Source organism: Ruegeria sp. (assembly GCF_040830605.1).
Classification (GTDB): domain Bacteria; phylum Pseudomonadota; class Alphaproteobacteria; order Rhodobacterales; family Rhodobacteraceae; genus Ruegeria.
Genome location: NZ_JBFOMD010000011.1, coordinates 1 through 56,973 on the forward strand (window position 1 = coordinate 1; position 56,973 = coordinate 56,973).

A 56,973-nucleotide genomic window follows, 5' to 3' on the forward strand; every position below is an offset into this window, starting at 1 on the left:
GCTTGGGGAACCCGAGGGGTTGGTCAAGACCGTATTCGACGCCAAGACCGGCGAGCTTTTGGGCGCGCATATGATCGGCGCCGAAGTGACCGAGATGATTCAGGGTTACGTGGTGGGCCGCCAGTTGGAGACCACCGAAGAGGACCTGATGAACACCGTCTTCCCGCACCCCACGCTCAGCGAAATGATGCACGAAAGCGTGCTCGACGCCTAAAGGCTGTTGAGGGCTCTCACTACCTATCGACGCATAACGCAGAGAGCCGCAGGAGAGAGCCCAACTTGGTGGATGCTGCGCATTGCATAAATGGCAGTTTGCCCGAAACGCCGGCCTCGTCAGGATCCACTTAGCGCATAGCTTCCGTCTTCGCGGTGCACTTCTTGCCCGCTGAGCGGCGGATTGAAGACGCAGACAAGCCGCAGATCGGCGTTTGTAGCGCGAACCAGATGCCGATCATATTGATCTAATGCATACAGCGTAAATGGCTCAAGGGAATGCCAGGTTTCATCGCCGAATGCCCTGATCTGCCCCTTGCCCTCGATACAGTAGCACGCTTCCAAATGATGGGTATATTCAAGCTCAAGCTCTGCGCCCTTATTGATGACCGCGTCGGTCAGCGAAAACCCCATGCCATCAGAGGCCAGCAAGAGCCGTCTGCTGTTCCAACCCGGACCCGAGACGTCTCGATCTGTACCAAGGATATCTTGGAGTTCCGTAACGATCATCCTTCACCGCCTCATTGCTATCGGACCGCGCGGTTCATTCCGCCATCGGACAGAATACTCTGACCGTTGATATACCGAGCTCCCTCGCTGGCAAGAAACACGCAAGCCTGCCCAATTTCCTCGAATGTTGCTGGCCGCTGCGCGGGGATTTCCCGACGGGCCCGTTCGGACAGGTTCACGTTTTCGCAGAACCCGGGGAGTAGGTTGTTCATACGAATGTTATGCCGGGCATAGCGATCCCCATAGAGCTTTGAGAAACTGTGCAGAGCACCGCGCAGCATGCTCATGGGATAGGGTGCACGTGGCTCGACTGCATTCATGGACGAGATATTTACGAAGGCACCGCCGCCTTGTTCGATCAGTATCGGCGTGACGATACGGGCAATCTTCACGACGTTCAGCACATACATGTCCAGACTTTCGTGCCACAACTCGTCGCTGAGTTCCAAAAGCGGCCCGTCAAAGTCGGGATCGAAGCCGACGGTCTTGATGGCTTCTGGCACCGAACCGCCGTGGCCCATGTTGCTGACGATTGCATCAATCCGACCATACTTGCTCATGGTGTCGTCAATCATCGCTTGCAAATCAACGACATCCAGCACAGAGCCGCGGCGGCCAATGCCCCCAAGCTCCTCCGCCAGTTCGACTGAGCGATTGGACGGGGACATCAGCGAGACCTTGTATCCTGCCTTTGCCATTTCAATGGCGCAGCCCCTGCCAATACCCTGACCAGTTCCGGTCATCAGCGCGACTTTGACTTCGGGCATGGTGTTTCCTTTTTTGTGGCAAAAAGGGTGCGAGGTTTTTTTGGTATTGAAGGCAGTGTAACTCCTCATAATAAGGGCCGCCTATCGAGTTTATGGAGCATTGCTATTAGATTTTCTCACATGGCGGAAAACCTCAGACACCTTCGTGCCCTTCAGGCCTTTGACGAAACCGCAACCCACTCCAGCCTGACTAAGGCAGCGGATGTGCTTAACGTCACCCACGGGGCGATCAGCCGGCAGATCAAGTTGCTGGAACTACATCTTGGCGTGACGCTCTTTCATCGTCGCCCCAATGGCGTTGAACTGACAAAGGCTGGGGAGTGCTTGCACCAGGCAACGCGCGGGGCATTTTCTGCATTACAGCTGGGCGTAGTGGAGGTGAAGCGGCTACATCACCGTCAGTCGATTACAGTGTCCTTGTCCACATCGCTGGCGCTCAAATGGCTTGTGCCGCTACTCAGTTCGTTTCAACAAGAACATCCGGGCATCGCATTGTTACTGGACACAAATGATGCCTTTGCGGATTTTGATGCGTCCGAGGTCGATGTCGCGTTGCGGTTTGGGGAACCCGGTTGGGACGGACTCTATCATGAGCAAATTAGACAAGAAGAACTGATCGTCGTGGCCGCGCCTTCCCTTGTTGAGAAAACACGCCGGCCAATGCGCGCCGAGGTGGTGGCTGATCTCCCACTCTTGCACGATGCCTTCAACGTTGGATGGGAAAGCTGGGCTGCACAAGTTGGGCTGAGCGCTGATCGGATCAACTCGCAAAGCATCAAGTACGTGGACAGCGCAGTTCTGTTGGAGGCCGCGATTGACGGGCAAGGCGTGGCATTGGCCAGACATCTTTTGGCCGCAAGAGACTTAAAACTTGGTCGACTGATCCGTCTCGATGAGAGCAGTGTTCCATTGGATCGTGGGCTCTACTTCGTCTGTCGACCCGGCGATCAGGAGCGGGACGCTGTTAGGAAATTCAAGAAGTGGCTCATGTCGAATTGAGCGTTGTGCCTTAATTGACGGTCCGCGAGAGCAGTCATTAAACCACGTATTTCAAAAGTTGACTTTGTTGCGCACTGCGTGAATCCGTCCAACACGCAAATTTGCGGTTGAAGCGAAAGTCCGGAAGCACGGGCCGCACCGCCGAGGCAGCCGGCAGTGGTCAACGGCAGGTTTGGGCCGCCAGCTAACTTCCTGTGCATACGCTACAGGTGGAGGTTTTGCGCCATGGAAACCAGAGCATCGGCGTCTGTTAGTCGAGGTTTTGCGCCACCTGAGACGGCAACTCCGCATAGGATGCGTCATAGAAATATGTCAGCCATATGGACGACCCATCGAAGAATATGTCGGAAATTCCACGCGAATGGGATCCGGTGATCAATGGGTGAACCGTTCCATCAGTTTCGACGCGCAAGAGCTTCGCATTCGGGTATTTTTCGTGGCCCCGATAGCCTCCGACGATAACTGTCTCGTTGACTATTTCAACGGATTCCAAATTACCAAAACCCTCTGAAAGTGTTGCAACGGTATGCCCATTGTCCGAATGCGGAACCCAATACAAGGCGCTGTCCCAGGCATCGTCGCTGCCCCAGGACACCGCGTAAATTCCTGTCTCTGCGATTGCAAAGCGGGCAAGCCCACTGATACGCAGATCGCCATGGTAAGGCTGAATTTGTCCGGTCTGGGGTGCAACGGATAGAAATGCGCCCCGCCCAAAATCGCTCACAAGTAGGGTGTTCTCGTTGAGAACTTCGATATCGTAGAGAAAGACGCCGTCTTCGTCGAGACCCTGCCGCCAGCTTACAGCGCCATCCGGTTGGGTAGAGATAACCTCATTGCCATCTACAATGATAATCTGGTTGCCAGCGCGCACCATTCCGGTCGGGTTGCGAAGGCCTTGTCCGTCGGAAAGCTCGATCTCTTCCGTTTCGCCGTCTGAAGCAATCCTGTAAAGCCCGCCATTCGTTGCGTCTGAGCCAAACTCTTCACCTGGCCCACCTGGTCCAATCGATACTGCGTAAAGATCGCTCTCCATTGGCAATACGGCTTCGGTAAAGGGTGGCAGCTTTTGTTCGGCGACAGCAGGGCACGCTACCGAGCATGCGACCAGTAGCGAAAGAGTTTTCATCGCAAATTTTACCCCTGTGTAGCTGCGCTTTGATTTTGCCGCCCGTTTTCCAGGCAATGATTGCTCGGGGACGGCCGCAATGAAGCAAACGGTCTGCATCATGAGCTTCGGTCGAAGGCAAGAAAGTGCGGGGCAAGCGCATTGACGGCGGTGTCAATGATCAGCGGGTCTTCGTAAAACTGAAGCTGGTTGGCACCGTCGATCCAATGCAGTGTTTTCTGCTCCGACGCTAAATCTTCAAAAATGCGGCGCGGAATGTCCTGGCCACTTGCAGCTTTGTCGCCATGGATCATCAATACGGGCAGGCTCAGTTGAGGGGCCGTTTCGTCGATCCGCCAACCCCAAATGCTGGCTTCGCTCATCGCGGTGATGCGGTTTTCCCAACCGCCCTTGAAAGTCAGCCAAGGGGCCCTGTTGTCCCAAGGCAAGTACCAGTCCGCAATGGCCGTTGCGGTCAGCAGAGCATCCTCAGAACCGACGATCGGAATGTAGCTTGCTTCCCCTGTATTTGCGAAATCGGCGGCTGCTTTGGTCGCGCGTTCCATGCGCGCTTCAACTGTGGCACTACTGCCAAGGTACATTCTTGCGGTCTCTGCGGTCAGATAGTGGCCCGCGACGACCCCGAGAGACGCTACGCGATCATCTATCACGGCTGTTTCAATCGCCCAGTTGACGCCCTGGCAGATCCCGAGAAGATGCAGTCGATTTGCGTCAATACCTTCCTGGCCGGCGAGAAATCCCAGGGCTGCTTGGCAGTCTTCCACCTTGGCTTCGCCAGACTCATAGCGTCGGGGAGCGCCAGAGCTTTCTCCGTGATAGCGCGGATCAAAAATCAGAACGGCCATCCCGCGCGATGCCAGGCGGGTTGCGTATTGTACAGGTGATTGTTCCTTGACGAAGGCAACAGGTCCGATGATCACAACTGCCGGATGAGGTCCTTCCGAAACAGGTCTCAACAACTTTCCAACAAGGGTTTCCCCTGAGCTGTCAAAGGACACTGTTTGAACATCGTAGGAGCCAAGTGCCGATTGATCCACGTCACCGGACGACGCCGCGGTGGCGGACCCGGCAGCGAAAGTTCCGCTCATGGATGAAGCAATCGCAATTGAGTTGAATTTGCGACGTGTAATCATTGCTGGTGTCCTTTCGTATTCAGTTTGATGGCCTCCGCACCCAAAAGATCAAGGACGGAACGCCTGATCGGGGGCGCCCGGTTGGGCTTCGCTTGTCAGTTAGCTCGCGATCGGCATAATTTGGATGACGAAAACAGCATGATGGGCATGCAGAAAATGAATGATAGACTGACTTCTCTGGATATGCGGACTCTACGGTTCCTGCAGCTTCTGCTTCGCACAAGAAGCGTGACACGCACGGCAATGCATCTGGGGATCAGCCAGCCCGCCGCCAGTCGAATCCTGGCCCGGGTACGTGACTTGATAGGAGATCCGGTGCTGATCCGAACGCAGTCTGGATACAAGTTAACGGATCATGCTCTGGGCTTGAATGAACCTGTTGATGCAGCACTGTCAGCGATAGCTGACGTCTTCAGGCCTTCCGCCTTTGATCCGGCACAGTCCAACCATCGCTATTGCATCGCCTCGACAGATTACGGCGTCGCGGCTGTCCTGGGACCAATGATGGAAGTCTTTGCCGTTACCGCACCAGCATTAAGGTTCGATGTCTCGCCACTGGTGCCGCAAAGCTTTAGCGACCTGGAAAAGGGAGCAATTGATCTGCTGCTATACGCAGATTTGGATGCAAAGGAAGATTTGCTCGTTCAAAAACTATTTGATGAGACCTACGAAGTCCTTTTTCGACAAGGTCATCCGCTTGAGGAACCTTCAGCAACAAAGCTGGCCCTTACTCCGCAGGACGTGTCCCCTTACCGGTTAATCGAGTTCAACTTTCCGGACACGACGGGTTTGAAACCGGATACAATCATGCGGGAAGAAGGAGATGGTTCAAATGCTGTATTCCAGCAGCCCTACTTTACCACACTGCCCTTCCTGGTAGGGCAGACGGATGCGGTCGCAGCTGTTCCCAAGCGGCTGGCAGAGCAGGTTCGGAAATCGACAACTCTTTGCTCAGCGCCGTTTCAGCCGCGTTGCGGCTTCCCCTATTACCTGGTCCGCCACGAGCGCAGCCGCTTCAATCCGGCAGTCAACTGGTTGAGGGAACAAGCACTGGAGATTACCAAGTCTCACTGATCAGGAATACGAACATTGATGGTGTTTTGAACATCAGATTTCAAAGTTCACACAGGCCATCCAATTCACCGACCGCCCTTGAGTTCCAACAAACCACACTATCCACAGACGCCAGTTTTGTTGGGCCGAGTTGCAGCATTCACAGTTACTGTTGGATGTCTGCTTAGGGCTGCTCTCCAAACCTACGTCTAATTTCCAGTTTTGCGATCGCAGCGAATGTCTGTTCAGTCGGGCCGCACCGCAGCGACAGTGACCAAGATCGAACGGCAGGAATGGGCCGTCTCGATCACCAAGTCATTACTGCGGAACTGATCGGCTCCTCAGAAATTCACTCGGGCTGACGCCGAGGGTTTGACGGAACATATAGCTGAACGCGCTTGACGACTCGTATCCCATGTCAAACGCAACCGATGTCACGCTCTGACCTGATGCGAGGAGCGAGACGGCGTGCAAGACCCGCGCGTGCCGCAACCACTTGGAAGGGGGCATGCCTGTATCCGCAACGAACAAGCGTTCAATCGTTTTCCGACTGGCAGGCACATCTGACAACCAAGCTTCCACCGAGCGCACACTGCCGGGATCATCCAGCGCGGCTTTCGCGACCCCGTGGAGGCGCGCATCTTTCGGCAGGACCAACGACAGCGGCACGTCTTGCGCGGAGATCAGTTCGTGTCGAAGCAGGGTGTGCAGCGCCTTGTTATGCGCCTGTCCTCGATTTTTCGTGCTTTCTGGCATGGCAGCAATGAAAAGTGCTTCAAGGAGCGGCGTCATCGTGATGACCCGGCAGTCAATGCCAAGGTGCTGCGCTTCATCGCGGTTAACGTCCACGTAGAGCATGACGTTATTGGACCCGTACCGCATCCAATGTTCAGCATCCGGGGGGATCCAGATCGCCATCGCCGGGCTGAGAAGCAGGACGCGGTCGGGCGTTCCCACATACATTGAGCCTGACGCCGCTGAGATGAGTTGCCCAAAATCGTGCGTATGCCAGTCGTAGCTTTCCCCGGACTCAGGCCTGATCGTCTCTCCGAGGTAGCGTGGGCGATCAGCGTTGTCTGATTGCGCGTCCTTCACTGACGAATCCTCGATGGTAATCGCCCCTCTTTCGACAGACAGACATACCACCGCCACGTAGATTTTACCAATCAATCGGAGAAGGGTCCGGTTTCTCGCATCGGATAGCAAAGCCACCTTGACCAGCCGCACTTTCATAACCTGGTTCGCTCTGGGCCATTTCGCCAATGATTGGCCGATTGCCGCCCTGTGGCTGATCGTGCCTGCGGCCGGCCTTGCAATGAACCTGCCGCCCGCGGAAGTTGGCCTGCTTTTTACGCTGTTCAGTGTGGGAGGTGCACTGGCTTATGTGCCGGCGGGGCTCCTCGCCGATCGCGTATCGAACCGAGGCCGCCTGCTTGTCGGAACGTTTTTCTGGGTTGCTCTCGGCTATGCGCTCGCGGCGCTTGCCCCGGGATTTTGGAGCCTTGCAATTCTTTTGGCGACTGCGGGGTTAGGAAACGCGGCCTGGCATCCGATTGCAACTGGGGTGCTTACACGCGACAACAAGACCGATCGGGCGCGCATCTTGGGTGTACATGCACTTGGTGGTTCGTTCGCTGAAGTTCTGGCTCCGTTGTCGGTTGGACTGCTTCTTGCGTTCCTAGACTGGCGCGGTGCGCTGGCTATTTCGGTACTTCCGACGGTCTTGATGGGGCTTTGTTTTTTATGGGTAGTGCGCTCAGTCCCCGCCGTAGAAAAACCGCGTGTTGGTCAGAATGAACTCCGGGACCTGATACGCGCGTGGATCGGACGGAGGGGATTGCGCATCATCGCATCTTTTTCTCTCTACAACATGTCTCTGATCGCACTGCTGAGCATGTTCCCACTCTATCTGGCGACGGTTCACGACCTTGCCCCTGCAACCATCGGGATTGTTTTCGCAGCTATGCTAATAACCGGTGCGCTAGCCCAGCCTTGGGTTGGGGCGATATCCGACAGGCTCGGTCGCACACCGATACTCGCAATTGGAAACGGGCTTGCTGCCTTGGCAATCGCGACCCTGATGTTCGAGCCGCCATTCTGGTTCGTGATTGCCATGATGGCGCTTGCGGTTGCGGCGCTGGACGCGATCCGCGCGGCAATGCTTGCAGCGGCTGTCGATCACACGGATCACAGCGAAAGCACGACGTTGGGCTTCGCGTTCGCCCTTTTGGACGGTGTCGGTGCGTTTGGAGCGGTTCTGGCCGGGATGGCGGCAGGCATCTCTTGGGGTGCCATGTTCGGCCTCGCCGCAGCACTCGCATGTGGTGCCGCAATTCTAAGCGTCAGAACCCCCCGTAGATTACCGCAGGGCGGCAACGCACCCTCTGCCGTGCCACCGACAACAGGGCGAGAGGAAGTGTCGGGGTGGAACCAACCGAGAAACGGTGTCTCTTACACCACCCCGGCCGAGGGCAGAGGCATGACGATCGAAGAAGCCAAGGCTGAACATGCGTGGCGGTTCTAGGCGGATGCCTGAGGACCGTCAAGCAAGGCATGATGAGTCTCGGGTTGAAGCAACTGGCAAACCGGAAAGGAGCCCATACGTTGATTGCATATGTCACAATCGGCGCCGATGATATTAAACGCGCGGAGCGCTTCTACTCCGCATTCCTGCTGGATCTTGGATATCGGCTGGATGTATATCACGGTGATCTGAGCTACGCGCTGCCCGAAAAACCAGGCCGATCACGCAACCTGCCCGAGTTCTATGTCAAATCCCCCTTTAACGGACAGCCCGCTTCGGCCGGGAACGGAACGATGGTTGCATTTGAGGCGCGCAATCAGCGGCAGGTCCGTGACCTTCACGCCGCCGCGCTCGCGGCAGGAGGGTCCGACGAGGGCCGGCCGGGATTTCGACAGTCCTATGGGCCGAACTTTTTCGTTGGATACCTTCGCGATCCTCAAGGCAACAAGATCGCATTATTTTCCAGCGATCCGAGCGAACCGGGACGCGATGGATGACGGCAGCCATATGGACGCGGGAGCTGTCCGAGGACAACCTTGGCCGCGGTCACGCTTTTTGCTATGTCACCTCCACGGTCGGCAGACACCGAGGCGTCGCTGCTCCTTCGGGAGAGCTAAACCTGCCATCAAGATCGAACGGCATAGCATCTATTCACACTGATGAGAGCGCCGCTTCGTCAAGCCTGCGACCGACGAAAAAGCACCGGCGCTCACTGTGGAAAACCATGCCGAAGACCCCTTTACCCCTGCGTGCGGATGACCTGACCACGTTTGTGCGCGCACTCTCCAGGCAGTTGGGCGACGCGAGTCCGTCGCATCTCGCCCTCATGAATATGACTGCGCGAGCAGCGGGCTTTCACAACGTCCAGCACATGCGTTCCGCGCGCGCAGCCGCGCAAAGGCTCAGCCGTGCTGCCGATGACCCACCCGTCGATGCACGGTCAGTCGAACGCGCTTTGCATCAGTTCGATGCCCAGGGCCGTTTACGCCGATGGCCTTCAAAGCGCAGTGTGCAGACACTTGCTCTCTGGGCGCTCTGGGCGACGTTGCCCGCCGGTCGGTCAATGCCTGAGCGAGAGGTTAACGAACGCCTCACCCGGGAGCATCTGTTTGACGATCCTGCGACACTGCGTCGGACGATGATTTCCTGCGCGCTTCTTTCACGCCGCAGAGATGGAACAGACTACCGACGTATCGAACAGCAACCGCCTGCAGAGGCGAAAGCTCTGATCAAGTCACTTGGTGTGCAGCGTCGGGCAAGATGGCAGGAAGCAAAGGAGGTGAGCCATGCATAGAGGCTCCTGCCTTTGCGGTGCCGTGCGGATCACGGTCGAATGTGACCTTCCGCGTCCAACGGCATGCCACTGCACCGCATGCCGCAAGCAGACCGGCCACTACGAGGCGTCCATAGATATTCCCCGGACTGCGCTTCAGGTCGCGGGGGAGAACGCCGTCCGATGGTACCACTCCTCCGAGAAGGTCCGGCGCGGCTTCTGCGGCACCTGCGGGTCGACACTGTTCTGGGATCCGGTTCAACATGACTGGACGGCCGTTGCCATGGGCGTCTTCGACGGCGCGACGGACACCGCATTGTCGATGCACATCTTCGTCTCGGAGAAGGGGGATTACTATGAAATCCGGGATGGGCTACCGCAGAAAGCCCGGTAGGTCGGACTGAGCTTGTACAGTCACAGTCAACGCCGTTCATGGACCCGGATCATGCGCTTTCGGGTCTGGCGCCTTCAACATGCGCATAAATCGGGTCGAGGTGCGGCTGTCCCAAACCTTAGTCGAATGTCATGCAACCTTTGAAAGGCATGACAATGGAACTCAATGGAAAGACTATCATCATTACTGGAGCGAGCAGCGGGATCGGTGCTGATGCTGCAATGCTCTTCGCTTCAAAAGGCGCCAATGTCGTATTGGGCGCCCGCCGCGAGGACAAACTCGACGAGATCGTCGGATCCATCGCCAAAAATGGTGGGAACGCCGCACGGCTCGCCGGCGATGTCCAAGATGAGACGTATGCTGAGGCACTTGTTGAGCTGGCCAAACAAAGCTTCGGTGGACTTGATGGAGCGTTCAACAATGCGGGATTGGTGGGCGACCTTGCACCGATCTCCGATATGGGCACGAACAACTGGCACAATGTTCTCTCCGTTAATCTGAACAGTGGCTTCTTTGCCGCCAAACATCAGATTCCAGCACTTCGTAAACGAGGCGGCGGTTCGATTGTGTTCACGTCCTCTTTCGTGGGCCATACGATCGGATTGCCTGGGATGGGTGCCTATGCCGCCGCTAAGGCCGGATTGATCGGATTGAGTCAAGTCTTGGCGGCCGAGCTTGGGCCGGAAAACATCCGCGTTAACGCCCTGCTCCCGGGTGGGACAAAGACACCAATGGCTGGTGATGACCCGAATGTTCTGGATACGGTAAGTGGCTTTCACGCACTCAAGCGCATGGCAGAGCCAACCGAGATCGCTAGGGCAGCTCTGTTCTTGCTTTCTGACTACGCTTCCTTCGCAACAAAACCACGGTTTGTCCTGTAACGCTTTGAATCTCCAGGTTTTCAAGAGAGAACGTGAAATCGCCAATGCGAACGATTCCAGAAGAATTCGTGTCGATTTCGTCGCCATTTCGGGACAAATCACGCTCCTCCACGTGTCCTAATATAGCGAACCCGGCGCGCTGCTGGCAAGCTCACCAGCCCTCAGGCGGCGCGCATCAATCCGAGAAACGACAGGAGAAATAAGATGAAACTGATTATTTCCGCCGCGCTGACACTTGCCGCCGCCGCCGCCCAAGCCGAAAGCCGCATCGACGCGTTATGTGGGCCGGGTCATGTGAATGAGGCTGTGTCGATGGAGGATATCGACGCCAACCCCGACGGCTACTATATCCGCAGCCTGAAAACGCAAATCCGCCACGGCGATCCACGTATTGTGCAGGCTGCCGGCGACGTGTTTCATCTGTGCACACGGTCCGCGGCAACGCCGGAGATGGACAGCACACTGGCACATCTTTTGATCAATGAACGCGAAGTTAAATACCTATTTGTACCGCTCTGTCCAAAAACGACCGAGCCGAACAGTTGACCACTGACGTGGTGCAAGGCTGTGGCATCTGGGAAAACCAGCACACTTTAGAATGCGGACATTTATTCCGTCATTCTCAATGGCGGAATTGTCCACGGTTTAAACCCACCCACCACTTTCTGAATGTCCCAATGGTGGCTAGGGCAAATCCCGAGGCTGCAGCTCGTGTTCGCGCTCTATCCGGATGCAGGCTATGCCGGCATCCCGGGGGGCCTCACTTTTGCGGGATGTGCCAGTTCAAGGGAAAACGGTGCCGAAAAAAGGGAATCAAAGTGAGTGGATTGAAAAACTTTGATTTCATTTAATAAATTACGGTGCCAAAGAGGGTTTTTTTTGGAGTGCCTGCCAGCCTGATCAACCCTATTGGCCGGTCCGGGTCATTTACCGGGATGGTGTTGCGCCATGGTCGAGGTGCTCGGAAAACACTGCGAGGACCTGTTCGTAGACGGCGCGTTTGAAGGGCACGATGTCATCCACCAGCCGCGCCGGGTCCTGCCATTTCCAGCGGGTGAACTCGGGGTGATCGGTCTCGATGTCGATCTGGTCGTCCGAGCCCACAAAGCGCAACAGGAACCATTTCTGTTCCTGCCCGCGATAGCGGCCCTTCCAGATCTTGGGCACGATGTCATGTGGCAGGTCATAGGGCAGCCAATCCTCGGATTCGGCGATGACCTCGACCAGATCGGAACGTATGCCGGTCTCTTCCCACAGCTCACGCAAGGCTGCAGCGCTTGGGTCTTCGCCCTTGTCCACCCCGCCCTGCGGCATCTGCCAGGCGTCCTTGTGACGGTCGTTGCGCTGGCCGACAAAGATCTTGCCATCGGCATTCATCAGCATCAGCCCGACGCAGGGGCGGTAGGGCAGTCTGGCGATTTCTTCGGGGGTCATCTGCGGCCTCGTCCTGAATTCACCCTTCTCTAACAAGCACCATCCCGGCAGAACAGGGGGTGACGTCAGGTTTCGCGTGACAAAGTTGACGTGCGCGTCAATCTTCGGCGCAAATCCTGAGGGAGAGTTTTCGTGATGACTGCGTACCCGAACATGCTGGCGCCGCTGGACTTGGGCTTTACCACCTTGAAGAACCGCGTCCTGATGGGCTCGATGCATACCGGTCTGGAAGAGACCGGCGATTGGAACCGCGTGGCCGAGTTCTATGCCGACCGCGCGCGCGGCGGTGTTGCGTTGATGGTGACCGGCGGGATCGGTCCGAACCTTGAGGGTTCGGTCCTGCCCGGGGCGTCGATGATGGTGTCCGACAAGGATGTGGCCAACCACTCGGTTGTTACCGAGCGGGTGCATGAGGCGGGCGGCAAGATCGCGATGCAGATCCTGCATGCAGGCCGCTATGCCTATGGGCCGAAATGCGTGGCGCCCAGCCCGGTGAAATCGCCGATTTCTCCGTTTCCGCCGCATGAGCTGGACGAGGAAGGGATCGAGAAGCAGATTGGTGACATCGTGAATGCCGCCGTGCTGGCGCAGCACGCGGGCTATGACGGGGTCGAGATCATGGGGTCCGAGGGCTATTTCCTCAACCAGTTCCTCGTCACCCATACCAACAAGCGCACCGATCGCTGGGGCGGGTCCTATGAGAACCGGATGCGCCTGCCGATCGAGGTGGTGCGGCGGACGCGCGAGGCCGTCGGCACCGATTTCATCATCATCTACCGGCTGTCGATGATCGATCTGGTGCCCAATGGCTCGACCCATGACGAGGTGGTGCAACTGGCGCAGGAGATCGAAAAGGCCGGGGCCACCATCATCAACACCGGTATCGGCTGGCACGAGGCGCGGATACCGACGATTGCCACCAGCGTTCCGCGTGCAGCCTTTGCCTGGGTCACCAAGAAGCTGATGGGCAAGGTGTCTATCCCGGTGATCACCTCGAACCGGATTAACACGCCGGAGGTGGCCGAGCAGGTGCTTGCGACGGGCTGTGCCGACATGGTGTCTCTGGCCCGGCCGATGCTGGCGGATGCGGAGTTTGTCGCCAAGGCCGAGACCGGACAAGCCGACCAGATCGCGCCCTGCATTGCCTGCAACCAGGCCTGTCTGGATCACACGTTCAACGGCAAGCTGACCTCGTGCCTGGTGAACCCGCGTGCGTGTCATGAGACGGAGCTGGTGATCGAAAAGGCAGAGACGCCCAAGCGCGTTGCCATCGTTGGCGCCGGGCCTGCCGGGCTCTCCACCGCCATGACCGCCGCCCAGTGCGGGCACAGCGTCACCCTGTTCGACAGGGCCGATGAGATCGGCGGACAGCTCAACATGGCCAAGCAGGTGCCGGGCAAGGAAGAGTTCTGGGGCCTTGTCGACTGGTACCAGACCATGGTGGCCGATCTGGGCATCACGCTGGAGCTGGGCCGCGACGTCTCGGCGGATGATCTGACCGGCTATGATGAGGTGGTGATTGCCACCGGCGTCACTCCGCGCGATCCGCAGATCCCCGGGCAGGATCGCGACAATGTGCTGAGCTATATCGACGTGCTGCGCGGCAAGGCCCCGGTCGGCAAATCGGTGGCCGTGATCGGCGCGGGCGGTATCGGGTTCGACGTCTCGGAATACCTGCTGCATGAGGGCGAGAGCCCGACCGAGGATCTGCCGCTGTGGATGAAGGAATGGGGCGTGACCGATCCGGCGGAGCACCGCGCGGGCCTGGCCCCCGAAGGCCCGCAGCCCGAGGCGCCCGCACGGCAGGTCACGCTGCTTCAACGCAAGGCGCAGCGGCACGGCAAGGGGCTGGGCAAGACCACCGGCTGGATTCACCGCGCCACGCTGAAGATGAAGGGCGTGAATTTCGTCGGCGGTGTGAACTATGAGCGCATCGACGATGCGGGCCTGCATGTGAGCTTTGGCGAGGCGCGCGAGAACCCCACCGTGATCGAGGCCGAGACCATCGTGCTGTGCGCCGGCCAGGTCTCGGACCGCTCGCTGGCGGACGCGCTGATCGATCGGGGCGTGACCCCGCATGTGATCGGCGGCGCGGATGTGGCCGCCGAGCTGGACGCCAAGCGTGCGATCAATCAGGGGACGCGGCTGGCGGCGACGTTCTAAGGTCCTGAACTGTCGAACGTCAGATGGCTTTGACCCTCACGTCACAAACTAACCCAAAACTGGATAACAGACCTTGGCGCAAGCTGCGACGAAGGTGTCGAAAGAGCTAAAAGTTCCTCCGTGCTGCGGAGGGGACGAATGTCGGATACCGCTTCGTTCCTACCTTTAATCCACAGCGCATACTTCGTATGCTTCACTGCTGAGTTCTCCAATTCGTGAGCGCCATCCCGTGGACCCAATCAGTGCATGCGTTTAGCATCGGTGATCACACAGCACGAAGGGAGGCACACATGTCGAAACTCACCATCAGAACAGCCGTTCATGGGGTCGCGGCGCTTGTAATCTGCTGTTTCGCGGCGACCGCACAGGCGCAATCGGGAAGCGAGGAGATGTCTTTCTTCGTCACCAGTGTGGGCAAGGGTGACGGTGCCAATCTAGGTGGGCTCGATGGCGCCGACGCTCATTGCAATGCGCTTGCTTCGGCGACCGGTTCTTCCAAGACCTTTGCTGCCTATCTGAGCGCCTCCATGGCCATTGATCGCAGCACCGACCCGATGACAATCACAAATGGCATTTCTGCACGCGACCGGATCGGATCGGGTCCATGGTATAATGCCAACGGAGAGCTCATCGCCAACAATGTCGAAGACCTGCACAGCGATGGCGTGAACATTAATCTGCAAACCGCGCTCGACGAAAACGGTAACCCTGTTAACGGGCGTGGCAGTCAGCCGAACAAACACGACATTCTGACCGGCTCCGATTCCGCCGGACACTTCTCGACGGCAGGCGGCGATACGACGTGCAGCAACTGGACCTCGAATAGTGAAGACGGATCTGCGATTGTCGGGCACCATGACCGTGTAGGTCTGAACGATGCCCGAAACATGGTGTCCTGGAACTCATCGCACGGCTCGCGCGGCTGCGGAGAGGAGCATCTGCCGCGTTCTGGCGGGGCGGGCTTGTTCTACTGCTTCGCAACGGACTGATCGGGCAGCCTTTGTGTACGCGTCCCCCGTATGGCGCCTGGTATTGCTGGGTTAAATTTAGGGATCGCGTTCTGGAAGCGGTCATTGGGCAGTAAAAGTCTAATTGCCGCTTCGTTCGCACAGCCGACGTCGGGTCAGATATGCCTGACGTTTGGGCCAGCAACGCGCAACGCGGTTCACTTATCGGATTCAGAAAATCACGCTCTTCGAGTCAAAGCTTCACGACGTTCCACGTGAATCTAAGCAAACTTTGGCCAGATGGGGCGATGTGCTAACCTGTTGTCATTCTTTGAACCCGATTTGGATTGAATGACATGTCAGACGCACTCACCTACATCCCGCTGCTCGATGGCGATGAAACCCTGTCCGGCTACCGGTTCCGCATGGGCGGACAGTCTGGCGAGGAGGGGCTTGCGCCTTCGGCGGCCGGTGCGCCGGACGATGTGGTGACGCTGGATCAGCATTTTGTCACCTCGGTTGCCTATACACGCGAGGCAAGCGGCAAGATGAGCTGGTTCGCGGGGCTGCTGAAAGGCGATGCCGAGGGTAAATCCGTTGGCGTCGTGCAGGAGGCCAAGATGTATACGGTCCGCGAGATCGAGGGCCAGCGGGTCGAGATCGGTGTCGCGGTGCAGCTCAAGATCGAGGCGACCACTTTCAAGAGCAGCGTTCAGGTCACCGTTCCCAATATCGCCGCCGAGGCGCAACTGGGCCTGTCGCGCGCGCAGATGGAGATCAGTGTCCGCGGCTATAGCGGCATGCTGGGTGAGATGCTGCCCGCGCCCAGCGGCGTCAACCTGGCCTCATACGCGCATTACATCGAAGCCTTTGCCAAGCTGCAGAAGCTTGTCTTTGGCCCCAGCGGACAGGCGCATTTCTCGCCGGTCGTGCTGGGCCGGGTCATACGCGGGGAGGCCGGTGCGGCGTGACGTAGTGGAGCGCGGAGCAGGTCACCGCAGGTCCGGCAGGATTTCCGTCAGCAGGAAATAGCCGACCACGGCCTGGATCGCGACGATGATGAACAGCCATTTGACGAAGCCGCGCTTGCGGGTTTTGTGACGGAAGATCCAGCGCCCGACCAGCGCGCCGGGGCTGCCGCCGATGGCCGCCAGCCATAGCAGCCTGCGTTCCGGAATGCGCCAGCGCCGCCGGCGGGCCTGCAGCTTGTCCCAGCCGAAGGCCAGCACCGTCACCCCGTTGACGATCCAGAGATACATGATCGCGATCCACATGGCCGCCGGGATAGCCGAGTAAGAATCCGATGGCCAATGAAAAAACGTTTGGAAATTTCATCGATTCGCGGCATCGTGAAAATCAGCGAGAATTTTTCACGACCCGGACCACAGCCTTGAACAGTCAAGCTCCACAAAGTGCAACCTTGGGTGCCGATCTGCGGGCCCTGCGCAAGGCGCGTGGGCTGACCCTGGTGGACATTGCCGAGCGGCTCGACCGATCCGTCGGCTGGCTCAGCCAGGTGGAGCGCGACAAGTCCGAGCCCTCGATCTCGGACCTGCGTCTGATCGCCGAGTGTCTGGGCGTGCCGATGTCGATGCTGTTCGCGCATCATTCGGTGCCCGCCGAGGAACAGGGGTACGTGGTGCGCGCCGGGGCGCGGCGGGCCATGGGGTCGGGTTACGAGGGGCTGATCGAAGAGCTGCTCTCGCCCGATCTGACCGACGATTTCGAGATGGTGCATTCCACGTTCCAGCCCCGGTCGCTGATGCAGAACCCGGCCGAGCGCCCGACGCAGGAGGTCGGATATATGGTCTCGGGCCGACTGGAGCTGACCATCGGCGACCGGTTCTTTACCGTCGGCCCAGGCGACAGTTTCCGGATCCGGAACGAACCCTATCAATGGGCCAACCCCTATGACGAGCCTGCCGTGGCCGTCTGGGTCATCGCGCCACCGGTGTACTGATGAGCTTCGAGGCCTGGACCATATTCGCGCTGTTCTGGGTGGTCTTCGTCACCACCCCGGGGCCGAACGCGGTCAATTGCATCTCGAACGGGATGAGCCTGCCCTTTGCCAAGGCGCTGCTGGGCGTGCTGGCGATCCTGACGCAGGCCAGCGCGTTTCTGATCCTGTCGGCGCTGGGGGTCACGGCGCTGATCGCCGCCTCTCCGACCGGGTTCTTTGCCGCCAAGCTCATTGGCGCGGGGTTTCTGATCTGGCTCGGAGTGCGGGGCTGGATGAATGCGACCAAGCCTGTGCCTGCCACCGAACGTCCGGCGCGCCACATCTATCTGCACGCGCTTGCCATCGCGACGATCAATCCCAAGAGCGTTGCGGGTTACCTCGCCGCGTTTTCGCAATTCGTGCAGCCCGGCGTGCCGATCTGGCAGCAGATGACCGTGATCATGCCCACCGCGCTGACCATCACCGCGCTTAGCTATACCGGGTTCACGCTGCTCGGTGCCCTGATGGGCCGCGCGGCAATGGGGGCGGTGTTCAATGCCTGGGTGCGCCGGGTCATGGCCACCTGTTTCATCATCTACGGTGTGTTGCTGGGTACCAGCACCACGCCCGCAGCAAGAGGGTAAACAGATGCATACCGGTTCCTGCCTGTGCGGCTCGGTCGCCTTCCGCATCGACGGAGAGCTCTCTCCGCCCTCGGCTTGCCATTGCGGCCAGTGCCGCAGGCAGTCAGGCCATGTCTGGTCCTCGACCTCGACCCACGAAAACAACCTGAGTTTCGCCGCCAGCGACACGCTCGGCTGGTTCCGCGCCTCGGACATCGCCAAGCGCGGCTTTTGCAGCAATTGCGGATCGTTCCTGTTCTGGAAGCACAATGACGAGGACACGATCTCGATCTCCATGGGGGCGCTGAATGCGCCCACCGGACTGACCCTCGCCCGTCACATCTTTGTGGCGGACAAGGGAGACTACTACGACATCACGGACGACCTGCCTCAAGAGGCATGAATAAAGGGAACAGAAAGACATGAGTGATTTTCCGACAAAGGCCCGCGTGGTCATTATCGGTGGCGGTGTGGTGGGGACCTCCTCGCTCTACCATCTGGCCAAGAAGGGCTGGACCGACTGCGTTCTGCTGGAAAAGAACGAGCTGACCGCCGGCTCGACCTGGCATGCGGCGGGCAACGTGCCGACATTCTCGACCTCGTGGGCGATCATGAACATGCAGCGCTATTCGACCGAGCTGTATTCGCGGCTGGGGGAAGAGGTCGATTACCCGATGAACTATCACCAGTCGGGCTCGATCCGTCTGGCGCATACCAAGGAACGGGTGCAGGAATTCGAGCGCGCCCGCGCCATGGGCCGTTATCAGGGTATCGAAATGGAGATGTGGTCGCCCGAAGAGGCGAAGGAGCGCTATCCGTTCCTGGAAACCCATGACCTCGAAGGTGTTCTGTATGATCCCAGCGATGGTGACATCGACCCGGCGCAGCTGACGCAGGCGCTGGCCAAGGGTGCGCGCGACATGGGCGCCCGCATCCTGCGCTTCACCCCGGCCACCGGTGTGACCCAGCATCAGGACGGGACGTGGACCGTGCATACCGGGAAAGGCGTTATCGACTGCGATTATGTGGTCAACGCCGCCGGGTATTACGCACAGCGCGTCGGCGAGTGGTTCAAGCCGTATGGCGGGCGCACCGTGCCGATGATGGTGATGAGCCACCAGTACCTGCTGACCGACGAAATCCCCGAGGTTGAGGCGTGGTCCAAGGCGCATGGCGGAAGCAAGCTGCCGCTGCTGCGCGACGTCGATATCTCGTACTATCTGCGGCAGGAGAAGCACGGCTTCAACCTTGGCCCGTATGAGCCGAACTGCAAGGCGCATTGGGATACCGACGCGGACCCGATGCCCGACGATTTCAGCTTTCAGCTCTGGTCGGACGATCTGGACCGGATCGAGGATATCGTCACCGATGCGATGGAGCGGGTGCCGCTGATGGCGACCTCGGGTGTGTCCCGGGTCATCAACGGCCCGATCCCTTATGCGCCGGACGGGCTGCCGCTGATCGGCCCGATGCCGGGCGTGAAGAACGCGTTCGAGGCCTGTGTCTTTACCTTCGGCATCGCCCAGGGCGGCGGCGCGGGCAAGGTGCTGGCCGAATGGATCGTCGATGGCGCCACCGAGTGGGACATGTGGGCGGTCGATCCGCGCCGCTACACCGACTACACCGATCACGACTATTGCGTGAAAAAGGGGATGGAGACTTACGGCAACGAATACTCCATGCATTTCCCCCATCACGAATGGCCCGCCGCGCGGGACAAGAAGCTGTCGCCGGTACATGCCAAGGTCAGGGAACTGGGCGGTGTCATGGGCGCCTACAATGGCTGGGAGCGTGCCAACTGGTTCGCGCAGCCGGGCGATGATGTGTCCGAGGAAAGCACCCACACCTGGGGCCGGTCGGGCCCGTGGGAACAACGGATTAAAGAGGAATGCGAGGCCGTGCGCGACCATTGCGGCGTGCTCGATCTGCCGGGTTTCTCGCGCTTCATGGTCAAGGGCGAGGGTGCCGCAGAGGCGCTGCGCGGTCTGGTTACCGGTGGTCTGCCCAAGGTGGGGCGCATCAACCTGGTCTATATCTCGGACCCCCGCGGCCGCATCCTGACCGAGATGTCCTGTGTCCGCATGGGCGAGGATGAGTTCATGATGATCACCGCCGCCCCCGCGCAATGGCATGACCGCGACCTGTTGCGGAACGTGATGCCTGCCGGTGTTACGGTCGAGGATGTGACCACCACCCGCGACACGCTGATCGTCACCGGTCCGAAATCGCGCGAGATCCTGTCGGGTCTGACTGACGCGGACCTGTCCTCGGGCTGGCTGACCCATCAGTCGGCCACCGTTGCGGGCCAGCCTGCCTATCTGATCCGGGTCTCGTTTGCCGGTGAGCTGGGCTGGGAGGTGCATGCGCTCAACGAGCATATGCCTGCGATCTACGAGGCCATCCTTGCCGCAGGTGCCAAGCCGTTCGGCATGTATGCGCTGAATTCCCTGCGCATCGAAAAGGGCTATCGCGCTTGGAAGGGCGATCTGAGCTCCGACTACTCGCTGCTGGAAGGCGGGCTGGAGCGGTTCGTCAAGCTCGACAAGCCGCAGGACTTCCCCGGCAAGGCGGCGATCCTGAGCGAAAAGCAGCAGGGCGTGAAAAAGGCCTTTGTCACCATGACGGTGGATGCGGGCGATTGCGACGCGCCGTATATGTCCTGCATCTGGCAGAATGGCGAGATCGTGGGCGAGACCACGTCCGGCGCCTGGGGCTATCGCGTTGGCAAGTCCATCGCGCTGGGCATGATCCGGGCCGAGCTTGCCAACCCGGGCACCGAGCTTGAGGTCGAGATCTACGGCGAGAAGCGCCGCGCGATTGTCGAGCAGGACCAACCCCTGTGGGATCCGGCCAACGAGCGCCTGCGCGCCTGATGTGACGGACCCGGCCCGCCCGTGAAAAGGAGAGAGCGATGACCCGGCTGATGCAAGGCGTCTATCTCACCCGGCATGGCGGGCCGGACGCGCTGGAATGGCGCGAAGACATTCCTGTTCCGGTCCCCGGGCCGGGGCAGGTTCTGGTCCGGGTGGCAGCCGCCGGGGTCAACAACACCGACATCAATACCCGCGTTGGGTGGTATTCCCCGGACGTGACCGGCGCGACGGATGCTGTGGATCAGGAGGTGGATGCAGGCGGCTGGGGCGGTGCGCTGGTCTTTCCCCGGGTTCAGGGCGGGGATCTGTGCGGCATCGTCGAAGAGGCCGATCCGGATGCCGGGTTCAGCCCGGGGCAGCGGGTTACCTGCCCGATCAACCTGCCGCGTCCGCGCCCCGGCAATCCGCAGGGCTTCATCGCGCTGGGCTCGGAAATCGACGGCGCCTTTGCCCAATACTGTCTGGTTGCGGCGGGGGACCTTTATGACGTCACCGCCTCGCCGCTGTCGGATGCGGAGATTGCCGCCATACCTTGTGCGTTCGGCACCGCCGAGAACCTGCTGACCCGGGCCGGCGTCACTGCCGGGCACAAGGTTCTGATCACCGGTGCCTCGGGCGGGGTCGGGCTGGCGGCGGTGCAACTGGCCGCCTTGCGGGGTGCGTCGGTCTGGGGCGTGACCAGCCCGGCCAAGGCCGAGGTGGTCAGGGCGCAGGGCGCGGCCGAGACCTTTGACCGGTGCGCGCCGCTGCCCAGGGACATGTTCGACATCGTCATCGACGTGGTGGGTGGCCCGGCCTGGCCCGGGCTTATCCTGGCGCTGAAACCCGGCGGGCATTATGCCGTCTCGGGGGCCATCGCAGGGCCAATGGTCGAGGCCGATCTGCGCGACATCTACCTGCGGGACATCACCATCCACGGCTGCACCCATCAGGCGCCCGAGGTTTTTGACCGCATTGTCACCCTGATCAATGAGGGCCGGATCAAGCCATTGATCTCGAAGACCTATCCGCTGCGCGACATTGCAACCGCGCAGGAGGACTTTCAGTCCAAGGCCCTGCCCGGAAAACTGGTTCTGATTCCGTAAGAGGCTCGCATGGCACAAATCACGCTTCTGGATGGCTCGATCGGGCAGGAACTGGTGAAACGCAGCGGCGACCGGGCGACGCCGCTGTGGTCGACGCGGGTGATGATCGATTATCCCGATCTGGTGGGCGAGGTGCATGGTGAATACTTTCGCTGCGGCGCCACGGTTGCCACCACCAACACCTATGCCGTCCACCGCTCGCGCCTGGTGCGGGTGGGGATGGAGGATCAGGTGCCGACCCTGATCGACACCGCCCTGACGCAGGCCGAGCGCGCCCGCGCGGGAACCGGGAGCCGGATCGCCGGAGCACTGGGGCCGCTTCTGGCCTCGTACCGGCCCGACCTGAACCCTGACCCGGCGGACGCGGCGGAGAAGTTCGGCGAGCTTGTGGCCCTGATGGCGCCGCGCGTGGATCTGTTCCTGATCGAAACCGTGTCCTCGGTGCAGGAGGGCGAAGGCGCCCTGCGCGGCACGGAAGGCTGTGGCAGGCCGGTGTGGCTGGCGCTGACGGTGATGGACGACAACGGCACCTGCCTGCGCTCGGGCGAGCCGCTGGGCGACATTGCGCCGCTGGTCGCGCGCTTTGCCCCCGCAGCGGTGCTGATAAACTGTTCCCGCCCCGAGGCGATCCCGGCGGCGTTGGAGATCGTCAAGGGGCTGGGCTGCCCGTTCGGGGCCTATGCCAACGGCTTCACCCGGATTTCTGACGGGTTCCTAAAGGACGCGCCCACCGTGGATGCGCTGGAACAGCGGCAGGATCTCGGCCCGCACGCCTATGCAACCCTCGCTATGGGCTGGGTCGAACAGGGTGCCACCATCGTCGGCGGCTGTTGCGAGGTTGGTCCCGATCACATCGCCGAGCTGGCCCGCACGCTGCGCGCCGCCGGGCACGAGATCGTCTGAGGAGGCGGCGACATGGCAGTCAGAGGAGATTACGCATCGGCATCCGGCATTGCCCGGCAATGGCAGTTCGACATCATCGTGGCCGATGGTTTTGTGCTGACCGAGCTGGCGGGCGTGGTGGACGTGCTGCGGATCGCCAACCGTGTTTGCCCGATGCCGCCCTTCACCTTTACCTACCGCTCGCTCAAGGGTGGGCTGGTCTCAAGCAGTGCCGGGGCCTATGTGCCGACCGACCCGATCCCGGCGCAGCCGCGTGCGGATTATGTCTTTGTGATCGGCAACACCGATCCGGACAACCCGGAATTGTCGTTGGCGCGCGTGATCTCGGACTACACCTATCGCGATGCAAAGGTGTTCCTGCTGGCCGAGGCCGCCAGTCGCTACATCAAGGACAAGGGCGCCGAGGATCACGCGACGCATTGGGAAAACGCCTCGTTCCTGCGCGAGCGCGGCGCCGGGTTCGATGCCAAGTTCTCGATTGCCACCGAACATGGCCCGGTCGTCACCTGCGCCGGGATGGGGGCCACGGTGGACGTGGCTCTGGCGGTGATCGGGCGGCATATCTCGGGCGCGGCGCGGATGACCGTGGCCGACATCATGCTGCACGAAAACATCCGTGATTTCAGCTCGATGCAGCCGTTTTCCGGGATCAAGACCACCACTACCGGCGATCAGACGCTGGACCAGTGCATCAAGATCATGCAGGCCAATATCGAAGAACCGGTGCCGATCAACGAACTGGTCAACGCGCTGGGCCTGTCGAACCGCTCGCTGGAACGCAAGTTCAAGTCCTATCTGGGCACCACCCCCAACGGGTTCTACCGCGAGATGCGGCTGGCCAAGGCCAACAACCTGCTGCTCAACACCACCATGAGCGTGCGCGAGATCGGTCTGGCCTGCGGCTTCCCGAACGGATTTTCGGCGGTCTACAAGAGCTTTTACGGCATCACGCCCTTTGTCCTGCGCCGTCAGCGGAGAGCCGTCGGGCCGGGGTGATTATCGCCATTGGCGTGACGTTTTTGGTGGATTTTCTGCCGCCTTCCCATGGCAGGATGCGGCAAATCTGAAGATTCGGAGAGATGAGGATGGTTGATCTTCCCACCAAGGCCCGTGTGGTCATCATCGGCGGCGGCGTGATCGGATGTTCGGTTGCCTATCACCTGACCAAGAAAGGCTGGACCGATGTTGTGCTGCTGGAACGCAAGCAGCTGACATCCGGCACCACATGGCATGCCGCTGGTCTGATTGCCCAGCTGCGTGCGACGGCGAACATGACCAAGCTGGCGAAATACAGCCAGGAACTCTACGGCTCGCTGGAGGAAGAGACCGGCGTGGCCACCGGCTTCAAGCGCAACGGCTCGATCACCGTGGCGCTGACCGAAGAGCGCAAGGAAGAGATCTATCGTCAGGCCGCCATGGCCCGCGCCTTTGGCGTCGAGGTCGAGGAGATTTCCAATGAGCGGGTGCAGGAGCTTTATCCGCATCTGAACCTCGAAGGGGTCAAGGGCGCCGTGCATCTGCCGCTCGACGGGCAGGGCGATCCGGCGAATATCGCGCTGGCGCTGGCCAAGGGCGCGCGTCAGCGCGGCGGCATCGTCAAGGAGCGGGTGAAGGTCACCGATATCGTGAAAGAGGGCCGCACCGTCACCGGCGTGGACTGGGTGGCCGACGATGGCAGCGCCTCGGGCCATATCGAATGCGACATGGTGGTGAACTGCGCGGGCATGTGGGGCCACGAAGTGGGCCGCATGGCGGGTGTCAACGTGCCGCTGCACGCCTGCGAGCATTTCTACATCGTCACCGAAAACATCGACGGCCTGACTCAGTTGCCGGTGCTGCGCGTGCCGGATGAATGCGCCTATTACAAGGAAGATGCGGGCAAGATCCTGCTGGGCGCGTTCGAGCCCAACGCCAAGCCCTGGGCGATGGAGGGCATCCCGGACACGTTCGAGTTTGACCAGCTGCCCGAGGACTTCGACCATTTCGAACCGATCTTGGAGGCGGCATGTGAACGCATGCCGATTCTGGCCGAGGCCGGTATCCACACCTTCTTCAACGGCCCGGAATCCTTCACGCCCGACGATGCTTATCATCTGGGCCTCGCGCCCGAGACGGACAATATCTGGGTCGCGGCGGGCTTCAACTCGATCGGTATCCAGTCTGCCGGGGGCGCCGGCATGGCACTGGCCGAGTGGATGGATACGGGCGAGAAGCCCTTTGACCTCGGTGATGTGGACATCAGCCGGATGCAGCCGTTTCAGGGCAACAAGCAGTACCTGTTCGAACGCTCGAAAGAGACGCTGGGCCTGCTCTACGCCGACCACTATCCCTATCGCCAAAAGGCCACCGCGCGCGGCGTGCGCCGGACGCCGTTCCACCACCATCTGCTGGAACAGGGCGCGGTTATGGGCGAGCTGGCCGGGTGGGAACGTGCCAACTGGTTTGCGAACGAAGGGCAGGAGCGCGAATACCGGTACAGCTGGAAGCGCCAGAACTGGTTCGAGAACTCGGCCGCCGAGCACCGCGCCGTGCGCGAGAATGTGGGCATGTACGACATGTCCTCGTTCGGCAAGATCCGGGTCGAGGGGCCGGACGCGCAGGCCTTCATGAACTATATCGGCGGCGGCGATTACGCAGTGCCGGTGGGCAAGATCGTCTATACCCAGTTCCTCAACCGCACCGGCGGGATCGAGGCTGACGTGACCGTGACACGCCTGTCCGAGACCGCCTATCTTGTCGTCACCCCCGCCGCCACCCGACTGGCCGACCAGACCTGGATGATGCGCCATGTGAGTGACTTCCGCGTCACCATCACCGACGTGACAGCGGGCGAAGGCGTGCTGGCGGTCATGGGCCCGAACGCGCGCGCGCTGCTGGAGAAGGTTTCGCCCAACGATTTCTCGAACGCCGCCAACCCGTTTGGCACCGCGCAGGAGATCGAGCTGGGCATGGGCTTGGCTCGTGTTCACCGGGTGACCTACGTGGGTGAGCTTGGTTGGGAGGTCTATGTCTCCTCCGACATGGCGGGCCACGTGTTTGAAACGCTGCATGCGGCGGGTCAGGACATGGGTCTGAAGCTTTGCGGTATGCACATGATGGACAGCTGCCGGATCGAAAAGGGCTTCCGCCATTTCGGCCATGACATCACCTGCGAAGATCATGTGGTCGATGCCGGTCTGGGTTTCGCCGTCAAAGTCGACAAGGGCTGCGACTTCATCGGGCGCGAGGCGGTGATCGCGCGCAAGGAGAACGGGCCCAAGAACCGTCTGGTGCAGTTCAAGCTGACCGATCCCGAACCGCTGCTGTTCCACAACGAGCCGATCCTCCGTGACGGCGAATATGTGGGCTATCTCAGCTCGGGCAATTACGGCCACACGCTGGGTGGCGCCATCGGCCTGGGCTATGTGCCATGCGAGGGTGAAAAGGCGGCGGACGTGCTGGGCTCGACTTACGAGATTGACGTCTGTGGTGTGAAGGTCAAAGCAGAAGCTTCCTTGAAGCCGATGTACGATCCGAAATCCGAGCGGGTGAAGGTCTGAGCGGGTCGCCGGACGGGGGCTCTGCCCCCGTCGCGCGTCGCGTCCGGGGCTCCGCCCGTTCACAGGCGAAACTGTCCACCGGACAGTTTCCGGGAAGCCTGTTCACCCCACTGGGATATTTTCGAACAGAAGAAGGGCAGAACACGCTCCCCTGCTTCTTCTGTTCATAAATATCCCGGAGCGCGAGGCAGAGCCTCGCAATAAGGAAAACCTGAAAGCCGCCGGGTCGATGCGACCCGCTGCTCATCACAAACCGTGATGGCGCATCGCACAGTTTAAGGTGTTTCCTTTGTCGTCTGCCCTGCCATAAAGGCCGCCAGAATCGTGTGGAGACCGAGATGGCGCAGCAGCCTCACCCTTCCGAGAATGTGGACACGCCGCAGGGGCTGGCTTTTGCCGTCACGGCGTATCTGCTGTGGGGGTTTCTGCCGCTCTACATGAAGACGATTGCCCATATTCCCCCGGTCGAGGTCGTGGCGCATCGCGTGATCTGGTCGGTTCCGGTTGCGGGTCTGTTGTTGATCGCGCTGGGGCGGACGCGGGATTTGAAGGCGGCGCTGCGCAATCCGAAGATGTTGGGCATGGCGTGCCTGACGGCGGCGCTGATCTCGATCAACTGGGCGATCTTCGTCTGGGCGATTGCCAACGATCATGCGCTGGACGCGGCGCTGGGATATTACATCAACCCGCTGTTCAGCATCGCGCTGGGCGCGGTTCTGCTGCGCGAGCGCCTGACGAAGGTGCAGTTGGCGGCGGTGCTGCTGGCGGCATTGGGCGTGCTGGTTCTGGTGCTGGAGGCGGGGCAGATCCCCTGGGCGGCGCTGGGCATGATGGTGACCTGGGGGTTTTATGCGTTTTTTAAGAAATCCCTGCCCATCGGTCCCAATCAGGGCTTTCTGCTTGAGGTGCTGATTCTGCTTCTTCCCGCGCTGGCTTATGTCCTTTGGCTGGGCGCCGGGGGTGGCGGGCATTTCGGGGCGCCGACGATGGACACCGCCCTGCTGATCGGGGCAGGCGTAGTGACGGCGGTGCCGCTGTTGATCTATGCCAATGGCGCCAAGCTGCTGCGGCTGTCGACCATCGGCATCCTGCAATACATCGCACCGACGATGATCTTTCTAACGGCCATTTTCGTGTTCGGAGAGGCGCTGGACCGGGGTCGGATGATCGCCTTTCCGATGATCTGGTCGGCGCTGGTGATCTATTCGGTGCCGCTGGTCCGGCAGATGCGCGCCCGGGTCTGAGCGTGGATGTCCTGCGCCAGCCGCTCGGCCCATAGCGCATAGGCGCGCGGGCTGGGGTGGTAGCCGTCGGGCGCTGCCAGGGCGGGATCGTCGGGAAAATCCAGCGACAGATGGTGGGCTTGCGGAAACCGGGCGGCAACCTTGCGCAATCCTGCATCCAGACGCGCCGCCTGCTGGCCCAGAACCCAGGCCAGCGGTTGTGGCAATGCCGGAAAGCGCTGCATCTGCGGCACGCCGGTCAGGACCACACAATCTGCACCCAGCGGGCCGGTGAGATGCTTAAGCAGCGCGGTCTGGCGCGCCATGAACTGCGCCCGCGTTGTGGCCCGGGTCACGTCGTTGACACCCAGCGCGGTCACCGCCACGTCGAACGGGCCGTTGATCTGCCGCAAGCGGTCCAGCGTGTCGCGCGTGGTGTGCCCTGTGGTGGCCTCCAACCGCCACGCGACGCGATAGTCTTGGGCGAGGCGCTGAACGAGCTGGCCCGAGAGCGCCTGCGCCTGCGTCTCGGCCCCGACACCCGCTGCCGAGCTGTCGCCCGCGATCAGCAGCCGCAGCCGGGGGCCCTGCCCCTCGCACCCTGCGCGCGACCCCGATGGTTCCGGCAAAAGCCGGGCCGTGCGCCGCACCCACAGGCCCTGCGCCGCCAGAACAGGCAACAGCGGCAGGCGCAGGATCTGGTCGGCGGCGATCGGGGTGGGCATGGTCAGGTCAGCGCCTCGCGGAACTTCAGGAACCGCGCATCAGTCATCACCCGCGCGTTCATCGCATCGCGCAGGGCGCCGACGGTCTTGTAGGGGCGCATGACCACCTCGAACTCCTGGATCAGCCCCGCGTCATTCAGGGTGATCAGGTCGACGCCTACGGCATCCAGGTCGCCGACCTTGCACTGAAACTCCAGCGCCCAATCCATGCCTTCGCCCATGACCCGGCGATAGCGGAAATCCAAGAACACCTGCCCCACATGGCCCAGCACGGCAGCCACCGGCGCGCGGCCTGTCCATGTCTTGTAATAGGTCGGCGGCATGAACCGCACGTCCTCGGCCAGCAATTCGTGGATCAGGCTTTCGTCGCCCTTGGCCACGACCTCCTGCAGTCTGGCGATGGTGGGGTGCATGATCTCTCCTTTCCCGGTTGCGCCAAGGGTTGCGGAAGCGCGTCGCGCGCACAAGGACGACGTTGCGGGAGGTGGCGCCCTGCGATAGGCAGGCGCGCATGAGCGAGACCTATGATCCCCCGCGAACGCCGCTGGACGTGCTGCACGAGGATGCGCAGTTGATCGTGGTGAACAAACCGTCCGGTTTGTTGTCGGTGCCGGGGCGCGGAGAGCATCTGGCCGATTGCCTGCTGGCCCGGCTGCAGGCCGCGTTCCCGCAGGCGCTGCTGGTGCACCGGCTGGATCGGGACACGTCCGGCGTGATGGTCTTTGCCCAGACTCCCCATGCGCAGCGCCATCTTGGGCTGCAATTCGAGAAGCGGCAGACTCGGAAGACCTATGTCGCCCGTGTTTGGGGGCGGCTTGAGCCCAAGACCGGCACCGTCGACCTGCCGCTGATCGTGGACTGGCCGAACCGGCCCCGGCAGATGGTCTGTCACGAGACCGGCAAACCGGCGGTGACCGAATGGCGGGTGCAGCGCTATGAGGATGGCGCGACCCGCGTCCGGCTCAGCCCGAGGACCGGTCGCTCGCACCAGTTGCGGGTGCATATGCAGGCGCTGGGCCATCCGATCCTGGGCGACCCGTTCTACGCGGAGGGCGCCGCGCGCGATTTCCCCCGCCTGATGCTGCATTCCGAGGAATTGCGGCTGAAGCATCCCGATGGCGGCATCTCGATGAAGTTCCGGGCGGAAGCGGAGTTCTAGAGCGAAATCGAATTAATTTGCAGAGTTTTCGATTTCCACTGTGGGGGCCGCGCCGCTTTGGTTCAGCGCCGCCCCTTCCTCTTGTTCGCCCAGAACGGAGGGACATCGCCCGCCATGATGCACCCATAGGGGTCGATGTAATCCTCGATCTCGGCCAGATCAAAGGACTTTATCTGCGCCACGACGCTTTTCGCGCTCTTGTAGCTGGACGGCAGCTCGGACGCGTCGACCCCGCCGGCGTGAAAGCGGATATCCAGCCCCTCGGTCTCGGCCTTCAGCATCTGGTCCGGCGTCACCGACCCCATCCGGCGCTTGTGCTCGGAGCGCGAGAAGTTGCGCCCGGCCCCGTGCGGCGAGAAGCCCAGCCCTTTCCTGGCGTCCTTGCCGCGCACGACCAGCACAGGCTCGGACATGTTGAGCGGGATGAGCGTCAGACCCGTGGCATCCGCCGCATAGTCATCCCATGCCGGGGTCGCCCCCTTGCCGTGGTAGTAGAGATCGCCGCGTTTGAAGACGAAATTGTGCTCGTTCCAGTACCGGTCGCCGACATCGCCGATGCGCGCGGCCTCGACCGTCGCCTGATGGATCGCGTTGTGGTTTGCCTTGGTCCACTTGCGGATCAGTTGCAGGGCCTCCCAATAGTCGCGCCCCTCTTCGGTGTCTGCCGGGATCCAGGCGTTCTGTTTCGCGGTTTGTGGCGAGAGCTGCTTGCGGAACTTTTCAGCCACATGCATCCCGTGCTTATACAGAACAGCACCCGGCCCGCGTGACCCGTGATGGGTCACGATCGCCGTGCGCCCGGTCTTGCGCGAGCGTCCGACGAACAGGAAATGGTTGCCGTCGCCTTGCGTCCCCATATGCTCTTGCGCCATCCGCACGGATTTAGGGTTGTCCAGAAACGGGTTTTCCCGGAACGCGTCCAGCAGTTTCAGCGAAGTCGTGAACCGCTTGCCTTGCGGGCGGCCACCCGGGCCGAAATGCGTGACCGACTGCGCGGCGTCCAGCACCGCCTTGGGGTCGGCATGACCCAGATCGGTAATCATCACCGAGCAACAGATATCGGCGGAATGCATCCCCGGATGGATGGCATTGCGTGCCGCGGCCACACCGCCGACCGGAATGGTTCCGACCGGACCTGCCGGGCAGGCGTCGGGCATGATGGCACCGGCCTCGATCGTGGGCGTGCGCATCAGCTCGCCCATGGTTTCGCGTACCTTGCCGATGTTGTCCTGTTCGTCCGGGTGGCTGCTTTCGATGTTCTCGAAATAAGCAACGTCACCGGTCGCGCGCAGCTTCATCTGAATCGGCGCGGGGGGAATTTCGCTCTCCAGCTCCTGCCGGATGCGTACCAGCCCGAACCCTTCGGCCCGCATCTCGTTGGCTTTTGCCAGCAGCGCCGGGAAATGCTTGCCGGGGCGATGGCCCCAGTCTTTCAGGTGGTCCCCGGTCACCGGGTCGTATGTGTTTTCTTCACTCATCTGTTCAACTCACTCTAACACCAGTCACGACAACAAGGGGGTGACTTTAGTTCCGTCGGCATTCGCCGTGATACTTATGCCCGGGGGACAAGAGGTTCATGAGAGGCCTTTCGGCGGATCGTTTCGAGCGATGTACTCCCACGGGCATTCCCCCGGATGATTTCCTTTCGTTTCTCTGGCTCGGTTGGCAGGGCTCGAACCTGCGACACACGGGGTAACAACCCGCTGCTCTGCCAGCTGAGCTACAACCGATCATGTCTGGCCCCGGCGACAAGGGGAGAAGAAACAACCCGGAGACCCGCCCCGCATCTGAATGGGCAGATGCGTTTGCCGTCTGGGCGCCGGCAAGGAGGGGAGTTGAACCCGCTCGGTCTCCGGTCAGGTTGAGCCATGTAGTTCCTTCGGCATTCGCCGGGGGTATCCTTTCGTTTCCGGTCAGGAGGACAATCGGTTGCGAGACATTCTAACCCCGAAGGGCGAGCCTGAATCGAACAGGCAGCACCAGATGTAGTCTCGCAGGCATTCCTCCTGCTGCGAAGATGAAGGAATCGAACCTTCGATTACCGCTTGCAAATGCGGCGCTCTATCCAACACGAGCCCATCTTCGTCGGTTTCGTTTAGTCCCGGCGACAAGGCGGTCGCGTTTGCATGCAAATCGCGACCATGGTGAAACGCCTGCTCTACCTGACTGAGCTACATCGCGTCTGCGATGGCGGGATTCGAACCCGCGACCTGGAGAGTGACAATCTGTAGTTCCACCGGCATTCGCCGAGTTTGTTCCTTTCATCTCATCCCGGGTGGGTCAGGCGGACAAGTGTGTTTGCGAGACATCCGACAGGTTGCAGCTGTAGTCCCGCAGGCATTCCGCCTGACCCGTTTTCAAAGTTCGATCTTTTCGATCTTGCCGACCCAGTGATCCGAGCCGGCCCGACCGGCGGCAAATGCCGCGATCTGGCCAAAGACCGCATCCGAGAACCCGCCGATATTCAGAACGTCCTCGCGGGTCTGCGCCTGCGTGGTCCCGTATGGGGCGATGTCGATACAGACCAGTCTGGCCTTCGGGTTGCGACGCTTGATCACCTCCCATTCTTTCATCATCGCCGTTGCCTGACCGCCCGTGCGGGCATCCACCCACGACTGGTTGTCAGACACGAACACCACCAGATCCGGCGACCGTCCGCGACCGTTCAGCCACTTGAGCGGTGCGGAACAGTTGGTTCCGCCACCGCCCAGCGCGGCCAGACGCTCGGCATTGGTCAGGATCGTGTCCCGCGGCCTCAGACGTACATCGCGCACGTCGAAGTCGAACGGCAGCACCTGACACCCACGGTTCACCCGCGCAAACGCTGCCGCCGTCAATGCGGCCACGTCCACGTGGCGAACGGCCGAGGTCGCGCCCGGGCGATACCCGGTCACCGACCAGGTCATCGAGCCGGACACGTCCGGGCAGACGACAACCTGACCCGCGATCTTCGGCACGTTCTGCACCGCGATCTCCATCGCATCGTGCAGCGCGTCCACGATCTGATGCGGCATGTCCGCGGCCACGTTCTGCGCCGCCACCATCAACTGGTACGGAAACGCACGCGCCTTGGCGATGGCCTCGGGGTTGCGCAGCAGGGCAGCCACGTGCTCCACACTCCGGGCCACGCCGAAAACGCCGTGGCGGTGGAAGGTGTTCAGGTTCTGGCGCACCATCTGCCACGACCCGTTGCGCGCGATCCGCGCCCAGTCGTGGGCGGACAGATCGAGCTGCGTCAGCATCTGGAACGGCACATCCGGAACCGGCCCTTTGCCGGTCTCGTTGTAGGCCATCCAGCCGCGCACGGCCTGCGGCAGCAGCGCCGCGTTGCACGGGCGTCCGACGATCCAGGCAAACAGCGCCTCCCGTTCCGGGCTTGCCGGTTTCGGGTGCACCATCTTGATCACGTCAGCCAGGGACGGATCGTTGCCGATATTGGCGTTCAGCAGCGCCCGGTCGGAAGCCGCGTTCAGCCAGTTCTGCACCATCGCTTTCGGGGCCGACCCCAGGGATTTGCGCCCGGTTTGCCCCGAGCGTATGACCTGCACGAACGTGCGCAGCATCTTGCCGTTGTCGACCACGCGATCAAAGACGGCGCGGAAGAGCACCGGATCGCGCCGGGCCAGAACCGCCAGCAGCACCGCCGGCATGTCCTTCATGTGCCCGCTCTTGCGCGCATAGATCGCCGCCCGGGCCAGAAACCGCGTGTCGACGGCCTCAGCCACGTCCACGACATATTCCAGTTCCTCCTGCGGAGACTGATAGAACATGCCCCCAAAGGTTCCGGTCACGGCAACCTGAGCCAGGGCATGTGCATCGGAATAAGCGTAGGCCGGTGCCGCGTGGGCGTTCCTTGCAGTTGCCTTTGGCAGCAACCGGCCTTTAATCGATGCAAACACGGATTTGTTTGCCATTTCTCTGATCCTCTTAGTTAGCGAGGATGTTTTGGCACGGAACGCTCTGGTTTCCGACAAGAAATCGATTTTCGCTTAATGTTTTGTTTTTAAATCATAAAGCCGGATATTGCCGAAATGGGTTCTTCCAAATACTATACGTTTAGATACAAATCTATCCAAATGGATATACATATGAAGAATGTCGTTCTGGGCTTTTTGGGCACACAGCTTGATATGGGCAAAAAGCGGCGCTGGCGGCCGACGCTCAGCCTGATCCAGCATGAGGATTTCCCGATCGAGCGGCTGGAGATTCTGTACGATATGAATTTCCATCGTCTGGCGCGGCAGGTGCAGCGCGAGATTCAGGAAGCATCGCCGGATACCGAGGTTCTGTTGCAGAACCTGGATCTGGACGATCCGTGGGATTTTCAGGAGGTCTATGGCAAGCTCTTCGATTTTGCGCGCACCTACGGGTTCGATGAAGAGCGCGAGCGTTATCACGTTCACCTGACCACCGGCTCGCATGTGGCGCAGATTTGCTGGTTTCTGCTGACTGAAAGCCGTCACATCCCCGCCCGTCTCATCCAGACCGGGCCACCGGGGCCGGGCGAGGATGCGCCGAAATTCGACATCATCGATCTGGACCTGAGCCGGTACAACGCGCTGCAACAGCGGTTCGATCAGCTTTCGCGCGAATACAGCGATCAGCTGAAGGGCGGGATCGAAACGAAAAACGCCGCGTACAACACCCTGATCGATCGGATCGAACTGGTGGCCAGCAATTCGGATGAGCCGATCCTGTTGCTGGGCGAAACCGGCACCGGCAAGACCGAACTGGCCGAGCGGATCTACAACCTCAAACTGGATCGCCGCCGGGTCAAGGGCCGGCTGGTCCATGTCAACTGCGCCACCCTGAATGGTCCTGATGCGCTGGCATCCCTGTTCGGCCAGCGCCGCAGCTATACCGGTCAGGCCGGGTCCGAGCGCAGCGGGCTGTTGCGCGAGGCCGATGGCGGAGTCCTGTTTCTGGACGAGGTGGACGAGCTGAACCCGAATGCCCAATCCATCCTGTTGCACGCGATGGAGACCGGGCGGTTTTACCCGTTGGGCTCCGATCATGAGGTGACCAGCCGGTTTCAGGTGATTGCCGGCGCCAACCGTGACCTGCGCGCGCTGGCCGCCGACGACAAGTTCCGCCCCGATCTGTTGGCGCGGCTTGATATGTGGAGCTTCGTGCTGCCGCCGCTGAGGAACCGGCGCGAGGATATCGAGGCCAATCTGGCGTTCGAGCTTGTCCGCTCGGAGAAGAGCCTGCGCGTTCAGGTCGGTTTCAACACCGACGCGCGCGAGAAGTTTCTGCGCTTTGCGGAAAACCCGGCCACTCCCTGGCCCGGCAACTTCCGGGATTTCAGTGCCTCGGTCCGGCGGCTGTGCACTCTGGCACCCCGGGGACGGATCACGCGCGCCATGGTGGACGAAGAAATCGCAGCCCTTCGCAGCGGGTGGAGCCGGGCGGATGCGGACCACGATTTCCGGCTGGTTCACGCCGTGCTGGGGGAGGGGGTCAACGACCTCGACCGGTTCGATCTGGTCCAGCTTGCCGAGGTCATCCGGGTCTGCCGCGGGTCCTCCAGCCTGAGCGAGGCCGGGCGTACCCTGTTTTCGGTGTCGCGCAGCAAGCGGAAAACGCAGAACGACGCGGACCGGTTGCGAAAGTACATGGCCAAGTTCGGATTGGAGTGGGAGGCGATTTGACGGTCGCATGAGGGGAACACCCACCGGCCATGGTCAAAGTGAGCCAGATGGCGGAACGGATGTGATCCAAGCAAACAGGCAGGACTTATGGCACCCGGGACGCCAATTCCCGCGCCAACTCAATGGCGATGTCTAGAGTGGGCGCGACCACCAGCAGACCCACCTCGCCGCGCACGACCCGAACGGACGCCATGTCTGACAGCTCCTGACCCACGGCCAGATACCCTTGGATCTCGACCACTTGCCAGGGCGGGAAATCCGCCGTGAAGCTGCTGGCGCGCTGTATTTCGTTCAGCTTGTCCGCCAGATCCCTTGCGCTGCCGTCGGCATAGCCGCTGGCGTCCTCAATGCTGACTGCGACCGATTGGTAAGCCGCATTGGAGTATCCACAATAGGTGTCCGGCGTGTTCAGCGGCCCGTCGACGGCAGGTCCCAAGTGCTGCTCGGCGTCTTGCATGGTGAGGAGCGCACAGGGATCAATCGCCTCCGCCTGAATTGGCTGCGAGGACAGCATAACGAGGATTGGAAACACGATTGCGGCTTGGTTCGGCATCGGGCCGGATCGGTTGGCAATTGGCACTGGGGTTGACGGGGACAGGATATCACATCGTCAGATCGCGCCCTATCCTTGTTAGCCGACCTGCTGCATCGCCGCCGTCCGGAAAGATACGCCGTGACAGTTTTTTTCAACGCATAAGGCGCCCTGGCTGGAGTCCAGGGCGCCCTGTTTGTTGAGAGCTGCATCCGCTCACTAGCAGAATCGGCCCGTCTCCCTGACCGCGCTGCCCGGGGCAGGCGCGGTTCAGGGATCGCCTGCAGGCTTCAGAACCGCCACTCGTAGGAGGCCCAGACACCTTGCGTCGATACGTCCGCGCCCAGCGTGGATTTCGCCTCCAAAAGCAAACTGCCGCCATGATCAAAGGTCTTTTCATAGCTGAGGCCCAGTTCGCCGAACGTATCCGAGCCGCTGCCGCCGGACGCCAGGGTCGCGCTGTTGCCGAAGATCACGACGTCGATGGCCGAGGGCGCGTCGGCGTCCTGATGCACCGCCGCCAGCGAGGCCGAGAATGTTCCGCCTGCGGCCGGGGTGGCAAACGCGCCTCCGATCCGGGTTTCGTTGAAGGTGATTTTGCGGTCGCCCACGGTGGCGTTCGTCACGGATCCCGTCTCGGTGTACCCATCCAGGTTCTGCTCGCCATAGAGGAAGCTTGCCCGCGGGGTCAGGGTCATTCCGTTCGTCAGGGCCAGCTCGCGCTCAGCCGCGACAAGGGCGGTGAACATGTCGCTGGAATAGTCCGCGTTAGCATTGGACGCACCGATGATCGTGCGCGTTTCGCTGTGGTCCAGATTGCCGTAGCCCAGCCCGAAACTCACATCCGCAAAACCGAAGTTCTGGGCGACGATGGCGCTGAGGTAGGCCCCCGAGGTCTCGAAGGAGCTGGCCCCGAATGTGCCGTCGTTTTCCAGATAGCTGGCTCCGAACCCGTATCGCAGCCCGGTGCCCAGATCGCGTGTCAGCCCAGCACTGACGCTCCACATGTTGGACGAGAGCGCGGGGGCGCTGCCGCTGCCGTCGCGATCGCTCCGGCTGCCGGAGATCAGGACGTAAGGCCGGAAGCCTTCGATCGGGCCGCTGCCGCTGGTGCTGAGGGTGAAATCCCCACCACCGACACCGTCCCCCGAGGCGCGGTTGAGTTGCTGCCCAAGCGTGTAGGACAGCCCGGCGATCTCGAAGGCCTGATTGCTGTTGGGCTGAACGTCGTCGGTGTCGAATGTCGCGTAGACTGGCGCGCTTCCGCCTTCGTCATCCACGAACCACCCTTGGGTGGCGGAGGTCAACTCGGTCGTGAAGGTCCCGTTTGCGGTGTCGTCATCCTGGAACCGGTAGACGCGTCTTTCGCCCACGTTCTTCAGGTTCACGTCATGATCGCTTACACGGATTGTACCGTCTATATCCGCCGAGGTCTCGATGTTCAGCGTGCCGCCGCCATCCCCCAGAAACACCGCATAGGCGTCGCCGGACGACGTGACGGAGATGTCTCCGGTCACGTTGACCGTGCCTTGGGCGGCATCCACGTAGAGGCCATAGGCCTCGACGTCGGTGCCCTGGGCCGAAACCGCGATCGAGCCGCTGTGAGTCAGCACACCATCGGATGACAGCGTTCCGGCGCCCAGACCATAGGCGCGCACGGATTGATCGCCCGTGGCGGAGACCGAGATGTCGCCTGCATTCTCCAACATGCCGTCCACGTCCGACGCGGCGATGCCAAGCGCAAACAGGTCTGAGACGTCTGTTGCGGCGGCCGAGACCGAGATCGCGCCGGAATTCAGGAACGTGGCATCCGCCAGAATGTCGTTGGGCTCCATTCCCAGCGCAGCGGCAGACAGGCCGCCGTTGTGCTCAAGCTGGACCGCGATATCGCCGCTGTTCTCAAACGTTCCTTCGATATGGGAAACGTCGATGCCAAAGGCGCTTGCATCGGTGACATCGGTCGCGGCCAGCGCAACATTGATGGCACCCGCGTTGGAAAACTGTCCGTCGGTGCCGATGTCGCCTGCGTCGATGCCGAAGGCCATCGCCTCTTCACCCCGGCTGCCGCTCACCGAGACCGCGATGTCCCCGGTATTGGTCAGCGTGCCGTTGATGTGGCCTTGCGAGAAACCGTGCCCGTCCGCGTAAAGCGCGCTGTCGCCCTGTACCAGAACCGTTATCGCCCCAGAGTTCGTCAGGGTTCCGCCGGCCTCGACATTGTCGGTCTCAATGCCATAGGCCGAGACCGAGCTGCCGCCTGCGGTGCTGGCGGATGTCACGATATCGCCTGAGTTCGAAAAGCTGCCGCCGATAGTGTCGGCCTCGATGCCGGTTGCATTGGCGGTTGAGGCGCCGGTGGCCTGCACGGTCAGCGTGCCGGCGTTGACAAAGGACCCGGTGATATCATCCACCTCGATCCCGTCGCCCCGCGCAAACTCACCTTCAACGGCCACCGTGATGGCGCCTGAATTGGTGACCTGCCCGTCGACATCGCGGATATCCATGCCGTTTGCATGTGCGGATGAGACGCCTGTTGCCGATACCGTCACATCGCCGCTGTTGGTCACGGTGCCTGTGACGGTGCTCATGTCGATGCCCTCGGCAACGGCCGAGGAGCCCTGCGCGGTGGCCGAGATCATCCCGGTGTTCGAGAACTGGCCGCCGATATCGCGGGCATCGATGCCGGTTGCAGAGGCGGAATAATCGCCAACCGCCTGAACCGTCAGTGTCCCGCTGTTGCTTACCGTGCCGGTGACGTTAAAGACGTCGATCCCTTCGGCGGTCGCGGTTGAGCCGTTGGCAACGATGGACATCGAACCGCTGTTGTTGAGCGTGCCGGAAACCTCATGCGCCGAAATCCCCTGAGACAATGCCTGAGAGGTTGCCGTGGCGGACACGGTCAGCGCCCCGGTATTGCTGAGCTGCCCGTCGATATCGGATACGTCGATCCCCTGCGACCGTACCGACCCGCTGGACGCATCGGCCTGGACGGTGACAGCACCGCTGTTCGACAAGGTGCCGTTGATGTCGCTGGCCTCGATCCCTCTGGCCCGGGCCGAGGTGACGCCGCTTGCGACCGCGGACAGGGTGCCGCTGTTTGTCACCGATCCGTCGATGGTCGAGAATTCCAGCGCGTCCGCATAGGCGCTGGATGTCGTGGCCGTCGCCTCGACCGTGATCGAGCCTGCGTTCTCGAAACTGCCGGTTTCGCTGATGTCTCCGGCGTCGATCCCGTCAACGGATGCCCGACCCGCTGTCGCCTCGCCGATGAGGGTGCCGGTGTTCAGAACACTGCCGCTCACGTCCAGCGACTCGATGATGTCGAAGGAAGCGGAGCCTGTGTCGCTGCCGGTCATCGACACCGTAAGGTTGCCGCTATTCTCCAGACGTCCACTGATGCTGAGCACTTCGAGGGCGTCACCATTCGCATTCGAGGTCGCATTGCCCGAGACCGAGATATTGCCGGAATTGATCAGGGTGCCATCCAGGGTTATGACCTCGATACCGTCTGCGCCGGCTCTGGACCCGCCCGACGCATCGACCGTGATCTGACCGGAGTTTTCCAGAGTTCCGTTGAGCGTATCCAGAACGATACCATTTGCATCGCCGCGCGACCCGTCGCCCGCAACCGTGATGGTGATGGCGCCGCTGTTGCTGACGGACCCGTCCACGGTGTTTGCCTGGATGCCGTTGGCGTCGGCCTGAGTGCTTGTCTCGACCAGCAGATCGATTGTGCCGCTGTTGGACACATCTCCGGCGATGTTATCCGCCGCGATGCCGACTGCCGTGCCGAAGGTCAGGGCAGAGTTGGCGATACGGATGGTGCCGGTGTTTTCAACGGTGCCCGAGACCGTTCCGGCCACGTCGATACCCCTGAGATCCGCGCTGTCTCCGTTGGTTTCGCCCAGGGTAATCAGGTTGGAGTTCACCACCCTGCCCGAAACGTCCCCGTTGATGTCGATCCCGGCGCGGTTGCGGACGAGTCCGCCGTCCGAGATCAGCTGACCCGCGTTTTCCAGCGTGCTGGAATATTCGCTGACATTGATTACGACCAGTCCGGACGTGGCGAGCGGATCGACATTGATCGAACCCGATGCGGTAATCGTGTGATCCACGTCATCGGAACTGACGAAGGCGCTGGTTTGCGCCGAGTCGATCACGTCCGACCGGACCTCACCGGCAGAGATCGCCAGCGCGGACACCGAACACAAAAAAACCGAGGGCGCGATACTCGCTACCTTGCCTTTCCACTTGGTCAAACGCCCCCCGCGCGCCAGGGCGCGTTTTCTTTGCTCTGTCAGATTCATTCCTGCCTCTTCTGGCCTGAGTTTCCGTTCCCAGCACCGTCGGGTTTGTTTCCTTAGGGTCACCCGTTCTGGTGCATTTTGCGCCGTTTCGTGGCACACCCGAAAACCTCGGTATAGGGGCAAAAGAGGCGTAATTGAGGCCAATATGGCCCGTTATGACTTTGGTTTATGCCCTAATTGGCAATTGTTTAGGTGACCCAGCGTCAGAAGTCTCAGGGCGGGGCCTTGAAAGTCTCATCGTGACATGGGAGCGCACCTCGGAACCTCATCGTGACGAGTTGGCAAGCGACCCGCCATCGGTCAGGTCTTCGAGGAACGCGCTGAGCAGCTGTGCCTTACCCGCATAGCCGGATTTCTTGTAGATCGAGCTGGTCTGCGCCTTGATGGTGCCTTCCTTGGCGTTGCGAATCTCTGCCATCTCGGCGGTCGAGCATCCCTTGATTAAGAGGCGCGTAATCTCGCGCTCGGCGGTCGAAAAGGCCCATTTGTCGAAATAGGCGTTCAGCAGTTCTTCGAACGCGCCCGAGGCCCGGGCCACCTTATCCTCAAGCGTGTCCTGATAGCGGCGCATTTTCAGGATTTCGAGGCCCAGCATGATGATGGCCCCGAACAGGGACAGCATGATCAGGACCTCCCACACGTGGATCTCGTCCCACTCGTCGATCCACGCCACCCCCATGGCCTCGCCAATATCCTCAAACAGCATGATGCAGGCGCAAAACAGGGCGGCGAAGAATATGAATGTAAGGCGGCTTTTGGACGGCATGGATGGGTTCCCGAGTTTGCTGAGTTCTGTCGGGCGGCTGCTTATTGCATTCGGCACTCGAATCACAACCCGGAACACTGCGACTCAAAAGACCCATTCCGGTTCGGGGGCCATCCAGCCCGAAAACCGGCATCTCCGCATCAAAACGGGCCCCGCGCCGCCACGTCCAACTTATGTTTAGTTGCCGGGTGCCGGGGTTGAGACTAACAAGTGGCAGATCTCAAAAAGAAGCCCGCGCATGCAGACCCAAACCACTCAGACACTCAGCGCCGATCAGGCGATAGCGATGGCCCGGCAGAACTTTCAGGCCGGAGAGCTTGAGGCCTGCGCCTATCTCTGCGACCGGATTCTGGCGAGCCTTCCCGAACATGTCGAGGCGCTGCATCTGATCGGCCTTGCGCGGTTTCGGCAGGGGCAGATGGAGCAATCGCTTTCCCATCTGCGCCGCGCGCTGGACCTTGCCCCGAAAAACGCGGCCCTTTTGGCCAATGCGGTTGAGATCATGCGATCGGCCGGTCACCGGCAGGAGGCGGTCGAACTGGGAAAGCGCGCGGTTGCCGCCGCCCCTAAATCGGCCCCGGCGCTCGCCAATCTGGCGCTGGCCTATTACGATTGTGGAGAGTTCGACCTGTCGAAAGACCTGCACGAGCGCGCTCTGCAGCTTGCCCCCGGTCACATCTCATCGCTCAACAATCTGGGCAGCATGGCACGGGATGAAAAGAACCGCCCGCTGGCCATCACGTACTATCGCCGCGTCCTCGAACTGGCGCCCGACAATGCCGAAACCCATAACAACCTGGTTACGGTTCTCATCGAGGACGAGCAGCTCGATCTGGCCCAGACCGAGCTGTCACGGCTGCTGTCCAGGGCCCCCGGCAACGCCGAGGCGCATCGCAACCAGGGGCGCATCCACCTGATGTATGCCCAGCTCGATGCCGCCGAGACGTCATTCCGCCGGTCGATCGAGATCAACCCGGCACTGGCCCAGTCTCATGTCGGGCTGTCGCAGGTGATGCTGGAAAAGAACCATCCCGACCTCGCCCTTGCCGCGGCGCGCAAGGCCGTGGAGATCGAGCCGGACAGCGCGCTTTGCCTGCACCAGATGGGGCTGTGCCACAGCAATCTGTCGGACGAGAAACTGGCCGTTGACGCTTATGACAAGGCGCTGGGCATCGATCCCGCCTTTTCCGCCAGCATCATGGGGCGCGGTCACCTGTTCATGGAAATGGGCGACATGGCCTCGGCGCGGGATGCGTTCGAACAGGCGCGCGACCTGGACCCGGACGATCTGTACCCGACGATGGCGCTCTGCCGCCTCGATAAGGTGAAAACACCGGACGATCCGTTGCTGGCCGCGCTTGAGGCGAACATGCCGCGTTCCGGGAACATGGCGCCCCAGAAACGGGCCTCGTTCCACTTCGCGCTTGGGGAGTGCTACGACGCCCTGGGACGGTATGACGACGCGTTCGGGCAATACGCGATGGGGGCGCGGGTCAAGCGGTCGCTGCTGAGCTATGACGCGGACCTGTATGACCGGCACGTCGATCAGATCATTCAGACATTTACGCCGGAGTTCATTGATCATTTGCGGTCGGCGGCCCTGCCATCGGCGACACCGATCTTCGTGCTGGGAATGCCCCGGTCGGGCACAACGCTGACCGAATCCATCCTCGCCAGCCACCCGCAGGTTCACGGTGCGGGAGAGCTGAATGACCTGCAGCGGATTTTCGGCTTCGACGCGCAGGGCAAATCCAGACAGTTTCCCGAGACCCTGAAGGCATTGCCCAACGAGGCACTCTCTGCTCTCGCGCAGGACTATGTGGACCGGTTGACGGCGCACGCGCCGGATGCGGCCATGATCACCGACAAGATGCCCGCGAATTTCCACATGGTAGGACTGATCCACGCGCTGCTGCCGAACGCCCGGATTGTCCATATCCAGCGGCATCCGATGGACACCTGCCTGTCCTGTTTCACCCGGCTGTTCGAACGCAGCCAGCATCACAGCTATGATCTGGAGGAGTTGGGGCGGGCCTATGACGCTTATCGCCGGCTGATGCAGCACTGGAGACATGTTCTGCCCGCAACCGCATTCCACGAGCTGCACTACGAGGCACTGGTGGCCGATACCGAGCAGGAGGCCAGGAGCCTGCTGCAATATTGCGGGCTGGACTGGGATGAGCGGTGTCTGGACTTTCATAAATCACGCCGACGGGTCCGCACCGCCAGCCTGTCCCAGGTGCGCCAGCCGGTGTACCGGGGCTCAATCGAGAAATGGCGCCGGTATCAGGATCATCTGCAACCGCTCCACGACATCTTGGAGAAATGGTGCGGGCAGACAGCATAACCCTGCGGTGACAGTTTCCCCGGGCCAGGATCAGCCAAAGGCCGCAGGGGCTCAGGTTACCCCACCACCTGCAGATGCTGTGCCAGCTTGTCGATCTCGCCCATCCACACCTCAACCAGCTTCGGATCGCTGGGGGCTGCGTGCACGCCCGCCGGGATGGCGCGGTTCAGCACCGCTTCGACCGCCAGCGACACCGGCACCGAGACCAGACGGGCCATCGCCGTGCCGCGCGCATCGCCCCAGGCGTCCATCACATAGGTCTTGTCCCAGACCGCGACGCCATCCTTCTCGGCCTTGAGGCCCACGCACAGCACCACCCGGTCCGGCTCACCCTCGTCATAGGCGTTCTCGGCCCAGAACTGGTCGGACATCTCCTTGAGGCGCGCGTCGCCCTCGGGACCTGACAGCGTTTCGACCTCCTTGAACACGCCGTCCCACGCCTCAGCCCAGCCATTCAGACGCAGGGTGCCGCGGACGAATTCCCGGACCGGCCAGTTCTCCTCAAAATGGTACTGCGCCATGAAGGGCAGCGAGTCGCGGTTGGGGTAGACCTCGAAGCTCTCGGGCGTCGGCAGCGGCGCGACATAGCTGGAGATCGCGTCCCAGGGCCGCGCCACATCCAACGGCGCGTAGTTGCGGATCGAGCGTGAGGGCGAACGCAGCGCCTTGAGCACGCCCAGCGGCGACCAGCTGAACTTGTAGCGGAACGGATTGGGATATTTCGGGATGCCGCCGCAATAAGAAATGAAGCTCAGGTGGTTGGTCGCGTCGAAGGCGTCCGAGGCGCGATAGTCTGCCACCAACGCATGCGCCATCAGGTGGTCGATACCGGGATCGAGACCCACCTCGTTGACCAGCGCCACACCGGCCTCGCGTGCGGCTTCGTCCAGCGCGTGCATCTCGGGGGCGATGTAGGACGAGGAGACGAAGTTCGCACCCTTCGAGATCGCCAGTTCCGCCAGCGGCACGTGCCAGTCCCCGGGCAGCATCGACACAATGACGTCGCCCTTGGCAAGCACTGCGCCCAGCGCGTCGATGTCGAAGGCGTGGATGTCGTCGGTCAGGTCTCCGACCTCGTCGCGCGCCTTGGAGACGGTCCGGTTCCAGACGGTGACGGGATGATCCGTCCCGATCAGCCGCCGCAACCCGGGAATGGCCGAAAGGCCGGTGCCGCACCAATGGATGGTCATCTGTCAGATCCTCTCGATATGGGTTTGATAGGTGGCCTTGGCCCGGCCCCAGACACCGGTTTCGATACGCCCAAGTGTCAGCAGTGAGGGTAGCAGCTGCGCTGCGTAGTCTTCGGAGCTTTCGACCGGCAGCATCGAGGGCAGGTTGTCGATGGCCATCACGTCCAGCACCGGGTCGGAGGTAACGCGCAAGGTGGGTTGGTCCCAAGTGGTGGCGCGGTCATAGACCGGCACCGGGTTGTAATCGCTGTCCGGGTCGCAGGCCACGTCACCGATGGCGGTCAGCTTGCGCGGCGCGGTCAGCGCCTCACGCGGGACGAAGACCGGCGTGCCGGGGCGGGCGAAGATGCAGTTCAGGAACAGGTCATGGCCGAGGATCTCCGGGAACGGCCCGCCGCTTGCGGTCTCGGCCATGTCCCATTTGGTGACGGCAACACCCATCTCATCGCAGAGATCGGCGGCCCCGGTACCGACCCGGCCAAGCGCGCCGATGACAATGGCGCTGGGGCGGGGGGCGCCGGTGCCGCCCAACTCGGCGCCTAGCTCCGCAATCAGTGCATCCTTGCCGGGATAGACACCAACCGGACCGCATTGCGCGCCCCGCTGCTGCGCGGCCCATGCTTTCAGCGTCACGGCGGCCCCCGCATAGCCCGCCCAATAACCGAATGCGGCCACCCGGCGGCCGGTTTCATCCACCAGATATTCCAGATCGTAAAGCGTGCCGCCGCCCGCCTTGAACCGCTCCAGCAGCGCCCGGCCCGAATGCTGGCCCTTGAAGGCATGGCCGAACATGATGTGGCGATGCGGCAGGGGCGTGCCGTCCTCGGGCAGTTCCTTGAGGCCGAAGACGATGGCACCCGCAGGGGCCTCGGGCCAGCTGTTCTCGGCCGCGGTCTCGCAACCCGCTGCCCGGTAGCCGTCCAAGGGGATGGCGCGGACCGAGCTGTCCTCGATCGTCACCCGGATCCCCGCTGCAATCAGCTGCGCCGCCCCCTCGGGCGTCAGGCCCACCCGTTCCTCGTTCGGGCGCTGTTCGGCCCGGACCCAGAGATGTGTCATTGGCTGTCCTTTGCTAAAGCATACCGGCGGCCTTGACCGCCTGAACCGAGGCGCGCGCCGCCATCGCCTCGCGGAAGGCGAGGACCTTGGGAAAGGCCGAGACATCGACGCCGTCCCCCTCAAGCCAGCCGCACACAACGTAGAGGTAACAATCGGCAAGGCTCACCCGGTCGCCCAGCACGAATGGCCCGCGCAAGCCGTTGCGCTCGATATACGTGCATGAGGTGGTCATGGTCTCGGGCACCTTGGCCGCCATGTCCCTGAAGCTGCTTTCCTTGCTGGCCCAGCGGGGGCCGCGCAGCTTGTGGGCGTGGTTCACATGCATGGTCGAGGCCAGGTAATACATCACCTCTCGCATCCGCGCCGCCATCACCGGATCCTCCGGCACCAGCCCGGCCTGCGGCGCCTTGGCGGCCACGTAATCCAGCAGCGCGCCGGTTTCGGTCAGGATGCCGCCCTCGACCGCCAGCGCGGGCACGCGGCCCTTGGGGTTGATCTGGGCATAGGCGGGCTTGGTCTGCTCGCCGCTGGCGAAATCGAGCTTCACCGCGTCATAATCCAGTCCCGCCTCCTCAAGCGCGATGGCGACGGCGACGGAAATTGTGCCGGGGGCGTAATAGAGCTGCATCCCAAGCCTCCTGTCTTACAAATGGGTTTGCGCGAATTGCCGCTCTGGCGGTTCCAGATGCGGGACGGCGTTGAACAGCACCGGGCTCAGATGCGCGCCAATCGGGTAGAGACGATGCATCGACGTGTTCATGATGGCAAGGGCGACCCGCGCCATGGACGGGATGTCCAGCCCCATCGCCTGCCGCATCACCATCGAGATCAGCCCGCCCGAAGTCACCACGATGGCCGGTCCGCCCTCGGTCCCGATCTCACCCAATGCCTCGCGGACGCGGGTTTCGAACTGGTCGAAACTTTCGGGCGGGTCGGCGATCTCGCCCCGCGACCAGGCCACGAACGTGCGCGGCAGGTGGTCGACAAACCCCTCGCGGTCGTCTGGGATGGCGACGCCATGCTGTTCCTCAAAGCGCTGGGCGAGGGCGAAATACTCGATCTCGTTCAGCCGCGCGTCCTGCACCGGGTCCGCCAGCCCCATACTGGCCGCGGTTTCCAGATGCCGGGTCAGGGTGCCGCAATAGACCCGCGTGTGATGCGACCGCGTCTCGGCCAGATGCGCACCCAGCCAGCGGGCCTGCTGGTGGCCCAGATCGCTGAGGCGGTCATAGCTTTCTTCGTCGCGCGCCTCGGTATTGGCCTGACCGTGGCGGACAAGGGTGATGTGGGACATGTGTGCTCCTCTTGGCGCCAAGTCTTAGGCGAGGTTTCGGGGATGGGCCAGAGGGGTTTAGAGGCGGCTTGCGCGAATTTGTCAGCATGGGCGTTTGTGGCGCCTTGCGGGAGCCTCCGGCGGGGATATTTTCAAACAGAAGAAGCAGGGGAGATGGAGGACCAGGTATGGCGGTGAATGCGGAACGGTTTCTGGCGGATTTGCATATGTTGCGGTCGTTTGGCGCCTCGGGCGTGGGCAAGGGCGTGGTACGGCCTGCCTATAGCGAGGCCGACATCGCCGCGCGGCGCTGGCTGGCGGGGCGGATGGAGGAAGCCGGGTTGCAGGTCCGGTTTGATCCGGTCGGCAACCTTTTTGGTCTGGCAGAGGGGCCGTCGCTGCTCATGGGCTCGCATTCCGACAGCCAGCCCGAGGGCGGCTGGCTCGACGGCGCGCTGGGCGTGATCGCGGCGCTGGAGGTGGCGCGATCCTCGGACCGGCCGGTTTCGGTGGTCAGCTTTCAGGATGAAGAGGGGCGGTTCGGGGTGACCACAGGCTCGGCGATCTGGTCGGGGCATCTGCCGTTGGACCAGGCGGACGAGCTGACCGATCACGCCGGTATCCGTTTCGGTGCCGCGCGGGCGGCGATGGCGGATCTGGCGGGTGATTTCGTCGACCCGGGCCGGTTCACCGGTTTTGTCGAGATGCATATCGAGCAGGGGCCGACGCTGGACACCGAGGGCGACCGGATCGGGGTGGTTACCGATATCGTCGGCATCCGCGACATGAAGATCACCTTCGATGGCCAGCAGAACCACGCGGGCACCACGCCCATGCATCTGCGCCGCGACGCGTTTCAGGCGCTGTCGCGGTTCAATTCGCTGATCAACGAGCGGTTCCGCAACGTGGTCACGCCGCGCACGGTCTGGACCATCGGCCATGTATCACTGCATCCCAATGCGTCCTCCATCGTGCCGGGGCGGGCGCAGTTCTCGATGCAGTGGCGCGACGGCGATGCCGGGCGATTGGCGCGGATGGAGGAGATCATTCGCCAAACAGCCGAGGAGGTGGCCGGGGAAATGGGACTGGAGTTCGGCCCACTGCTGGGGCTGGAGCCGGTGGCGATAGACGACCGCCTGAAGGCCGCGCTGGAGTATGGGGCCGAGGCGGTGGCAACCGGGCGGTGGCGGCACATGCCGTCGGGCGCGCTGCACGACGCCACCAATGTTTCGCGCCTGATGCCGGTGGCGATGCTGTTCGTTCCGTCCATTGGCGGCATCAGCCATGATTTTGCTGAGGACACGGGCGAGGCGGATCTGGTGGCCGGATTGAAGGTGTTGGATAAAGCGACTCAAAAGTTGTAGTTCGCAATTTTAATCATCTCATGATTGTTAAACTTCCTGCGCTGTGATCCAATTTGCGTTAACGGAATCACAATTCTTTTTGCGCAGCTTGGTCCCATGACTTTTGATCGCCTCAAACCCCTATTGTTTGCTTTCATTGCCGCCCTGCCGCTGACGGCCTGTCAGGAATCGTTCAGCCAGAACAGTGGCGCCCGAATTCTGGCCGTGGGGGATTCTCTGATGGCTTGGAATGCGGTCTGGGGCAGCTCGATCTCTGACACCATCGAACAGGAGTTAGGTGAGGCGGTCGTGGATCGCTCGGTCGCCGGTGCCTGGATGCAGATCCGCCCGGATGCCGAGGACCAGAAAGGCTTCAACATTCCCTACCAGTACGTCAAGGGCGACTGGGATTGGGTGGTGGTCAATGGCGGCGGCAATGATCTGTTGTTCGGGTGTGGCTGCGGGCGTTGTGACCGGATCATGAACCGGATGATTTCCGCGGACGGCTCGACCGGGCAGATACCGGATTTTCTGCGCCGCATTCGGGATGACGGGGCCAGAGTGCTTTATACCGGTTATCTGCGCAGCCCCGGTCTGCTGACCCCAATCGACCATTGCAAATCCGAAGGCGATGAGCTGGAGGCGCGGATAGCGCGGCTGGCACAGCAGGAAAAGGGTATCGAATATGTGTCGATGCAGGATGTGGTGCCGAACGGCGGGCTGTTCTACTTCGCGCCTGACCTGATCCATCCGTCCCCCCGCTCCAGCCATCTGATCGGCAAACGGCTGGCCGCGATGATCCGCAGGATCGAGGCGCAGTAGCCCGGCGCTCGGGGTTCTTGCGGTGCGCTATTCCGAAGGAATTGCCTGCAAGCTGCCAAAATCAGGGGATCAGCGCCAGCTCACATCGCCCAGAAAGATATAGCCCGCGCCGTAGATCGTCTTGATCAGTCGCGGGTTCTTGGGGTCTTCGCCCAGCTTGGTGCGCAGCCGCGAGATGCGGACGTCCATCGCCCGGTCAAAGCTCTCACCCGCCGCACCGCCCAGCATCTCCTGCATCTGGGCGCGGCTGATCAGGCGTTTCGGACTTTCCAGAAACAGGCGCAGCACTTCGCCCTCGGCATGGCTGAACGGGGTCTCGCCGCCCTTGTCATCCTCCAGCACGTACCGGTCGAAATGGGCGGTCCAGCCGTTGAACAGAGCGGTGTCGCCGCCCTGCGCGACCGGGCGGGGGCTGCGCAGACGGGCGCGGATACGGGCCACGACTTCGGCCGGATCGAACGGTTTGGTGATGTAGTCGTCGGCGCCCAGCTCCAGCCCGGTCACCCGGTCCTGCACCTGCGCCCGGCCCGAAATGATGATCACCGCCGCGCCCTGCTCCAGTGCCAGCCGGTGCACCAGCGCCAGCCCGTCGGTATCGGGCAGCGACAGATCGACCAGACATACATCCGGCGTCACCCGTTTCAGCGAGGCTTCGAACTCGCGCGCGCGGGCAAAGCTCTGGGTTCGAAACCCCGCCTCTTCCAGCGCATCCGTCAGGATCTGCCGGATTTCGGGCTCGTCGTCGAGAATGGTCACCAGCGGTTGGGTCATCAGGCGGCCTCGGTCCGGATCAGCGCAGAGAGTTGTGCGCGCGAGAAGGGTTTGCGCAGAACCGGCCCCTGCGCAAGGGCCTCGCGGTGCAGCGGGTCGGACAGCGGCAGCGAGGTCATCAGCACGCAGGGCAGGCCCGGTTTCAGACGGCGGATCAGGTCCAGCCCGGTGCCGGCGCCCTCCAGTCTGATGTCCGACAGCACCAGCGAGATATCGTCGAGATCGGCGGCCAGCGCGCAGGCCTCGTCGGCCGAGGTTGCCTCGATCACCGAATGGCCCAGATCGACCAGCATGTCGCGGAACTGGCTGCGCAGTTCGTCATTGTCCTCGACCAGCAGCGCCAGCCCGCCATGGGCTGCGGGCGCGGCACGATAGGGCAGGCGCAGCATCACCGACGCGCCCGAGGGCGTGTTGCGCAGCTGCAGATCGCCGCCCGCCAGCTTGACCATGTCATAAACCATCGGCAGGCCCAGCCCCGAGCCCTCGCTGCCCTTGGTGGTAAAGAACGGGTTCAGCGCCTTGTCCAGCGCCTCGGCGGAAAAGCCCGGGCCGGTATCGCCGACGGTGATCTCGATCCAGATCCGCCCGATGGTATGGGCGCTGACGGTGATCTGCCCGTTGGTGCCGCAGGCATCGCGGGCGTTCAGCACCAGGTTCAGCAGCGCATCCTGCAACATGCCCGGGTCCAGCATCAGCGCCTCGTCCGGCATGTGGTTGACCACCGACAAGCCCATCCCGCGCGGCAGCGAGGGCGAGGCGAGGATCTTGAGATCCTCGAGCACCCCGCGCATATCGGTCGCCTGCGGCTGCAGGGTGCGGTTGCCGGTCATGTCGGCGATCCGGTTCAAGAGCTGCCCGCCCCGCCGCGCCGTCTGCTGCGTGGCCGTGACCAGCTCGGCAGCCTCATCGGGCAGATCCATCCGCTCCAGCCTGCTCTGCATCCCCAGAATGATGGTCAGCAGGTTCGAGAAATCATGCGCCAGCCCGCTGGTCATCTGCGCTGCCAGTGCCCGCCGCCGCGATTGTTGCAGCGCCACGCGGGCCTGGGTTTCCTCGGTAACGTCCATCGACAGGATATAGACCCCGCCCGCCTGATCCGGTGTGAACGAGACCCGGATGCGGCGCTGATCGTGATCCTCGGTGAACTCGAAGACCGAGTTGCGCCCGCCATAGGCCTTTTGCAGATGCGGCGCGATGCGGGCAAAGGCCGAGGGCCCCAGCGCCTCCGAGATATGCAGCCCGACGATATCCGACGGCCGTCCCGGCATCACCGCGCTCAGCCGCCGGTTGGAATAGGTGTAATGCCCGTCGGCGCCCACATGGGCGATATGGGCGGGCATCATCTCGGTGGTCAGGCGGGTGCGCGACTCGATCTCGGTCAGCTGCCGCTTGGCCTCTTCCAGCGCGGTGATCGTGGCGGCCAATTTGCGGTTGGTGGCCGACAGTTCCTCGGCATGGGTCAGCAGTTGATCCGACAGCTCCTCGGACCGGGTGCGCAGCAGTTCCTCGGCCTGTTTTGTTCGGGTGATGTCGGTATAGACCGCGACCCAGCCGCCCTGTGGCAGCGGCGCGCCCTCGACCGAGATCACCATCCCGTTGGGGCGGATGCGTTCCATGTAATGAGGCTCGAACGCCAGCGCCTGATCCACCCTCAGCTTTACGGCGTCCTCGATATTCCTGACCGGGCCATACTCGCCCTGTGTGGCCAGATGGCGGATGGTGTCGGAAAACGCAGCCCCGGGACGAACCAGTTGATCGGGCAGATCGAACATCTCCTGAAACCGGCGGTTGCTGAGCACCAGTTTCAGATCGTTGTCATAGATCGACAGGGCCTGCCCGATCAGGTTCAGCCCCGCGGTCGTCATTGCCTTGATGCGCTGGTCGGAAATGTCCAATGCCGTTCTCCCCGGGACATAGGCCTAGCACCGGATGTGCGCCGGGGGTAGGGGCCTTTCGGTCGCTGCCCGCGCGGGACATGGGCAGGTGTAACAGGCAAGCGCCCGCTCGGGTGAAGGCTGTTACAATTCGTAAGATTTGGGAAAACATCAGGAAAAAGTTGACGCCGACCGTTGGGGCCGTCCCTAATCGGGGCAGAATCGCATCGGCGATCGCGTTCGGTCCGGGATGGGGCCGGAAAGGGGAGGAGAAAGACATTGGCTCAGACGCAGTCGGGCGCCGAAGGGTTGCAATCCCTTCCGGCACTGCTTCATCGCAACGCGACCCAGTTCGGGGATGCTCCGGCCTATCGGGAAAAGGAATTCGGCATCTGGCAGAGCTGGACCTGGGCTGAAACAGCGAAAGAGATCGAGGCGCTGGCGCTGGGCCTGATCAATCTCGGCGTGAACGAGGGCGATTTCGTTGCCATCATCGGCCGCAACCGCCCCTATCTCTACTGGTCCATGGTCGCCGTGCAATCGGTGGGCGCGGTGCCGGTGCCGGTCTATCAGGACGCGGTCGCCGAAGAGATGGCCTATGTGCTGGGCCATTGCGGCGCGCGCTTCGTGATCGCCAGCGATCAGGAGCAGGTCGACAAGGTGATCGAGGTGCAGGACGAACTGCACCAGTTGGAGCATGTGCTCTACCTCGACCCGCGTGGCCTGCGGAAATACGACCATCACACGCTGCATCAGTATTCCCATGTGCAGGATCAGGGCCGTGCCGCGCGGGATGAGTGGATCACCGACCTGCAGGACCGTCAGGCCAGGCTGACCTATGACAGCACCTGCGTGATGCTCTACACCAGCGGAACAACCGGCAAGCCCAAGGGCGTGGTGCTGTCGAACCGCAACGTGATCGAAAGCGCCAAGAACTCGGCGGATTTCGACCATCTGACCCGGGGCGAGAACATCCTGTCCTACCTGCCGATGGCCTGGGTGGGCGATTTCATCTTTTCCATCGGTCAGGCCTATTGGTGCGGCTTCTGCGTGAACTGCCCGGAAAGCCAGGACACGATGATGACCGATCTGCGCGAGATCGGGCCGACTTACTTTTTCGCCCCGCCCCGCGTGTTCGAAACCCAGCTGACCAATGTGATGATCCGGATGGAGGATGCGGGCGCGCTGAAGCGCCGGATGTTCCACCACTTCCTGAGTCACGCCAAGAAGGTCGGCGGCGACATCCTCGACGGCAATCCGGTCGGGTTCATGGACCGGCTGAAATATCAGCTGGGCAACCTTCTGGTTTACGGACCGCTCAAGGACACTCTGGGGTACAGCCGCATCCGTGTGGGCTATACGGCCGGTGAGGCGATCGGGCCCGAGATATTCGACTTCTACCGCTCGCTCGGCATCAACCTCAAACAGCTCTATGGCCAGACCGAGGCGACGGTGTTCATCACCGTGCAGCCCGATGGCGAGGTGCGCGCCGACACGGTGGGCGTTCCGGCGCCGGATGTGGAAATCAAGATCGACGACAATGGCGAAATCCACTACCGCTCGCCCGGGGTGTTCGTCGAATATTACAAGAACCCCGAATCCACCGCCTCGACCAAGGATGCCGAGGGCTGGGTCGCCACCGGTGATGCGGGGTTTATCGAGGAAGGTTCAGGCCATCTGCGCATCATCGACCGTGCCAAGGATGTGGGGAAGATGGCCAACGGCTCGATGTTCGCGCCGAAATATGTCGAGAACAAGCTCAAGTTTTATCCCGACATTCTTGAAGTCGTGCTGTTCGGCAACGGCAAGGACCGCTGCGTCGCCTTTATCAATATCGACCTGACGGCGGTCGGCAACTGGGCCGAGCGCAACAACATCGCCTATGCCTCGTATCAGGAACTGGCGGGCCACCCCAAGGTACTGGCATCGATCCAGAGCCATGTGGAAGAGGTCAACCGCTCGGTCGCGGCGGATGAGATGTTGTCGGGCTGCCAGGTGCATCGTTTCGTGGTGCTGCACAAGGAACTGGATGCCGATGACGGCGAAATCACCCGCACCCGCAAGGTGCGCCGGGGCTTCGTTGAGGACAAGTACGACGACATCATCACCGCGCTTTATGACGGGTCGGACACGATTTCGACCACGACCGAGGTGACCTATGAGGACGGCCGCAAGGGCTCGATCAGCGCGACGCTGAACATCGTCGATGCCGCGGTCGTGCCGGTGGCACAGCACAAGGTGGCGGCGGAATGAGGTCCGGCCGTGCGCCGCTCGACCTGCGGTCATCGCCCCGCCCGCCATCCCGTTTCCGCGCAGTTCAGGGAGTAGCCGATGCTTGATGCATCCGAAGGATATGTCACCGAGGACGGCCGCAAGATCGGCGGCGTGGTGATGGAGATGAAGAACATCACCCTGCGCTTTGGCGGTGTGGTGGCGATCAAGGATATCTCGTTCGACTTTCGCGAGGGCGAGATCCGCGCCATCATCGGACCCAACGGGGCGGGCAAGTCCTCGATGCTGAACGTGATCTCGGGGTTTTATGTCCCGCAGGAGGGTGAGGTTTGGTTCCGTGGTGCCAAACGCCCTCAGATGCGCCCCTATGAGGTGGCGCGGCAGGGCATCGCCCGGACGTTCCAGAACATTGCCCTGTTCGAGGGCATGAGCGTGCTGGACAACGTGATGACCGGGCGGCTCAACTACATGAAAACCAACATCTTTCAGCAGGCCTTGTGGATGGGCAAGGCCGAGCGGGAAGAGACCGAGAACCGCGAAATGGTCGAGAAGGTCATCGACTTTCTGGAAATTCAGCACATCCGCAAGACGCCGGTCGCGCGCCTGCCCTACGGGCTAAAAAAGCGGGTGGAACTGGCCCGGGCGCTGGCCGCCGAGCCCAAGCTGCTGCTGCTGGACGAGCCCATGGCCGGCATGAATGTCGAAGAGAAAGAGGACATGTCCCGCTTCATCCTCGACGTGAATGACGAGTTCGGCACCACCATCGCGCTGATTGAGCATGACATGGGCGTGGTGATGGATCTGAGCGACCGGGTCGTGGTGATGGATTACGGCAAGAAGATCGGCGACGGCACCCCCGACGAGGTGCGCAACAACCAGGAGGTCATCGACGCCTATCTGGGGGTGAGCCATGACTGAAGCTCGCCGTTTGCACAACTTGGTGACCAGCCGACACCGGCGCTCAGAAAAGTTGTGTCGAAGCCTCTACTCAATGGTAGCTAGCGCTCATGTTTTGATGGCAATGACAGGATCTGCTTATGCGGGGCATACGGCCGAAGACTATGAAAACTTGAGTCAAAAATGCCTGTCAACAGTTCTGGAAGTCGGCGGATACAGGTCGTTCGAAGGTGCCTTGTTCAAATCAATTCATGACGGAAGGCTGCATCTGACCGAAAACGAGGCGGACATTTTTATCAAGCTCAGTAGCAGGGACAACCCCGGCCAAGAGGATACGTGTGGCTTTGAAGTAATAAATGTCGGAGAGCAAGAATTTGGTTTTTTTGCAGCCGCAATGCTGAAAAGGGCTGAATCCTTAGGGCTGTCTCGAATTCGACCATTCACGGAGACTAATTTCACCTTCGGTGCTTGCGTTGAGGACAAGGTAAAGGGACCAACGGATTTGGGCATCCGCGTCCGGTACTTTCGAAAATCGAAAGCCGTGTACTTCCGCGCAGCTTCGTCTCCGGGAGGTTATTCTGAATGTGGCGAATAGCGAATGAGGACTCTTAAGTATGCCTGAACAACTCGTATTCGCGATGGAGGTCATCCTGAACGGCCTGATGGCCGGGGTGCTCTATGCGCTGGTGGCTCTGGGCTTTGTGCTGATCTACAAGGCGTCCGGCATCTTCAACTATGCCCAAGGCGTGATGGCGCTGTTTGCGGCGATGACGCTGGTGGGGATCATGCAGGGGCAGGTGCCGTTTGCGCATCTGATCAACGCGATCTTCGGTGGGCATGTCACGCATTTCGGCTGGAACATACCCGGGGCGCTGGCGATCCTGCTGACCATGGCGGTGATGGTGCTGCTGGCCTGGGCTGTGCAGCGCTTTGTGATGCGGCATCTGGTGGGGCAGGAACCGATCATCCTGTTCATGGCCACCATCGGTCTGGCCTATTTCCTTGAGGGTGTGGCCGACCTGATGTGGGGCTCCGAGATCAAGACACTGGATGTGGGCCTTCCGCAGGGCATCAACCTGTGGATCGACGAGACCACGTTCAACATCTTCGGCTACGGCTTTTTCATCGACAATCTGGACATCGTGGCCACCGTCATCGCGGCGCTGCTGGTGGCGGCCCTTGTGGCGTTCAGCCAATACACCAAGCAGGGCCGGGCGATGCGCGCGGTGGCGGACGACCATCAGGCGGCGCTGTCGGTGGGCATTTCGCTGAACTTCATCTGGATCATGGTCTGGTCGGTCGCGGGCTTTGTCGCGCTGGTCGCGGGCATCATGTGGGGCACCAAGTCGGGCGTGCAGTTCTCGCTGAGCCTCATCGCGCTCAAGGCGCTGCCGGTGCTGATGCTGGGCGGGTTCACCTCGATCCCCGGCGCCATCGTCGGCGGGCTGATCATCGGCGTGGGCGAGAAGCTGTTTGAGTTTGCCATCGGTCCCCTGGTGGGCGGCGCCACCGAGAACTGGTTCGCTTATGTGCTGGCGCTGATCTTCCTGGTGTTCCGCCCGCAGGGTCTGTTCGGGGAGAAGATCATTGAACGGGTATGACCTGCAGAAGTTTCGTCAAGGGGCGGCCATGATCGCGCTTGTCGTGACGGGTCTGGCACTCTGTGCCGCTGGGTTCTTTTTGTACGTCGGGTTGAGTGTGAAAGCTGCGCTTGGATCGGCAGACAATATTGGCAACACAGTGTCTATCCTGCTGCTCTGTTTTGCTGCCTTTTGCTTGGTGTGGCCTACGGCAAAGACTGATTGGCGGATGGGTTGGATCTCGGGCGGGGTGCTGCTTGTCTGGACGGCAGTCGTGATCGGGTTTGTCGGGCAGACAGCAATGAGGGTGTTTGCTTCCGAAGAAACGGCAGCTGCGGCGACGGGATCCGATCTGTCGGCAGATCTTATGGTGTTGATAGGTTTCTACGGCGCCGTTCTTGTTTCCCTGCTTGGAGCGGCCTGGTTTGAAAGAAAAACCCCCAGAGCTTCTGAGGGAGCGGAATAATGCAACGCTACATGGCTCACTATTTTGAAATCATCAGTCAGCGCGATTTGAGGACATTCTTGTTTGGACGCAGGTGGGGTCGGAATGACGCGGCCCCCGGCGAATGGGAGGTCCCCGCATGAACAAGCTGATCGCCATCGTCAACGTCATCGCCTGGGCGGGGTTCTGGGCTTTCGGCTATCTCGCTCTCACCGCCGAAGGGCTGACCGACACCCAGCTTGTCGTTGCCGCGGTCCTTGCCTTCGCCGGGCTGGTCACGGGCGTCGTGGCCTACATGAAGCTGGTGCGGGTCACCGAGCAGAGCGGCTACGCCAAATCGTCGAAACAACTGGATGCCGCGGCCCGCGAGCGGGCGCAGGAAGAATGGGGAAAGTAAG

51 protein-coding genes, 2 tRNA genes and 1 pseudogene are annotated in these 56,973 nt (G+C 61.6%); 32 read left to right on the forward strand and 22 right to left on the reverse strand.

Going from position 1 to position 56,973, the window contains the following annotated elements:
- Positions 1-214 (forward strand): annotated as a pseudogene (locus tag AB3N21_RS16245) (dihydrolipoyl dehydrogenase); the annotation flags it as partial.
- Positions 215-333: 119 nt separating this feature from the next.
- Here AB3N21_RS16245 and AB3N21_RS16250 read toward each other — a convergent pair.
- Positions 334-723, reverse strand: coding sequence for an ectoine synthase (locus AB3N21_RS16250; protein WP_367936206.1), 390 nt, complete (start codon positions 721-723; stop codon positions 334-336).
- Between the two features lie 17 nt (positions 724-740).
- Positions 741-1,490, reverse strand: a complete 750-nt coding sequence (locus AB3N21_RS16255) for an SDR family oxidoreductase (RefSeq protein ID WP_367936207.1) — start codon at positions 1,488-1,490, stop codon at positions 741-743.
- A 120-nt stretch (positions 1,491-1,610) separates the two neighbouring features.
- Here AB3N21_RS16255 and AB3N21_RS16260 point away from each other — a divergent pair, with 120 nt between their 5' ends.
- Positions 1,611-2,489 carry a LysR substrate-binding domain-containing protein gene (locus AB3N21_RS16260; RefSeq protein WP_367936208.1) on the forward strand — a complete coding sequence of 293 codons (879 nt, stop codon included), beginning with the start codon at positions 1,611-1,613 and terminating at the stop codon, positions 2,487-2,489.
- 250 nt (positions 2,490-2,739) lie between these two features.
- On the opposite strand, the gene AB3N21_RS16265 is transcribed toward AB3N21_RS16260, so the two are convergent.
- Both AB3N21_RS16265 and AB3N21_RS16270 read right to left on the reverse strand, forming a co-directional pair.
- The gene (locus AB3N21_RS16265) at positions 2,740-3,717 is read right to left on the reverse strand and encodes a hypothetical protein (protein WP_367936209.1); all 978 of its coding nucleotides are present in this window, start codon (positions 3,715-3,717) and stop codon (positions 2,740-2,742) included.
- Positions 3,714-4,748: an alpha/beta hydrolase gene (locus tag AB3N21_RS16270; RefSeq protein WP_367936210.1), complete on the reverse strand. Its 1,035-nt coding sequence runs from the start codon at positions 4,746-4,748 to the stop codon at positions 3,714-3,716. Before AB3N21_RS16270 ends, AB3N21_RS16265 begins: the two co-directional genes overlap by 4 nt.
- A 120-nt stretch (positions 4,749-4,868) precedes the next feature.
- Between AB3N21_RS16270 and AB3N21_RS16275 the strand changes: the two genes are divergently transcribed.
- Complete coding sequence (locus AB3N21_RS16275; protein ID WP_367936211.1) at positions 4,869-5,822, forward strand: LysR family transcriptional regulator; 954 nt, start codon at positions 4,869-4,871, stop codon at positions 5,820-5,822.
- Positions 5,823-6,119: 297 nt separating this feature from the next.
- On the opposite strand, the gene AB3N21_RS16280 is transcribed toward AB3N21_RS16275, so the two are convergent.
- Positions 6,120-7,034, reverse strand: a complete 915-nt coding sequence (locus tag AB3N21_RS16280; RefSeq protein ID WP_367936212.1) for a helix-turn-helix transcriptional regulator — start codon at positions 7,032-7,034, stop codon at positions 6,120-6,122.
- Between AB3N21_RS16280 and AB3N21_RS16285 the strand changes: the two genes are divergently transcribed.
- The 6 genes from AB3N21_RS16285 (at position 7,015) to AB3N21_RS16310 (ending at position 11,419) form a co-directional block, all read left to right on the forward strand.
- Positions 7,015-8,325: an MFS transporter gene (locus tag AB3N21_RS16285; RefSeq protein ID WP_367936213.1), complete on the forward strand. Its 1,311-nt coding sequence runs from the start codon at positions 7,015-7,017 to the stop codon at positions 8,323-8,325. The genes AB3N21_RS16280 and AB3N21_RS16285 overlap by 20 nt on opposite strands.
- An 80-nt stretch (positions 8,326-8,405) precedes the next feature.
- The gene (locus AB3N21_RS16290; protein WP_367936293.1) at positions 8,406-8,822 is read left to right on the forward strand and encodes a VOC family protein; all 417 of its coding nucleotides are present in this window, start codon (positions 8,406-8,408) and stop codon (positions 8,820-8,822) included.
- Positions 8,823-9,196: 374 nt separating this feature from the next.
- The gene (locus AB3N21_RS16295; RefSeq protein ID WP_367936294.1) at positions 9,197-9,619 is read left to right on the forward strand and encodes a DUF2087 domain-containing protein; all 423 of its coding nucleotides are present in this window, start codon (positions 9,197-9,199) and stop codon (positions 9,617-9,619) included.
- Complete coding sequence (locus AB3N21_RS16300) at positions 9,612-9,992, forward strand: GFA family protein (protein ID WP_367936214.1); 381 nt, start codon at positions 9,612-9,614, stop codon at positions 9,990-9,992. The genes AB3N21_RS16295 and AB3N21_RS16300 overlap by 8 nt, the downstream gene beginning before the upstream one ends.
- 155 nt (positions 9,993-10,147) lie before the next feature.
- Positions 10,148-10,873, forward strand: coding sequence for an SDR family oxidoreductase (locus tag AB3N21_RS16305; protein WP_367936215.1), 726 nt, complete (start codon positions 10,148-10,150; stop codon positions 10,871-10,873).
- Positions 10,874-11,077: 204 nt separating this feature from the next.
- Entirely contained in the window at positions 11,078-11,419 is a 342-nt protein-coding gene (locus AB3N21_RS16310) for a hypothetical protein (protein WP_367936216.1), read from the forward strand.
- Positions 11,420-11,800: 381 nt separating this feature from the next.
- Here the strand turns inward: AB3N21_RS16310 and AB3N21_RS16315 are convergent, their stop codons facing one another.
- Positions 11,801-12,307, reverse strand: a complete 507-nt coding sequence (locus tag AB3N21_RS16315; RefSeq protein ID WP_367936217.1) for an RNA pyrophosphohydrolase — start codon at positions 12,305-12,307, stop codon at positions 11,801-11,803.
- Between the two features lie 135 nt (positions 12,308-12,442).
- Between AB3N21_RS16315 and AB3N21_RS16320 the strand changes: the two genes are divergently transcribed.
- The 3 genes from AB3N21_RS16320 to AB3N21_RS16330 all read left to right on the forward strand — a co-directional run bounded on the left by AB3N21_RS16320 (position 12,443) and on the right by AB3N21_RS16330 (position 16,388).
- On the forward strand, positions 12,443-14,470 hold the full coding sequence (locus AB3N21_RS16320; RefSeq protein ID WP_367936218.1) for an FAD-dependent oxidoreductase: 2,028 nt from the start codon (positions 12,443-12,445) through the stop codon (positions 14,468-14,470).
- 290 nt (positions 14,471-14,760) lie between these two features.
- A complete protein-coding gene (locus AB3N21_RS16325) occupies positions 14,761-15,459 on the forward strand; it encodes a hypothetical protein (RefSeq protein ID WP_367936219.1) in 699 nt (232 codons plus the stop codon).
- Positions 15,460-15,773: 314 nt separating this feature from the next.
- Complete coding sequence (locus AB3N21_RS16330; protein ID WP_367936220.1) at positions 15,774-16,388, forward strand: hypothetical protein; 615 nt, start codon at positions 15,774-15,776, stop codon at positions 16,386-16,388.
- A 21-nt stretch (positions 16,389-16,409) separates the two neighbouring features.
- On the opposite strand, the gene AB3N21_RS16335 is transcribed toward AB3N21_RS16330, so the two are convergent.
- Positions 16,410-16,691 (reverse strand): DUF1294 domain-containing protein, encoded by a 282-nt coding sequence (locus tag AB3N21_RS16335; protein ID WP_367936221.1) that lies wholly within the window; start codon positions 16,689-16,691, stop codon positions 16,410-16,412.
- A 116-nt stretch (positions 16,692-16,807) separates the two neighbouring features.
- On the opposite strand from AB3N21_RS16335, the gene AB3N21_RS16340 reads away from it, so the two are divergent.
- The 9 genes from AB3N21_RS16340 (at position 16,808) to rarD (ending at position 27,623) form a co-directional block, all read left to right on the forward strand.
- The gene (locus AB3N21_RS16340) at positions 16,808-17,377 is read left to right on the forward strand and encodes a helix-turn-helix domain-containing protein (protein WP_171177755.1); all 570 of its coding nucleotides are present in this window, start codon (positions 16,808-16,810) and stop codon (positions 17,375-17,377) included.
- A complete protein-coding gene (locus AB3N21_RS16345) occupies positions 17,377-18,000 on the forward strand; it encodes a LysE family translocator (protein ID WP_171177753.1) in 624 nt (207 codons plus the stop codon). The genes AB3N21_RS16340 and AB3N21_RS16345 overlap by 1 nt, the downstream gene beginning before the upstream one ends.
- 4 nt (positions 18,001-18,004) lie before the next feature.
- Positions 18,005-18,382 carry a GFA family protein gene (locus AB3N21_RS16350; RefSeq protein WP_367936222.1) on the forward strand — a complete coding sequence of 126 codons (378 nt, stop codon included), beginning with the start codon at positions 18,005-18,007 and terminating at the stop codon, positions 18,380-18,382.
- Positions 18,383-18,401: 19 nt separating this feature from the next.
- Positions 18,402-20,852, forward strand: coding sequence for an FAD-dependent oxidoreductase (locus AB3N21_RS16355; protein ID WP_367936223.1), 2,451 nt, complete (start codon positions 18,402-18,404; stop codon positions 20,850-20,852).
- A 38-nt stretch (positions 20,853-20,890) separates the two neighbouring features.
- Positions 20,891-21,937 (forward strand): zinc-binding dehydrogenase, encoded by a 1,047-nt coding sequence (locus AB3N21_RS16360; protein WP_367936224.1) that lies wholly within the window; start codon positions 20,891-20,893, stop codon positions 21,935-21,937.
- 9 nt (positions 21,938-21,946) lie between these two features.
- Positions 21,947-22,840 carry a homocysteine S-methyltransferase family protein gene (locus AB3N21_RS16365; RefSeq protein ID WP_367936225.1) on the forward strand — a complete coding sequence of 298 codons (894 nt, stop codon included), beginning with the start codon at positions 21,947-21,949 and terminating at the stop codon, positions 22,838-22,840.
- A gap of 12 nt (positions 22,841-22,852) precedes the next feature.
- A complete protein-coding gene (locus AB3N21_RS16370; protein WP_171177744.1) occupies positions 22,853-23,836 on the forward strand; it encodes a GlxA family transcriptional regulator in 984 nt (327 codons plus the stop codon).
- An 89-nt stretch (positions 23,837-23,925) separates the two neighbouring features.
- On the forward strand, positions 23,926-26,379 hold the full coding sequence (locus tag AB3N21_RS16375; protein WP_367936226.1) for an FAD-dependent oxidoreductase: 2,454 nt from the start codon (positions 23,926-23,928) through the stop codon (positions 26,377-26,379).
- Between the two features lie 338 nt (positions 26,380-26,717).
- A complete protein-coding gene (gene rarD, locus AB3N21_RS16380) occupies positions 26,718-27,623 on the forward strand; it encodes an EamA family transporter RarD (RefSeq protein ID WP_367936227.1) in 906 nt (301 codons plus the stop codon).
- Here rarD and AB3N21_RS16385 read toward each other — a convergent pair.
- Positions 27,581-28,327: an SGNH/GDSL hydrolase family protein gene (locus tag AB3N21_RS16385; RefSeq protein WP_367936228.1), complete on the reverse strand. Its 747-nt coding sequence runs from the start codon at positions 28,325-28,327 to the stop codon at positions 27,581-27,583. The genes rarD and AB3N21_RS16385 overlap by 43 nt on opposite strands.
- 2 nt (positions 28,328-28,329) lie before the next feature.
- Positions 28,330-28,740 carry a nuclear transport factor 2 family protein gene (locus AB3N21_RS16390; protein ID WP_367936229.1) on the reverse strand — a complete coding sequence of 137 codons (411 nt, stop codon included), beginning with the start codon at positions 28,738-28,740 and terminating at the stop codon, positions 28,330-28,332.
- A gap of 98 nt (positions 28,741-28,838) precedes the next feature.
- Between AB3N21_RS16390 and AB3N21_RS16395 the strand changes: the two genes are divergently transcribed.
- Entirely contained in the window at positions 28,839-29,486 is a 648-nt protein-coding gene (locus AB3N21_RS16395; RefSeq protein WP_367936230.1) for an RluA family pseudouridine synthase, read from the forward strand.
- Positions 29,487-29,548: 62 nt separating this feature from the next.
- On the opposite strand, the gene AB3N21_RS16400 is transcribed toward AB3N21_RS16395, so the two are convergent.
- The 4 genes from AB3N21_RS16400 to AB3N21_RS16415 form a co-directional block, all read right to left on the reverse strand.
- Complete coding sequence (locus AB3N21_RS16400; RefSeq protein ID WP_367936231.1) at positions 29,549-30,964, reverse strand: RtcB family protein; 1,416 nt, start codon at positions 30,962-30,964, stop codon at positions 29,549-29,551.
- Between the two features lie 176 nt (positions 30,965-31,140).
- Positions 31,141-31,216, reverse strand: a tRNA-Asn gene (locus tag AB3N21_RS16405).
- A gap of 281 nt (positions 31,217-31,497) precedes the next feature.
- Positions 31,498-31,571: transfer RNA gene (locus AB3N21_RS16410), tRNA-OTHER, on the reverse strand.
- A gap of 272 nt (positions 31,572-31,843) precedes the next feature.
- Positions 31,844-33,400, reverse strand: a complete 1,557-nt coding sequence (locus tag AB3N21_RS16415) for an RNA-binding protein (RefSeq protein ID WP_367936232.1) — start codon at positions 33,398-33,400, stop codon at positions 31,844-31,846.
- Positions 33,401-33,574: 174 nt separating this feature from the next.
- Between AB3N21_RS16415 and rtcR the strand changes: the two genes are divergently transcribed.
- Entirely contained in the window at positions 33,575-35,137 is a 1,563-nt protein-coding gene (rtcR, locus tag AB3N21_RS16420) for an RNA repair transcriptional activator RtcR (RefSeq protein ID WP_367936233.1), read from the forward strand.
- A gap of 85 nt (positions 35,138-35,222) precedes the next feature.
- Here rtcR and AB3N21_RS16425 read toward each other — a convergent pair whose 3' ends face one another.
- The 3 genes from AB3N21_RS16425 to AB3N21_RS16435 form a co-directional block, all read right to left on the reverse strand.
- Positions 35,223-35,690 (reverse strand): hypothetical protein, encoded by a 468-nt coding sequence (locus AB3N21_RS16425; RefSeq protein WP_367936234.1) that lies wholly within the window; start codon positions 35,688-35,690, stop codon positions 35,223-35,225.
- Between the two features lie 269 nt (positions 35,691-35,959).
- The gene (locus AB3N21_RS16430) at positions 35,960-39,976 is read right to left on the reverse strand and encodes a beta strand repeat-containing protein (RefSeq protein WP_367936235.1); all 4,017 of its coding nucleotides are present in this window, start codon (positions 39,974-39,976) and stop codon (positions 35,960-35,962) included.
- A 265-nt stretch (positions 39,977-40,241) separates the two neighbouring features.
- On the reverse strand, positions 40,242-40,742 hold the full coding sequence (locus tag AB3N21_RS16435) for a helix-turn-helix transcriptional regulator (RefSeq protein ID WP_367936236.1): 501 nt from the start codon (positions 40,740-40,742) through the stop codon (positions 40,242-40,244).
- Positions 40,743-40,980: 238 nt separating this feature from the next.
- Between AB3N21_RS16435 and AB3N21_RS16440 the strand changes: the two genes are divergently transcribed.
- Positions 40,981-43,089 (forward strand): sulfotransferase, encoded by a 2,109-nt coding sequence (locus AB3N21_RS16440; RefSeq protein ID WP_367936237.1) that lies wholly within the window; start codon positions 40,981-40,983, stop codon positions 43,087-43,089.
- A gap of 56 nt (positions 43,090-43,145) precedes the next feature.
- On the opposite strand, the gene AB3N21_RS16445 is transcribed toward AB3N21_RS16440, so the two are convergent.
- The 4 genes from AB3N21_RS16445 to AB3N21_RS16460 are packed head-to-tail and all read right to left on the reverse strand — an operon-like array spanning position 43,146 to position 46,632.
- On the reverse strand, positions 43,146-44,279 hold the full coding sequence (locus tag AB3N21_RS16445) for a saccharopine dehydrogenase family protein (RefSeq protein ID WP_367936238.1): 1,134 nt from the start codon (positions 44,277-44,279) through the stop codon (positions 43,146-43,148).
- Positions 44,280-44,282: 3 nt separating this feature from the next.
- Positions 44,283-45,338: a saccharopine dehydrogenase gene (locus AB3N21_RS16450; RefSeq protein ID WP_367936239.1), complete on the reverse strand. Its 1,056-nt coding sequence runs from the start codon at positions 45,336-45,338 to the stop codon at positions 44,283-44,285.
- A 13-nt stretch (positions 45,339-45,351) separates the two neighbouring features.
- Positions 45,352-45,966, reverse strand: a complete 615-nt coding sequence (locus tag AB3N21_RS16455) for a glutathione S-transferase family protein (RefSeq protein WP_367936240.1) — start codon at positions 45,964-45,966, stop codon at positions 45,352-45,354.
- A 15-nt stretch (positions 45,967-45,981) separates the two neighbouring features.
- Positions 45,982-46,632 carry a histidine phosphatase family protein gene (locus tag AB3N21_RS16460; protein WP_367936241.1) on the reverse strand — a complete coding sequence of 217 codons (651 nt, stop codon included), beginning with the start codon at positions 46,630-46,632 and terminating at the stop codon, positions 45,982-45,984.
- 167 nt (positions 46,633-46,799) lie between these two features.
- On the opposite strand from AB3N21_RS16460, the gene AB3N21_RS16465 reads away from it, so the two are divergent.
- Both AB3N21_RS16465 and AB3N21_RS16470 read left to right on the forward strand, forming a co-directional pair.
- Positions 46,800-47,975 (forward strand): Zn-dependent hydrolase, encoded by a 1,176-nt coding sequence (locus tag AB3N21_RS16465; RefSeq protein ID WP_367936242.1) that lies wholly within the window; start codon positions 46,800-46,802, stop codon positions 47,973-47,975.
- A 96-nt stretch (positions 47,976-48,071) separates the two neighbouring features.
- Positions 48,072-48,776: an SGNH/GDSL hydrolase family protein gene (locus AB3N21_RS16470; protein ID WP_367936243.1), complete on the forward strand. Its 705-nt coding sequence runs from the start codon at positions 48,072-48,074 to the stop codon at positions 48,774-48,776.
- Between the two features lie 69 nt (positions 48,777-48,845).
- Here the strand turns inward: AB3N21_RS16470 and AB3N21_RS16475 are convergent, their stop codons facing one another.
- Entirely contained in the window at positions 48,846-49,547 is a 702-nt protein-coding gene (locus tag AB3N21_RS16475; protein WP_367936244.1) for a response regulator transcription factor, read from the reverse strand.
- A complete protein-coding gene (locus AB3N21_RS16480) occupies positions 49,547-51,442 on the reverse strand; it encodes a PAS-domain containing protein (RefSeq protein WP_367936245.1) in 1,896 nt (631 codons plus the stop codon). The genes AB3N21_RS16475 and AB3N21_RS16480 overlap by 1 nt, the downstream gene beginning before the upstream one ends.
- A gap of 258 nt (positions 51,443-51,700) precedes the next feature.
- Between AB3N21_RS16480 and AB3N21_RS16485 the strand changes: the two genes are divergently transcribed.
- The 6 genes from AB3N21_RS16485 to AB3N21_RS16510 all read left to right on the forward strand — a co-directional run bounded on the left by AB3N21_RS16485 (position 51,701) and on the right by AB3N21_RS16510 (position 56,972).
- Complete coding sequence (locus AB3N21_RS16485; protein ID WP_367936246.1) at positions 51,701-53,674, forward strand: AMP-binding protein; 1,974 nt, start codon at positions 51,701-51,703, stop codon at positions 53,672-53,674.
- A 78-nt stretch (positions 53,675-53,752) separates the two neighbouring features.
- Positions 53,753-54,571 (forward strand): ABC transporter ATP-binding protein, encoded by an 819-nt coding sequence (locus AB3N21_RS16490; protein ID WP_367936247.1) that lies wholly within the window; start codon positions 53,753-53,755, stop codon positions 54,569-54,571.
- Positions 54,564-55,145, forward strand: a complete 582-nt coding sequence (locus AB3N21_RS16495) for a hypothetical protein (RefSeq protein WP_367936248.1) — start codon at positions 54,564-54,566, stop codon at positions 55,143-55,145. Before AB3N21_RS16490 ends, AB3N21_RS16495 begins: the two co-directional genes overlap by 8 nt.
- A gap of 19 nt (positions 55,146-55,164) precedes the next feature.
- Complete coding sequence (locus AB3N21_RS16500) at positions 55,165-56,151, forward strand: branched-chain amino acid ABC transporter permease (protein WP_367936249.1); 987 nt, start codon at positions 55,165-55,167, stop codon at positions 56,149-56,151.
- A 28-nt stretch (positions 56,152-56,179) separates the two neighbouring features.
- The gene (locus AB3N21_RS16505; RefSeq protein WP_367936250.1) at positions 56,180-56,596 is read left to right on the forward strand and encodes a hypothetical protein; all 417 of its coding nucleotides are present in this window, start codon (positions 56,180-56,182) and stop codon (positions 56,594-56,596) included.
- Positions 56,597-56,714: 118 nt separating this feature from the next.
- On the forward strand, positions 56,715-56,972 hold the full coding sequence (locus AB3N21_RS16510; RefSeq protein ID WP_367936251.1) for a hypothetical protein: 258 nt from the start codon (positions 56,715-56,717) through the stop codon (positions 56,970-56,972).
- The last annotated feature ends 1 nt before the right edge of the window (position 56,973 follow it).

Excerpts from the sequence above, each read along its gene's own strand:
- AB3N21_RS16470 (WP_367936243.1), top strand. The coding sequence starts at position 48,072 with ATGACTTTTGATCGCCTCAAACCCCTATTGTTTGCTTTCATTGCCGCC.
- AB3N21_RS16265 (WP_367936209.1), bottom strand. The coding sequence starts at position 3,717 with ATGATGCAGACCGTTTGCTTCATTGCGGCCGTCCCCGAGCAATCATTG.
- AB3N21_RS16500 (WP_367936249.1), top strand. The coding sequence starts at position 55,165 with ATGCCTGAACAACTCGTATTCGCGATGGAGGTCATCCTGAACGGCCTG.
- AB3N21_RS16355 (WP_367936223.1), top strand. The coding sequence starts at position 18,402 with ATGAGTGATTTTCCGACAAAGGCCCGCGTGGTCATTATCGGTGGCGGT.
- AB3N21_RS16495 (WP_367936248.1), top strand. The coding sequence starts at position 54,564 with ATGACTGAAGCTCGCCGTTTGCACAACTTGGTGACCAGCCGACACCGG.
- AB3N21_RS16465 (WP_367936242.1), top strand. The coding sequence starts at position 46,800 with ATGGCGGTGAATGCGGAACGGTTTCTGGCGGATTTGCATATGTTGCGG.
- AB3N21_RS16415 (WP_367936232.1), bottom strand. The coding sequence starts at position 33,400 with ATGGCAAACAAATCCGTGTTTGCATCGATTAAAGGCCGGTTGCTGCCA.
- AB3N21_RS16325 (WP_367936219.1), top strand. The coding sequence starts at position 14,761 with ATGTCGAAACTCACCATCAGAACAGCCGTTCATGGGGTCGCGGCGCTT.
- AB3N21_RS16255 (WP_367936207.1), bottom strand. The coding sequence starts at position 1,490 with ATGCCCGAAGTCAAAGTCGCGCTGATGACCGGAACTGGTCAGGGTATT.
- AB3N21_RS16360 (WP_367936224.1), top strand. The coding sequence starts at position 20,891 with ATGACCCGGCTGATGCAAGGCGTCTATCTCACCCGGCATGGCGGGCCG.
- AB3N21_RS16365 (WP_367936225.1), top strand. The coding sequence starts at position 21,947 with ATGGCACAAATCACGCTTCTGGATGGCTCGATCGGGCAGGAACTGGTG.
- rarD (WP_367936227.1), top strand. The coding sequence starts at position 26,718 with ATGGCGCAGCAGCCTCACCCTTCCGAGAATGTGGACACGCCGCAGGGG.
- AB3N21_RS16445 (WP_367936238.1), bottom strand. The coding sequence starts at position 44,279 with ATGACCATCCATTGGTGCGGCACCGGCCTTTCGGCCATTCCCGGGTTG.
- AB3N21_RS16425 (WP_367936234.1), bottom strand. The coding sequence starts at position 35,690 with ATGCCGAACCAAGCCGCAATCGTGTTTCCAATCCTCGTTATGCTGTCC.
- AB3N21_RS16510 (WP_367936251.1), top strand. The coding sequence starts at position 56,715 with ATGAACAAGCTGATCGCCATCGTCAACGTCATCGCCTGGGCGGGGTTC.
- AB3N21_RS16300 (WP_367936214.1), top strand. The coding sequence starts at position 9,612 with ATGCATAGAGGCTCCTGCCTTTGCGGTGCCGTGCGGATCACGGTCGAA.
- AB3N21_RS16440 (WP_367936237.1), top strand. The coding sequence starts at position 40,981 with ATGCAGACCCAAACCACTCAGACACTCAGCGCCGATCAGGCGATAGCG.
- AB3N21_RS16345 (WP_171177753.1), top strand. The coding sequence starts at position 17,377 with ATGAGCTTCGAGGCCTGGACCATATTCGCGCTGTTCTGGGTGGTCTTC.
- AB3N21_RS16320 (WP_367936218.1), top strand. The coding sequence starts at position 12,443 with ATGACTGCGTACCCGAACATGCTGGCGCCGCTGGACTTGGGCTTTACC.
- AB3N21_RS16295 (WP_367936294.1), top strand. The coding sequence starts at position 9,197 with ATGCGTTCCGCGCGCGCAGCCGCGCAAAGGCTCAGCCGTGCTGCCGAT.
- AB3N21_RS16315 (WP_367936217.1), bottom strand. The coding sequence starts at position 12,307 with ATGACCCCCGAAGAAATCGCCAGACTGCCCTACCGCCCCTGCGTCGGG.
- AB3N21_RS16280 (WP_367936212.1), bottom strand. The coding sequence starts at position 7,034 with ATGAAAGTGCGGCTGGTCAAGGTGGCTTTGCTATCCGATGCGAGAAAC.
- AB3N21_RS16475 (WP_367936244.1), bottom strand. The coding sequence starts at position 49,547 with ATGACCCAACCGCTGGTGACCATTCTCGACGACGAGCCCGAAATCCGG.
- AB3N21_RS16305 (WP_367936215.1), top strand. The coding sequence starts at position 10,148 with ATGGAACTCAATGGAAAGACTATCATCATTACTGGAGCGAGCAGCGGG.
- AB3N21_RS16385 (WP_367936228.1), bottom strand. The coding sequence starts at position 28,327 with ATGCCCACCCCGATCGCCGCCGACCAGATCCTGCGCCTGCCGCTGTTG.
- rtcR (WP_367936233.1), top strand. The coding sequence starts at position 33,575 with ATGAAGAATGTCGTTCTGGGCTTTTTGGGCACACAGCTTGATATGGGC.
- AB3N21_RS16490 (WP_367936247.1), top strand. The coding sequence starts at position 53,753 with ATGCTTGATGCATCCGAAGGATATGTCACCGAGGACGGCCGCAAGATC.
- AB3N21_RS16370 (WP_171177744.1), top strand. The coding sequence starts at position 22,853 with ATGGCAGTCAGAGGAGATTACGCATCGGCATCCGGCATTGCCCGGCAA.
- AB3N21_RS16390 (WP_367936229.1), bottom strand. The coding sequence starts at position 28,740 with ATGCACCCCACCATCGCCAGACTGCAGGAGGTCGTGGCCAAGGGCGAC.
- AB3N21_RS16400 (WP_367936231.1), bottom strand. The coding sequence starts at position 30,964 with ATGAGTGAAGAAAACACATACGACCCGGTGACCGGGGACCACCTGAAA.
- AB3N21_RS16435 (WP_367936236.1), bottom strand. The coding sequence starts at position 40,742 with ATGCCGTCCAAAAGCCGCCTTACATTCATATTCTTCGCCGCCCTGTTT.
- AB3N21_RS16270 (WP_367936210.1), bottom strand. The coding sequence starts at position 4,748 with ATGATTACACGTCGCAAATTCAACTCAATTGCGATTGCTTCATCCATG.
- AB3N21_RS16330 (WP_367936220.1), top strand. The coding sequence starts at position 15,774 with ATGTCAGACGCACTCACCTACATCCCGCTGCTCGATGGCGATGAAACC.
- AB3N21_RS16350 (WP_367936222.1), top strand. The coding sequence starts at position 18,005 with ATGCATACCGGTTCCTGCCTGTGCGGCTCGGTCGCCTTCCGCATCGAC.
- AB3N21_RS16310 (WP_367936216.1), top strand. The coding sequence starts at position 11,078 with ATGAAACTGATTATTTCCGCCGCGCTGACACTTGCCGCCGCCGCCGCC.
- AB3N21_RS16250 (WP_367936206.1), bottom strand. The coding sequence starts at position 723 with ATGATCGTTACGGAACTCCAAGATATCCTTGGTACAGATCGAGACGTC.
- AB3N21_RS16430 (WP_367936235.1), bottom strand. The coding sequence starts at position 39,976 with ATGAATCTGACAGAGCAAAGAAAACGCGCCCTGGCGCGCGGGGGGCGT.
- AB3N21_RS16375 (WP_367936226.1), top strand. The coding sequence starts at position 23,926 with ATGGTTGATCTTCCCACCAAGGCCCGTGTGGTCATCATCGGCGGCGGC.
- AB3N21_RS16460 (WP_367936241.1), bottom strand. The coding sequence starts at position 46,632 with ATGTCCCACATCACCCTTGTCCGCCACGGTCAGGCCAATACCGAGGCG.
- AB3N21_RS16335 (WP_367936221.1), bottom strand. The coding sequence starts at position 16,691 with ATGTGGATCGCGATCATGTATCTCTGGATCGTCAACGGGGTGACGGTG.
- AB3N21_RS16395 (WP_367936230.1), top strand. The coding sequence starts at position 28,839 with ATGAGCGAGACCTATGATCCCCCGCGAACGCCGCTGGACGTGCTGCAC.
- AB3N21_RS16450 (WP_367936239.1), bottom strand. The coding sequence starts at position 45,338 with ATGACACATCTCTGGGTCCGGGCCGAACAGCGCCCGAACGAGGAACGG.
- AB3N21_RS16260 (WP_367936208.1), top strand. The coding sequence starts at position 1,611 with ATGGCGGAAAACCTCAGACACCTTCGTGCCCTTCAGGCCTTTGACGAA.
- AB3N21_RS16455 (WP_367936240.1), bottom strand. The coding sequence starts at position 45,966 with ATGCAGCTCTATTACGCCCCCGGCACAATTTCCGTCGCCGTCGCCATC.
- AB3N21_RS16505 (WP_367936250.1), top strand. The coding sequence starts at position 56,180 with ATGATCGCGCTTGTCGTGACGGGTCTGGCACTCTGTGCCGCTGGGTTC.